Genomic DNA, 57,671 nt, shown 5'->3' with positions numbered 1-57,671 from the left:
GAGACCAGCTGGGCTATGGCGAAGCGCGTCAGGATGCTCAACTGCTCTTTGGCACCACCCGAGAGCGCGTCGAAAGACACGGTCTCCCCATCGCGGCTGCGAGCTTCGACCTTGAGCTCTTCCGACAGCTCGAAGTCCACATCCCCACCGAAGACTGTTCGCGCCAAGCTATTGAGCGCTGTGACAAACGGCGCGGCATAGCGCTGGCGTGCGGCGTCACGGTGGCGCAGCATGAGAGTGCGCAGGTAACGCGCAGCGTTCGCACGGCGCTCGATAGCGGCGTGGCGCTCACGAGCAACCTCGAGCTCGGCGGCGGCTTTCTCCGCATCCTCAGCCGCACCGGAATGCATATCGATGAGTCCTCGGAACTCGCGCATGTCACCGACCGCTGCATTCACCGCTGCCTTCAGGGAGTCCACGTGTGTACGCGCTCCCTTGGCAAGATGCTCGGCGGTGTCCACGTCTACCGCGGACATCTCCGCCAGCACTGCTCTTTCCTCCTGCAGCTTGGCCTGTGCTGCCTCGATAGCCGTGGTCACGTCGGCATCACTGAGCTGAGCACGGGCGGCCTCCACGGCTGCGGCCTTGGCATCGCGCTGCGCGGTTGCCTCCTCCGCGCGCACGGTGGCTACCTCTAATGCCGCGCCAGCCTTGTTTTCACGGTAGGGAGCCACAGCGCGGTCGAGCTCATCGAGCTTCCTGCGTAGTTCCTCTTCCTCTCGCTCCACCACGTCCAGCTCTCGCGGCGCCGCGTCGTCCTCGGAAAGACCAGGTGTGTCCTCAGCCTCTTCTGCGCCGGCCTCAAAACGCGCACGCAGTTCACCGAGGTCCTCCCCTCCCAACGCGGCAGCCAGTTCGCGCGCCGCGGAATCCGCGGCGGATGCGAGTTCGGTGTGTTTCTCGTGAGCGGCACGGGCCGACTCGAGGTCTTCGCACCCGGCATCCTCCAGCAGGCGCGCGAGCTCAGCGCGAGCCTTCTCCACGCCTTCCTCACCGCTTTCGCCGGCACCTGCGGCATAGCGGGCGGTGACCTCGCCTACCTGAAGGGTCGTGCCCTCACGCAACTCGACTGCAAGTTCTTCACCGCTCTCCAGAGAGCGTTCCTCGCCATCGACGGCGACGGAGCCCTTCCCGGAAAAGTACAGCTTGGCAGCAGCCGCCGCTCGCAGGCGCTCCTGGACAGTGACCTCACGAGCCGCCTCTTCCAGTGCTTTCAAGTTTGGCACGTCTGGAGCGGCAGCCAGCTCACGACGGCACGACGCCAAGGTCTCTTCCAGCTTGGTCAAGGCTTCGAGGCGGGTGCCCAAGGCCTCGCGTTCTGCGCGCCGCTGCGCGCGGCGGGCGCGCTGGCGCTCCTCGCGCACGGCCTCGTAGCGCTCATGAACCTCGGCGCGTTCTTCTTCCAGCTTCGTGCGGGCGGCGGACTCTTCCTCGGCGCGCTCGCGGGCTTCGCTAACAGCAGTTGCAGCACGCTCGGCCGCTTCAACCGCTGCGGAGTGCTCAGCAATCACAGCCTTGCGCCGCGCCGATTCCTCCTCCGCGCGCGTCACAGCTTCCGCTGCCCGGGTCACCGCTGCCTCCTGCGCCGTGACCTTCTCCTGTGCGGCCCGGGCGGCGACTAGTTCGCCGTCACGGCGCTCGCACTCTTCTACGGCCGCTGGCAAAGCCGCTTCGGCATCGGCCTTCTTCAGCTCAGCGGCTTCATAGCGCTCCACCACGCCGTCAAGCTCACGGAGCGCAGACTCAGCGTTCGCGTGCTCCTCCTCCGCCGCTGCCAGCGCGGCGATTGCGGCCTTATAGTCCCCCGCCGGCTTGTCCGTCTTCGCGGTGAAATACTCCTTGTACTCCGCCTCGATGCGCGTGAGCAGCTCGGAGTCTTCCGCCACGGCATTCGCCCCGGTCTGCTCCTCTAGCGCCGCAGTAAGGGAAGGAATGCCCACGGCGGCGATGCCCTCGTGGCTATCGTCTTGGCGGACGAAGAGGGCGTCGACAAGCGCACGGTCCATATGTTCACTGAGAATGCGCTCCAGCTCCCCATCCGCTTCCGCACCAGTCCACTGGCCCGGGCGCGGGGAAAACACATGCAGCTCCGAGGTGCGCTTTTTCACCCACCGCTTGTGGATGCGGAAATGATAGGGCCCCACGGTGGCCTCCAGCGTGACCTCGGGCCCCACATCGCGGCCGGCGGGCTGCAGCGCCCTCACCGCCTTAGAGTTGGCGGTGTGTTTTTGCGTCAGCACAAAATCAATAGACTCCACCAATGTGGATTTGCCAGCCTCGTTCGGCCCGCCGATGACCACCACGCCGGTCTCCGGGAGGTCCTTGACCTCCAGGTGCTCCACGCCCCGGACGTTGTTCAGTTCAACAGAATGCAGCTGCATCATGGTTTAGGCTCCCTTCGCGCTGAGGCGGAACAGCAGGTTAGCGGCGTCGCGGGCGGTGGGAGTATCTAGGTCCTCGAGCAGCTCTGCCAGCGCATCAGCGGCATAACCGCTCAAGCTCAGCTCGCTGAGCTCCTCCTCCGAGGGCGCCAGATGCAGGTCCATCGTCCTCTCGCGGGGTTTAAGGGAAGCAAAGACCTCCTCCATCTCCGCCAGACCCTGCTCCAAGCGTGCCTGCGCGCTCAGGCCCACGGTGCCACGCAGGCTGTATTTCACCGCGGTGCGGATCTTCTCCGGCACGGCGTCTAGCTCCGCAAGGAAGCTTTCGACCTCTTCGAGTGAGTCAACGTCCGCATCAATCGCCCGGAAGTCCCAGCGACCGACGCGGTGCTTGGCGACGTCCACCCGCTCCCCCTCAACGGTCACCACCAAGGCATTGCCCGAATCGCGCTCCCTATCGTCGAAGGCCGTAGTCTCCGGGCTGCCGGAGAACCACACCTTGCCGGTAGAACCGAGGGATTCGGTGGAGTGTGTATCCCCCAGCGCCAGGTAATCAATAACGCCTTTATCCAGGCACTCCTCCACGAAGGAGAGGTCGATAGTATCAGCGTCCGAGTCCTCGCCCTCGCCCGCGCGGGACTCCACCTGGCCATGCCCCACCGCGATGCGAACCGTGCCCTCATCGGCAGGCTGCAGCGGCTCCAGCGCGCGGCGCACCAGGTCATAGTTAGCCCGCTTGGACAGGTAGGGAGCGCCGACGATTTCCACGCCTGGGCGCACCTCGATGGGCTTTGAATCCGCGATGACGTGCACGTTATCCGCGAAGGAGTTGAAGAAGATGGAATCCGCCACGAGCGGATCGTGGTTGCCGGGCAGCAGGTAGACCGGCACCGGCAGGCGCTTGAACATGTCCTTGGCACGCAGCAGCGTGGATTTGTTCAAGGAGTTGTGCTCAAACACATCACCGGCCACGACGATGAACTCCGCCCCTGTCTCGGTAGCCAACTCCCCTAGCCGCAGGACCGCTGCTTCGCGGTCATCATCAAAGCGCGACTGCGCGGCGGGACTTAAAAACCAGCGGGTCATGCCCAACTGAAAATCGGAGGTGTGGATGAACGTGACCGCGGCCATGCAAGCTCCCTACAACGTGGTCCAGGGCTGGCACTTGAGCCTCTCCCCTGGGGTGGCAATGTCTAGTGCGTCAGATGATAGTAAAGGTCCTCGACATCGGAGACCGCCCGAAGCAAATCTATGTTCGTATGGCTGACAGACCTCATGGCCTTGCGCAGCAACTCCGGGTCGGAATCATCGACGGCGGGAGCGGTTTTCGGCTCCGGCAAGGGCGGCAATTCTCGCCCCTCCCAGAACAAGGCATTGCGCTCCTCGGCCGAGATTTCAGAGGCCGCGGAAGCGGAATAAGAGTCCTCCGAGGCCGACTTGGCCTGCTCCATGACCGCTTGCTCTAGGCGCGCAAAATCAAGTCCGCGCAGGGCGAAGATAACGGATGGGTCAGCGTCCATGCGGGCTGCCAGTCGGTCCGCCACCGCCACGACGTGCTTGCACACGTACTCCGGGTCGGGACAGGTGCAAGAGAAACGGAGGTCGTCGGGGTACTCGGCGATGAGGATGTCGAGGGAGGCGTCGGCAAGCATGCCCTCCCTGGCCTTCGCCACGGAGTTGGGGGTGCGTGCGAACATCTCCGACAGCCGCCCGATGTCCTCGTTGTTGCGGTAAGGCACCTGGATGAGCACCGCGAAAGGTTCGTTCTGGGAGCCCGCAACCTTGCCGTGCACAGCGCCATTGCGCACATCGAGGCCCACGACATGGCCCTCGGTGGCGTATTGGCGCCCGCGGCGAATGCGGCCGGAATCCGTTTGCTGGTTGACGAAATTGAGCAGGCGCGTGGCCGCCGGCTGCATGGTACGCACGCGGTCGACGCGGTTGACCTCCTCCGGCGTGCTCACGCGCTTGCGGGTGCCGAAGTTGGCGTAGATGACGTTATTGTCCTCAGGACTCTTCGGTGCCATTTACTTCTCCTGTTCCCTATAGCTCATGAGATCCGCCAGCTGCTCAGGGCTCAGTTCGGTGAGCCAGCCCTCGCCTTCGCCCACGACGGCACCGGCCAGCTGTGTCTTGCCGTCGAGGATGTCCTGGATGGATTCCTCCAAGGTGCCGGCCGTAATCATCTTGTACACCTGCACATTGCGCTGCTGGCCAATGCGGAAGGCGCGATCCGTGGCCTGGTTTTCCACCGCCGGATTCCACCAGCGGTCCATGTGCACGACAATCGACGCCGCCGTGAGGTTCAGCCCGGTACCGCCCGCCTTGAGCGAGAGCAGCATGACGGGCGCGCCGTTATCGGCCTGGAATTCCTCCACCATCTGGTCGCGCCGGTTCTTGCTGACCCCGCCATGGAGGAAGGGAATCTCGCAGCCCAGTTGTTCAGAGAGGTAAGGCTGGAGAACGTCGCCGAAGGCCTTGTACTGGGTGAAGATCAGTACGCGCTCCTGAGATTCGATGGCCTGGTCGATGATCCGCATGAGCTCCTCCACCTTGCCGGAGCGGTGCTTGCCCTTGATGGTGACGGGGCTACCATCGGCCAAGAAGTGCGCCGGGTGGTTGCAGATCTGCTTGATGCGCGTCAGTGATGCCAGGATGAGGCCACGACGCGAGATGCCCTCCTTCTTCTTCGCCAGGGCCTGCTCCACGTCATTGACCAGGGCCTTGTAGAGTGCTGCCTGCTCATCGGTCATGCGCACGGTGATGATCTGCTCGGACTTTTCCGGCAGGTCATCGATGATATTCGGATCCGTCTTAAGGCGGCGCAGGATGAACGGACCGGTGAGAAGGCGCAGGCGCTCCGCCATGACATCACTGCCCTCGCGCTCGATGGCCTTGGCAAAGTGGTTGCGGAAGAAGGAAGCCGAACCCAAGATGCCCGGGTTGCAATAGTCCAAAATGGAGCGCATCTCTGAGAGGCGGTTCTCAATCGGCGTGCCGGTCAGCGCTACGCGGTGACGTGACGGGATGGCGCGCACTGCCTTGGAGGAGCGCGTGGAGGCGTTCTTGATCGCTTGAGCCTCATCGAGGACCACGCGGTCCCACTCCACCTTGCTCAATGTGAGGAAGTCACGGCTCACCGTGCCATAGGAGGTAATGACAATATCGGCCTCCTGAGCTGCGCTGACCAATTCCTCGCCCTTCAGGCGCCCAGTGCCGTGTTGCACCATGACCTTAAAGTCGGGTACGAAGCGCGTGGCTTCCCTAGCCCAGTTGCCCACCACGGAGGTAGGCGCGACGACGAGGGTGGGCTTCCACGCCTCCGCTTCCCCTTCTGTCTCATGGGCGGCCTTTTCCACCGCCAACAAAGACAGCAGCTGCAGGGTCTTGCCCAAACCCATGTCATCCGCCAGCACCGCGCCAATGTTGTTGCGGGACATCCAGTACAGCCAGTCCACACCGCGACGCTGGTACTCGCGCAGCTCAGCATGGACCGTATCGGGGATGTCCACGCGGTCGGGTGCCGTGCTATCCAGCCCGCCGAGCAGCGAGGTGTGCCACTCGGATCCGGTGAAGGCCACAGGGTCCTCCGCCATGGACTTCAAGGCCATCTCGCGCAGGTCTGCAAGCGTTACCGCTTCTTCTTGTTCGCCCTCGTTGAATTCCTTGCGGCGGCGCTCCACCTCGGCCACCAGCTCTTCCCAACCGGGCTGCTCCAGCTGACGGGCCATCTCCGCGGTCGCAGCGAGCTGCTCCAGCTCCTTCAGAGCGCGCTTGCGGGCTGTGTCCGCCAACTCGCGCATGTACTGCGAGATCTTGTTGAGAGCCTGGGTATCCGCCATGACCCACTCGCCACGCAAACGAATCAGCCCAGACTTGGAGGAGATGAGTTCGTGCATTTCGGCGTCGGTAAGCTGCGTGTCACCCACCGAGAGCTTCCAGTCATAGCTGAACAGCTTCTCCATACCAATGTGCGCCTTGGTGGCGGCATCGGCCGGATCACGGACCTCCGTGGTTTCCAGCTTGGCCTTGGTCTCCATGTGGGACCAAGACTTGGGCAGCAGCACGGTGAAACCGGCCTTGCGCAGGGCAGCGGCGTCGTGGGTAACAAAATCCACGAGCTGCTCGGTGGTCAGGTACACATCCCAATCGCCCGCATTCCGGCTCGCCGGGGCGGAGTTGTACTTCAGCCGCGGAGCCACGTCGAAGGCATGGCGGCGGGCCTCACGCAGCTTCTCGACGCTCCCCCGATCCAACTGGTCCTGCCGCACCGGCAGCGGCGAATCCGTACCGGAGCGCACCAGCAAGCGGATAGGCCACGCTGCGTCCTCGACGGAGTCAGTACTATTTGGCGGTTCCTCCACGAGGAAGACGAGCTGGAGGTCGACAGAAGTAATAGAGTCTTTCCACTCATTGAGCCCACGAAGCAGCTGGGCGCGCCCCTTCTTGACCGGCGCGGTTTTCAGCAAGGCCTGCGCGAATTCATGCCAGGGCGCGGCGCGTGGGGCATCGATCTGCGGGCGCAATTGGGTATAGGCAATCCAGTGCGTGAGCTCGTCGGCCAAATCATCCGAGAGCGCCCGGTTATTAATGGAGAGGATGCCGGGCGCGGAGGCTAGCATCTCTGCCAGCCAGCTGCGCTCGCCCAAGCCAGAAGCCAGTTGCCACATCGGGTACCACTCACCCGCCTGATACGACAGGCGGATGGTCACGCGGCCGGCACGGACGAAACGGTACAGGCCGCGATAGGCGCGGATGAGCCACAGGAGGTCCGGCGCAATAGCTGCACGCTGTTCCGCCGAAACCGCCTGGCTATCGGTATCGAGGTATTCCAGTTTGGCCAGTGTTTCCACTGCCTCATCCGGGGCGAACATGGCCATGGGGACCATGAGGGAGACGTCCTTGCCCTTCGGTGTGCGGAGGGAGACGCGCGCTCGGTTCCGGAAGGTCTTCTTGCTCAAGATGGTATCGACCACATCCGGAAAGGTTCCCTCCGGGACTGCTGAGGGCATGACGATCTTGTGCCCTTCGACCTGTTCGATCCATAGACTCAGGCCGGAGACGGGCAGCCAGAGGCCATGCAGCAGGTAAGAAGCCATAGGGGCCAGTTTAGCAGCACACCTTTGTGGGGAAAGGGTTGCAGAAAGTTCCCGATTCCTGCCCAAATACGCAATTGTTACAGTCTCGTTACATAACGGCGTAACACCAGTAAGCCCGTGCATTAAGCTGTGACCAAGGTAACCAAATACTGGTCAAGGTGCCGAATTTCAGTTGGGTAGGGCCTTTTGCCTCGTTAGCGTGGATGAGTCCTATTCTTAATCTCAATCTCAAGGAGAGATCAGTGCAAGACTCCACTTGGTATGTCGTTGCGATGATCATCTACCTGCTTGCCATGGCCGCCATCGGCTTCTGGAGCTACAAGCAGACGGATGAGTACGACGACTACGTTCTCGCCGGCCGCGGCCTTCACCCGTTCGTAGCCGCCCTATCCGCCGGCGCCTCCGATATGTCCGGCTGGCTGCTTATGGGCCTGCCCGGCGCATTGTTCCTGACCGGCATGTCCGAGCTATGGATGGCCATCGGCCTTCTCATCGGCGCTTGGGCCAACTGGAAGTGGGTCGCGCCGCGTCTGCGTTCCTACTCCGAGATCGCCGGCAACTCGATTACCGTTCCCTCCTTCTTTGAGAACCGCCTGCACGATAAGTCGCGCTTGCTGCGCATTATCGCGGCGGCGATCATCATCTTCTTCTTCACCTTCTATGTCTCTTCCGGCATGGTGGCCGGCGGCCGCTACTTCGAGTCCAGCTTCGGTGGCGACTACATGGTCGGCATGCTCGTCGTGGCTGCCGTGACGGTCTTCTACACCTTCGTCGGCGGTTTCCTCGCGGTGTCCTACACCGATACCGTCCAGGGCCTGCTCATGTTCGCCTCTCTCATCATCGTGCCGATCATGGTGCTCTTCTCCTTGGACAACCCGGGCGAGATTTTCAGCTTCGCCGCTGAGAACCCGTACGCCACCGGTGGTGTAATTGAGAACCCTGACTACTTCTCCTTGTTCTCTGGTGTGTCTGCCGCCGTCATCATCGGCAACCTGGCCTGGGGCTTGGGCTACTTTGGCCAGCCGCACATCATCGTGCGCTTCATGGCGCTGCGTAAGCCTTCCGACGCCCGCGCGGGCCGCTTCTACGGTGTGAGCTGGATGGGTATCTCCCTCATCGGTGCTATTTTCGTCGCGCTCTCCGGCACGGTTTTCTTCACTGAGACCAGCCACTCCATCACTGACCAGGAGAACTACGAGACCATCTTCCTGGACATGGCACAGGTTATGTTCCACCCGCTCTTCGCAGGTCTGGTCCTGACCGCCGTTCTGGCAGCCATCATGTCCACGATGTCCTCCCAGATGCTCGTGGTCTCCACCTCCCTCATTGAGGATCTCTACCTCATCTTCGCCAAGAAAAAGCCGAGCCAGAACGTCCTGATCAACCTGTCCCGTACCGCTGTCGTGGCCATCGCCGTCATCGCTGCCGTGTTGGCCATCAACCCGTCGGATTCGATTCTGGGTCTGGTCGGCTTCGCCTGGGCCGGCTTCGGCTCCGCCTTCGGCCCGCTGGTGCTGCTGTCGCTGTATTGGAAGCGACTCAACTCCACCGGCGCCATCGCCGGCATGATCACCGGTGCTGTCGTTGCGATTGGCTGGGGCATGAGCCCGCTGGGCGATACCCTCTACGAGCTGGTACCGGGCTTCATCTCCGCTCTGCTCGTGACTGTCGGCGTTTCCCTGGCCACCAAGGCTCCGGATGAGAAGGTCACCCAGGAGTTCGAGGAGGCATCCCGCCTGGCCAAGCTCGTTGAGAAGAACGATGACTTGGACTTCGAGGAGGCAGCGGAGCAGGTTCAGAAGTAGGCCTCTCCCCCTCTCCCCTCACGCGCGAACCCCGCTCCAGCAGTCCAGTTACTGCTGTGGCGGGGTTTCGCTTGTGATTGGATCGGATGGCTCTACATGGTCGCTACTCAAAAGGCATTTCCCAAAAGGTGCCTTTGCTTCGAGAACGCCGTGTCCGAGCCTCTAAAAGGTGTCTTTGCCCCCAAAGAAACCTTCTTACTAATGCCTTCTGGGAAGTGCCTTTTGACTGCATCCATGTAGCCCCTCTGCGCACTCACAGGCTTCCTGCTCATACGGGAACCGCGAACACCCCCGCGCAGTCTAAAAGTGCATGAACCTGCGCACGGTCTATATAGGCTTCCTCTCCGTGGCAACCGTTGTCTACGGCGGCTATCACCTCCTCCCCGGACCTGATCTGGGCGTGGCAACCGTGCCCGCGCGCGTGGAGGTCCCCGGCTATGAACGGGAAGACTTCGGCGGATGGGCACCTGGAACACGGGACAACGTCAAGGCCGCGCAGACTATCGACGGGGCCCTCTACGATCCCTATGCCCGCGCGCCCGCGCCGGACCGCGTGGAAGTTGACCACGTCTTCCCGCTCGCGGCGGCCTGGGACCTTGGGGCATCAGTTTGGCCGCCGGATAAAAAGATGGCCTTTGCTAACGATCCGCTCAACCTCGTCGCCACCGCCCGCAACCTCAACCAGGCCAAGTCCGATTCTCTGCCGGCCGATTGGCTCCCGCCCGCCGACCGTTGCGACTACTCGCAGCGGCTTGCCGCAGTGGCCCGCAAATACCAACTACCGCTGCCCTCCCGCGACTACGTGGTCATGCGCCACCAGTGTCGATTCGATTTCATCTCACCGCGCCGTTAGACTCTCGCAGGGAAAAGCCCCGTACAGAAAGGTATAAGCACCCTCCCATGACTAGCTTGCTCATCTTCCTCCACGCCTTCGCCGCTATCTTGTTGGTCGGTACCGTGTGCATCTCCACCTCCGCCTTCCCCGGTCAGCTGGCAAAGGCTGGCTCCGGTGATGCTTCTGCGGCTGGTGCCGCCGGCGTCCTCAACAAGATCACCTCGACGTATGGTTACATTTCCGCCATCGTTCCGGTTATCGGTCTGGCTGTCTTCCTTACTGACCTCAATTACTACAAGTCCCAGGTCCAGTTCCACATCGCTCTTCTTCTGGCCGTCATCGCCTGGGTTATCCTGCTCGTCGTGGTCATCCCGAAGCAGAACCAGGCTATGTCCGCGATTGCTGCCCCGGGCAGCGCCGATGTGGCCAAGCTAAAGAAGCAGCTGGCTATGTTCTCCGGCATCTTCAACCTGCTGTGGGTTGTGTGCGCCATCCTGATGTACGTCTAATCCTTCGGGTTTAGGCCCCAATAGCGAAACCTCCTAGGCTCTTATGAGCTTGGGAGGTTTCTGGATCTAACGCCGCTGCGGCGCCGAGCGGAGGCTAGTCGCGCCAGCCGCCGCGGCGTCCACCACGATCACGGCCGCGTCCACCGCGGTCACGGTCACGGTATCCGCCACGATCACCGCGTCCACCACGTCCGCGCCCGCCGTAACCGCCGCGGCCGCGGTCATCGTCGAAGTTCCGGCGCGGTGGGCGTCCGGTATCCTTCTGAATCTTGATGAGCTGGCCAGAAATGCGGGTGTCCTTGAGACGGTCCAGTACTGCGGGGTCCAAGTTCTTCGGCAGGTCCACCAGGGTGTGGCCCACGGCGATGGTGATGCGGCCGAAGTCCTTGGAGGTCAGGCCACCTTCGTTGGCCAACGCACCCACAATGGCGCCGGGGCGCACGCCTTGGCGCTTGCCGACGTCCAGCCGGTACGTCTCAAAGTCCCCGTCCGGGCGGCGCGGGCCGCGGTCACGGTCGCGGCCACCACGGTCACGCCCGCGGCCATCACGATCGCGGTCGCGCCCGCGGCCGTCGCGCTCAAAGCGATCGCGCTCGCGGCGGTCCTTCTTGGACACCGGGCGTTCCTTGAGCAGGAAGTCCGTTCCGCCCTGCAGCTGCACAGCCAGGGAGGCCGCGATGTCATCCATCGCCACGTTCTCTGCCGCGGAGTATTCGCGCACCATGTCGCGGAAGAAGTCGAACTGCTTGTCCTGCTGAGAGGCGCCGATGGCGGCGAAGAACTTCTCCTTGCGCTTGGCATTGACCTCATCCGCGGTCGGGAGATCCATCTCCTCCAGGCGGGCGTTGGTCACGCGCTCGATGGAGCGCAGCATGCGGCGCTCACGCGGGGTGACGAAGAGGATGGCCTCACCAGTGCGGCCCGCACGGCCGGTGCGGCCGATGCGGTGCACGTAGGACTCGGTGTCATTCGGGATGTCGTAGTTGACCACGTGGGTGATGCGGTCGACGTCGAGGCCGCGGGCGGCAACGTCGGTGGCCACCAGGATGTCCAGGCGGCCATCCTTGAGCTGATCGACGGTACGCTCACGCTGCTGCTGCGCGATATCGCCGTTGATGGCAGCGGCGTTGTAGCCGGCCTCCTTGAGGCTGTCAGCGACATCCTCCGTGGCATGCTTCGTGCGGCAGAAGACGATGATGGCGTCGTAGTCAATGACCTCGAGGATGCGAGTGAAGGCATCCATCTTGTGGCGGTGCGGCGTCAGGAGGAAGCGCTGCGTGATGTTGTCATTGGTGCGGCGCTCCGACTTCACCGTTATTTCGGCAGGGTTGTTGAGGTACTGCTTGGACAGGCGGCGGATGGAGTTCGGCATGGTGGCCGAAAACAGCGCTACCTGCTTGTCCTCTGGGGTGTCCTCAAGAATGCGCTCAACGTCTTCCTGAAAGCCCATGTTGAGCATCTCGTCTGCCTCATCGAGGACGAGGAAGCGCAACTGGGAGATATCCAGGGAGCCCTTCTCCAGGTGGTCGATGACACGGCCCGGGGTACCCACAATGATCTGGGCACCACGGCGCAGACCAGAGAGCTGGATGCCATAGGCCTGGCCGCCGTAGATGGGCAGGACTTCGATGCGGCCAAGGTGGTCCGCGAAGGATTGGAAGGAGTCCGCAACCTGGAGGGCCAGCTCGCGCGTAGGCGCAAGGACAAGGGCCTGCGGATAGCGGGCTTCTGTATCGATCTGGGAGAGCACCGGCAGTGCAAAGGCTGCGGTCTTACCCGTACCCGTTTGGGCGAGGCCGACGACGTCGCGGCCCTCCATGAGGATCGGGATGGTTTCTTCCTGAATCGGGGATGGCTTGGTAAAGCCCACCTTGGACACGGCTTCCTGAACGTCATCGGGAAGGCCGAGGTGTGCAAAACCCTGGGAGTTGTCGTTGGCTGAAGCTTCTTCAGCGCCGGTGTCCTCAGGGTTATTCGCAGCCCCGGTGTCATGGTTCGACACCTGCGAAGCGTCCAATGCTTCGCCACCTTGCGAGTTTTCCTGAGATTCCGACTTATTGAATTCTTCCGGCTCGTTGACGCCGCCGGTGGCGTTATCGGTAATGCTCATTGCTCAAACCAGAGTACGGCACTGAGGTGAGATTAGCTATTTCTCCCCACGACCTGTCTCTTCCCGACGCGGCACCCCGGCACCTCGAACTTCAGCCAAGGCCCTTTAACTCAGCCCCATTTGACCCAGCCCTTTGAATCACACTTAGTCCCCGTCCGCGAAGGCCCGAAAAGACCGAAGATACCAAACCCAAAGGCACCATTTGCGGCTTCCGAAATCTAAAACCCCACGTCAATACATGTCGGTTTCTTTATAAAGTGCCCCTCAAATGGTGCCTTTGCCCCGGCCTAGACTTCGCGGCCACCCACGAAGGTCTTCCAGGTCATCGGCATGCCCGGGCGGTAGGCCAGGTGGATAGCGCTCGGGGCATCGAGCACGTGCAGGTCCGCGGCAGCACCGACCACCAGCGAGCCCTTGGCCGGACGGCCCTGCGCATCCTTGCCCTCGCCAACATTCTGGCGGCGCAGCGCGGTGGCACCGCCCAGCGTGCCGGCGGCAATCGCCTCATCGAGCGTAAGGTGCTGCTGAAGCACGGCCGTGGTCACGCAAAAGTTCATCGAGGACGTGTACGAGGTGCCCGGGTTGAGGTTGGAGGCGATGGCGACGGTCGCGCCGGCGTCGATAAGCTTGCGTCCCGGCGCCAGCGGCTCACGCGTGGACAGGTCGCAGGCAGGCAGCAAGGTGGCCACCGTATCCGAAGACGCCAGTGCCTCAACATCGGCATCACTGAGGTAGTTGACGTGGTCCACGGAGGCAGCACCCAGCTCCACCGCGAGTGCTACGCCTGGCCCCTCGCCCAGCTGGTTGCCGTGCACGCGCACGCCCAATCCGCGGGCCTTACCGGCCTCGAGCACGCGGCGCGACTGATCCTCGTCGAATGCACCGCGCTCGCAGAAGACGTCAATCCACTGCACGTGCTCGGCCACCCCATCGAGCATGGGGCCGACCACCTCGTCGAGGTAGGTCTCGGCCTCTGCTCCCGGCGGCACGAGGTGCGCGCCAAGGAAGGTCACGTCATCGACGTGGCGGGCCGCCACGCGAGCGGCCTCAACCTCGGAGGCGGTGTTGAGGCCGTAGCCGGTCTTGGTCTCCAGGGTCGTCGTTCCCCCGCGGCGGGCGGCGGCGATGCGCTCCACCAAGAGCTTTTCCAGGCGCTCCTCCCCCGCCGAACGGGTCGCATCCATGGTCACGGCGATGCCGCCGGCCTGGTAAGACTCGCCCGCCATGCGGGCTTCGAACTCGGCGGAGCGGTCGCCGTCGAAGATCATGTGGGTATGGGAATCCACCCAGCCCGGCAGAACTGCGCGGCCGCCAAGGTCGACCTTCTCGTCCGCGGCTGGCGCCTCGGACGCCGATCCGATCCAGGCAATGGTGCCGTCGGTGTTGGCGATGAGGGAGGCGTCGGCAAGCGTGCCTGCCTCCGACACCGTGCGCAGCTCTGAGATTCCAGTAAACAGGGTGGACATGATCTTCTTTTCCTCTCGTGTCTAGTCGCGGGCCTTGAATTCCATCGGGATACGCACGCCGCGCTCGTCGGCGACTTCCTTGGCGCGAGTGTAACCGGAATCCACGTGGCGGATAACGCCCATGCCCGGGTCGTTGGTGAGCACCGCGCGCAGCTTGGCGGCGGCCAGCTCGGTGCCATCGGCCACGGTGACCTGCCCCGCGTGGATGGAGCGGCCCATACCTACGCCACCGCCGTGGTGGATGGACACCCAGGTGGCACCGGAAGACACAGCGGTCATGGCGTTGAGCAGCGGCCAGTCAGCCACAGCATCGGTGCCATCGAGCATGGCCTCGGTCTCGCGGTACGGGGAGGCCACGGAGCCGGAGTCCAGGTGATCGCGACCGATGACGATCGGGGCCTTGATCTTGCCTTCCTTGACTAGGTCATTGAAGAGCAAGCCAGCCTTGTGGCGCTCGTTGTAGCCCAGCCAGCAAATACGCGCCGGCAGGCCCTCGAACTCCACGTACTCCTCGGCGGCATCGAGCCAGTTGTGCAGGTGCTCGTTGTCCGGGAAGAGCTCCTTGAGCGCCTGGTCGGTGACCTTGATGTCCTCCGGGTCGCCGGAAAGCGCCGCCCAGCGGAACGGGCCAAGGCCCTCGCAGAAGAGCGGGCGGATGTAGGCCGGGACGAAGCCCGGGAACTCGAAGGCGCGCTGGTAGCCGGCCTTGCGGGCCTCGTCGCGGATGGAGTTGCCGTAGTCGAAGACCTCGGCGCCCTCGTCCTGGAATTCCACCATGGCCTGGACCTGGGCGGCCATGGCCTCGCGGGCCTTCTTCGTGAAGGTGGTCGGATCTGCCTTGGCCTCGTTGTGCCAATCCTCGACGGTGATTTCGGTGGGCAGGTAGCTCAGCGGGTCGTGCGCGGAGGTCTGGTCCGTAACGATGTCCACGGTGAACTCGCCCGCACGCTGGCGGCGCAGCACCTCCGGGAAGACCTCGGCGGCATTGCCCACCAGACCCACGGACAGAGGCTTCTTGTTCTCCTTGGCGTCGAGCACCAGCTTGAGGGCCTCGTCCAGGACGGTGACGACCTCATCGAGGTAGCGCTTGGACTGGCGGCGCTTCAGGCGGGTCTCATCAACATCGACGATGAGGCAAGCGCCGCCATTGAGAGTGACGGACAGCGGCTGTGCGCCGCCCATGCCGCCGCAGCCACCGGTCAGGGTAAAGGTGCCGGCAAGCGTTCCGTTGAAGCGCTTCTTGGCCACGGCCGCGAAGGTCTCAAAAGTGCCTTGCAGGATGCCCTGGGTAGCGATGTAAATCCAGGAACCGGCCGTCATTTGGCCGTACATCATGAGGCCCTCATCCTCGAGCTTGCGGAAGTGCTCCCAATTGGCCCAGTCACCGACCAGGTTGGAATTGGCAATGAGCACGCGCGGTGCCCACTCGTTGGTCTTCCAGATACCCACCGGCTTGCCGGACTGCACCAGCAGGGTCTCATCAGACTCAAGGTCCTTGAGCGACTCCACGATGGCATCGAAGGCCTCCCAGCTGCGGGCAGCTCGGCCGGTGCCACCGTAGACCACGAGGTCCTCGGGGCGCTCAGCAACCTCGGGGTCGAGGTTGTTCATGAGCATGCGCAGCGGGGCTTCGGTCTGCCAAGACTTGGCGTTCAGTTCGGTTCCGCGCGGGGCGCGTACTTCGCGGGGTTCAGACATGACTTCCTTTCGCTCGTGCTTTTCGACGCCTTCCCAAGCCCCAGGCCGGTTTCCCGGGGCTGTCCCTAGAGGCTTGGTCGGCGTCACACAGGACAAGTTACTGTGACACAGCACCATGAGCCAGGACACTTTTGGCCTAGCTGTCTCAGATACAAGACTGTCGCACGACCAGTACTGCAGCGGCGCGCTGCCCGCCTCCACCAAACCCAAAAGTGCAGACCTGGAAGTGCATTCATGCAGGTGGGCGTCGTGAAGCGCCAAGGCAGTGCTTGACGACGACCAGCAGGTCTGCACTTTCAGGTCTGCACATCTACAAACGCGGGCCGCGCGCCAAGTGCTTCCCCACCGTCTCCTGGAAATAGTCAGGCCGCGAACTCAACTGTTCTGGGCTAAACCTCAAAACGATGTAACCCTTATTGAGGATGGCTTGCTGCCGCCGATGCTCCGCGCGTATTACCTCTTCGGCCTCGAAGCGGTACTTGACGTTCCCGTCAATCTCAATCACCAACCACCCATTAATGACCAGGTCCGCTCGATAGTTCTCAATCACATACTGCGCCTTGACCCAGCGCAGCTCCGGGTAGTCCGCCGCAAGAATCAAGGCACGGGCATAGGATTCCCACGGTGACTCCGCGCAATTGACGCTGTCAGCAACCGCCCGCCGCGCGGCGGCAACACCCTTAACTCTCCCCATAGCGCCGAGCGTCTCGCTAATCCAGAACTGGCCAGCATTGCGCGCCCGCACGTCATCGACGGCAACGAGTCCCTCCTCAAATCCATAGAACCGCGCAATATCAATGGCCGTGCGCTCCAGGGTTGACACGCGAATCCCGTGAACCACCGTCTCTTTACCGCGCAAGTCCATGCGGCGATAACGGACAGTGGCTTTAGATCGTGGAGGTACCGAGTTCGAAGGCAACGTTGCCTCCCATTCGGTCGGCGGCACAACCAGCGGAATTCCGTGAATAAGGGCGGCGGATTTTCCCACTAATGTTGCCTTGGGCAAGGTCAACCCGAGCACATATGCCTTCGTGGTCTCCTTCTGCCACGGCTTGAGTTCGTACCAATGCATCATCGGCAGTACGAAGCACCACGCCAGTTTGGCTACCTTGCCGGCGTGCACCTTCTTCCACCGGGGATCATCATTGGGTAGCTTGCGAAGGTCGATAAGATGCTGGTCTAAGAAGTTAAAGAGTTGTTCATTGTTCATGCACTACTCATAACCCAGCTTTGTGCGCCTCGCCACAGATAGGCTTCCGTACTTCGCCTCCGCCGCACTACCTGCAATCCGGTGCCCAGCCAAAAGTGCAGACCTGGAAGTGCATTCATGCAGCGTGGGCGTCGTGAAGCGCCAAGGCAGTGCTTTGCGACGACCAGCAGGTCTGTACTTCCAGGTCTGCACTTTTGAAATCAAGGGCGGACGAGAAAGCCCCATGGACCGCGTGGACCATGGGGCTGGGGTGGAGTTAGCGCAGCGTGCCGACGGCCCCCTCTACCGCAGCCACCAGCGCACCTTCCTTAACTAGGCGCACGGTCTCCTCAACCTCCGGGGAGAGGTAGCGGTCGGTGCCCGGCCCCTGCACAGTCTGGCGCAGAGCGTCGATGACCGCGCCAGTACCCTTGGCCGGCTGGCCCTCGCGCATATCAATAGCGCGGGCGGCGGTGAGAATTTCGATGGCAAGCACGCGCTGCAAGCCATCGACTGCCTTGCGCAGCTTGCGCGCGCCCGACCAGCCCATGGAGACGTGGTCTTCCTGCATCGCCGAAGACGGGATGGAATCCGCCGAAGACGGGTTGGCCAGGCGCTTGAGCTCAGAGACGATGCCAGCCTGCGCATACTGCGCAATCATGTGACCGGAGTCCACGCCTGGGTCATCGGCCAGGAAGGCGTTGAGTCCGCGGTTGCGGGCGACGTCGAGGAAGCGGTCGGTCCGGCGCTCGGAGATGGAGGCCAAGTCAGCCACCACGATGGCTAGGAAGTCCAGCGCGTAGGCCACCGGCGCGCCGTGGAAGTTGCCGTTGGAAACCACGCGCCCATCCTTGGCCACGACCGGGTTGTCGACGGCCGCGGCGAGCTCCCGCTCCGCAACCAAGGCGGTGTGCGCCAGGGTATCGCGGAAACCACCGGCCACCTGCGGGGCGCAGCGCACCGAGTAGGCGTCCTGCACCTGCTTCTTCTTAAACTCCTCGAGGGCAGCCGCGAGAATCTCCGATCCCTCTGCGACCTGCAGGATGTTGGCCGCAGCATCCGCCTGGCCCGGGTGCGGGCGCAGCTGCTGCAGGTCATCGGCGAAGACCACCAGCGTGCCCAGCAGACCTTCCACCGTCATTGCGGTAGCGATATCCGCGGTCTTGGCCAGTTCTCGCAGATCTGTAATAGCCAGACATAGCTGGCCAAGCATGCCGTCGGTGCCGTTAATTAGCGCCAAGCCTTCCTTCTCCCGCAGCTTGAGCGGCTCAATGCCCGCAGCAGACAGGGCCTCCGCGGCTGGGGTGATGTCGCCGCCATCGACGCGCACCTCGCCCTCACCCAACAGCGCCAGCGCGCAGTGCGCGAGCGGTGCCAAGTCGCCGGAACAGCCCAAGGAACCGTACTCGCGGACCACCGGGTGGATGTTCGCATTGAGCACCGCGGCATAGGTCTGCGCCACCACCGGACGCACGCCGGTGCGGCCCGTGCACAGGGTGGACAAACGCAGCAACATGAGCGCGCGAATGACCTCTTGCTCTACCTCCGGACCCGTGCCCGCCGCATGCGAGCGCACGAGCGAGAGCTGCAGCTGCGCGCGCATCTCCTCCGGAATATGACGGCGGGCCAGCGCGCCGAAACCAGTAGAAATGCCGTATACCGGAGTCGGGTCCTGGGCCAGCTCCTCGACGCGCTCGCGAGTGGAAGCGATTTCCGCCAGGGCATCCTCAGAAATCTCTACCTGTGCGCCATAGCGCGCTACGGCTACAACCTCTTCGATGCTCAGCGCACCGATGCCCACGGTCACAGTGGAGGGATAAGAATTGGACATGTAAGGCTCCTTCGACGTCACTGCATTACCCGCACCTCACCCCTTTCAATAAGGGGTAAAAAGGCACGCGAAAATACGTACTTGCTTTCACAAGTTTAGAAAAATAGTGATACGCGCGACAGCCTTACGCGCTGCGCTCATAGTACAACAGGTTCCCCGGCGCGCAAGCACCTCGCACACCCACGCGCACTAACGGCGCCCGTACATCCTCGCCGCAACCTGCTGCGCAGCCGCGTGTAATTTCTCCGCCGCGCCGGCGGCATCAACGGTGCCCACGGGAAAGGTCACAGCCAGCGCCGCCGCGGGCCTGCCCACGTGGTCTACCACCGCCACGCCAACCGACGCCTGCCCCCGCGCCACCACCTCAACTTCTTCGGCCCACCCGCGCTCACGCACCTGGCGCAAGATGTCCTTGTATTCGCCGAAGCCTAGAGAACCAGGGAAATATGCCGCCCGCCATTCCGCTTCTGGTAGCAGCGCCAGCATGGCGCGCCCGGAGGCCGTCTTTTGTGCCTGCAGGCGCACTCCCCTCTCCGTGACCAGTGACAGCGCCCCCGGCGCGCGCACCTCGTTGAGGTAGAGGATCTCCGAACCCGCCAAGCGCGACAGGTGCCCCGAGCCGCCCACAGTGCTAGCGATACGTTCAAGGTGCCCCTGCGTTGCCTTCACGAGGGGCTGCTGCGTGGCATAAGCCGCGGCCATGGAATAGGCAGCGAGCCCCAACCCATAGGTTTGGTTCTCCGGGAGGTGCACCACGAATCCCGCGTCTACCATCTCCTTGAGCAGGTGGTAGGTGGACGAGCGCGGCAGGTTCAGCTCACTGCGAATGCGCGCGGCGGAAATCGGCACGTCGATGGTGGACAGCAGCCGGAGGATTTCCAGCGCGTTGCGCGCCGCCGGGACTCGGGAGGTACTCATGGGCCCACATTCTAGTGAGCCCTCGACTGAGCCTTCCTTAGGTCACCAGGAAGGCAATCGGCGTCGCAATAATGATGGTCAGCACCACGCGCTCGAACCAGATGACCACAATCTGCCACAGCTTGATCGGAATCTTGGTGGCCAGGATGCAGGGCACCAGCGCGGAGAAAAAGATGATGGCGGAAATCGCCACCACGCCGATGACAAACTTGAGCACCATGCTCTCAGAGCCCGCCACTGCCGTCGCCGGCAGGAACATCTCCGCAATGCCCATTGCCGCGGCCTTGCCCGCCAGCTCCGGTTCCGGCAGCTGGACAATCCACGCGAAGGGATAGAACAGGTAGCCCAACCAATCGAAAAGTGGAGTGAAGTTAGCCAGCAGAAGGCCGATCAGGCCCACGGACATGATGGAGGGCACGATTGCCGCCGCCATGCGCACGCCATCGCGCAGGTTCTCCCAAATGGCAGCACCCAAGGACGGCGCGCGGTCCAGCGCCAGCAGCGCCTCGCGCCACGCGGCCTTGATGAAGTTACCCTTGACCGGCTTTTCGGGGTCCGGTTGCACGCCGTCCACGTACTCATCAGGGATCCTGCTCAGCGGCGGAATCCACACAGTGATTGCAGTAACCACAAAGGTCACCACGAGGGATACCGCGAAGTAGGTGCCCCACATGCCCATCAGATCGAGCTGCTTGGCGACGATCACCATGAAGGCCGCCGAGACCGTCGAGAAGCCCGTCGCGATGATGGATGCCTCACGCGCAGTGTAGCCGCCGCGCTGATACACGCGGTCAGTAATCAGGATTCCCAGCGAGTAAGAGCCCACGAAGGAGGCCACCGCATCGATGGCGGAGCGCCCCGGCGTGCGCCAGAGCGGGCGCATGATGGGCTGCATGAATACGCCGACGAATTCCAGGAGGCCATAGCCAATCAGAAGGCCGAGGAAGGCGCCGCCAATCGGCACGATAAGGCCTACCGGAGTGGCAATGGAATTCCACAGGAAGGGCACGATGTCCTCGTTGGCCAGCACTCCCGGCAGCGTTCCAATGACCATGAGGAAGGAGACCACTAGGCCCACCACGTTGAGCGCGGTAAAGACCGCCTGCAGTGGCCCCTCCCGCCAATTCTTGTTCACGATGCTGCGCACCATGCCATAAAGCGCCAGCGCCAGGATGAACCAGGGCACGAAGGCATCGGCATAAGTGCGGATGATGGTGACCATGTGGTCAAGCGGGATGGACTTCTTTCCGTCATAGCTAATGGGAAAGAAGAATACGAAAGCGCCAATAGCGCTGTAGACAAAGAGGCGCCAGATGCCCTTCTTGGAGGGGACATCGTCGTCGCTCTCGTAGAAGGCGTCAACGATTGCGTCTTCAGAGTTCATGTTCTACCTCACGGTGGTGGAAACTACACGTCATTAGCATGGCCACAAACGCGTTCTCTTAAATGATCGCGCCGATCAAGCACACGCCAAGAAAAGGCGGTTGCTTGAAGCCGTGCCCACGCGACAGCCACACGCAGGTCTTCCACATACTAGCGGCACCACACATACTTGTCACACACGTCACCCCCACAAGCGGAATGAGTTCCCCGCCATAGAGCCCAACCGTGCCACCCCACCACAAAATTGACCCCACGTCTGAACTAGAGGAAAGTAACTCCCAGACCCACCCGCACCAACTACTCCCCTTAATCCGCGGCGCTAGGACCACCAAGCGCCATACAGGGGACAGAGGAGGACGCATCCCCGTGGCAGAAACCACCGCCAAGCGCCCCGGCTTGAAACACCGGCACCTGCACTTCATCGCCTTAGGCTCGGCCATCGGCACCGGCCTGTTCTATGGCTCCGCCGGCGCCATCCAAGCCGCCGGCCCCTCGGTGCTCTTGGTCTACCTTCTCGGCGGCGCCGTCGTCTACTTCCTCCTGCGCGCACTCGGTGAGATGTCCGTGCACCACCCCGTCACTGGCTCCTTCGCCGAGTACGCCCGCACCTTCCTAGGCCCCTGGGCCGGCTATATCACTGGCTGGATGTTCGCCTTCGAGATGGTCATCGTGGCCCTGGCGGATCTCACCGCCATCGGCGTCTACATGCAATTCTGGTTCCCCGGCTCGCCCAAATGGGTGTGGGTAGCCGCCACACTGCTTCTCGTCGGCGGCGCCAACCTCGCCACCGTCAAGGCCTTCGGCGAGCTGGAATTCGCCTTCACCATCGTCAAGGTTGGTGCGGTCATCGCGATGATCCTCGGCGGCGTGGCTGTCCTAGTATTCGGCCTCTCCACCGCGGAGACCACCGGCCCGGCCAACCTGGTCAACGATGGCGGTTTCTTCCCCAACGGTATTTCCGGAATGGTCGCCTCCTTCATCCTGGTCCTCTTCGCCTTCGGCGGCACGGAGATCGTCGGTGTGGCCAGTGCGGAGGCAGAAGATCCCGCCAAGTCCGTGCCGAAGGCCGTCAACACCATCCCGGTGCGCATCCTGCTGTTCTATGTCTTGGCCATCCTGGTCATCCTCATGATCAACCCCTGGCGCAGCATCACCGGTGAGGAAAGCCCCTTCGTCCAAATCTTCTCCACCCTCGGCGTCACCTGGGCCGCGGCCGCCCTCAACGTCGTCGTCATCACCGCGGCGGTTTCTGCCATCAACGCCGATCTCTTCGGCGCCGGCAACGTCCTCACCGGCTTGGCACGCCAGAACCTCGCGCCGCAGATCATGGCGAAGAAGACTCGGGGTGTGCCCGTCATGACCATGATTATCCTGCTCATCGTCATGATCATCGGCACCGCGCTCAACGCGCTCATCCCGGAGAATGTCTTCGAAATCATCGCCTCCCTGGCCACCTTCGCCACCATCTACGTGTGGTTGATGATCCTCCTGGCCCACGTGGCCTCCCGCCGCCAGATGCCCACCGAAGAACGCGCCAGCCTGGAATACACCGTCCCCTTCTGGCCTTGGGGCCAATACTTCTCCATCGCCTTCATCATCTTCACTTTTGGCATCATGGTGTGGCAGGAGCAGTACCGCCCGGCACTCGCCACGGGCGTTATCTTCATCCTCCTCATGACGGCCATCTTCTACCTCACCGGCCGCCGCACCGCCGCGCGGGCCCCACAGGGAACGGGCCCGCAAGGAACAGACGCGAAAGGATAACCATGAACACCGTTGATGCCCCCGCCTACTCCCCTGCCCCCGAGTGGTCCGGCCGCTCCGATGGCCCGGGCCCCGAGCATGCGCGGTGGCACAGCGTGGTTCGCCCGCTGGACGTCGCCAAGCCCCAGGCAGAATCCGGCGTTGCACTCCTGGGTTTTGCCTCCGACGAGGGCGTTGAGCGCAACCATGGCCGCCCCGGCGCTGCTGCGGGCCCGGCCGCTCTGCGCAGCGCCCTGGGTTCCCTGGCGCTGCACCATACGCACCCGCTTTACGACGCCGGCACGATCACCACTCAAGGCACCGACCTGGAGGGCTCCCACGAGCGCCTCTCCGACGCTGTGGAATCGCTCTCGCGCGCCGGGCACCTGCCCATCATCCTCGGCGGCGGCCATGAGACGGCCTTCGGCTCCCACCGCGGCGCCTTCCGCGCCCAGGGCCCACTGCAGATCATCAACCTGGACGCGCATTTCGATCTCCGCACCGCGGACGTGCCCACCTCCGGCACCCCGTTCAAGCAAATTTCTGAGCTGGTCGGCCGCGAGGACTTCGACTATTCCGTCCTGGGAATCTCCCGTCCTAACAACACGCCGGTGCTTTTCGACGAAGCCTCCACCCTCGGCGTCACCGTCGTCCTCGACGAGGAATTGCTCAGCATGGACCGCGCACAGGTGCGCGACACCGCCGCGCGCATCTGCGCCGGCACCACACCCATCCACCTCTCCATCGACTTGGACGTTCTGCCCGCCGACCAAGCCCCTGGCGTCTCCGCCCCCGCAGGCCTCGGCGTGCCGTTAAACATCATCCGGGAACTCGCACTCACCATCGCCGCCACGGGACGCCTGGCGCTTGTCGACGTCGTCGAGCTCAACCCCACCTTCGACATCGACGCCCACACCGCCAAGCTGGCCGCGCGATTGATTGATGACATTGTGACGGCGCATTTTTCTGCTGCCACGGACGCGAATTCCTAGATAAGAGCGGGGCCAGCCGGCATACTGGTCCCCATGAGTTCACCGATTCGCGTTGTCGGAGCCGTCTTCACAGACGGCAATCGCTTCCTTGCCTGCCGCAAGGCTCCTGGTAAGTCCCTCGCCGGCATGTGGGAGTTTCCGGGCGGCAAGATTGAAACTGGCGAAACCCCAGAGCAGGCGCTCGCGCGTGAGATCAAGGAAGAGCTTTCCGTAACCGCAACCGTTGGCGACAAAGTCACCACGACCGTGTACGAGTATGACTTCGCCACCATTGAACTAACTACTTTTCTGTGCCGCCTCGAGTCCGGTGAACTAACCCTTAGTGATCACGACGAGACGCGTTGGGTGACCCCTGCCACGGCACGGGAACTCGACTGGGCTCCCGCAGACATTCCCACCGTCAAACTCATTTCTTCGCGCCTATGAGCTCCGAATCCATCCTGCCCTTCGGCATCTACGAAACCCCCGTCACCGCTCGTATTCAGGAGCGGATCGAGGAGACCAAACGGGCTCGCCCCACGGCTGCTACTGGCATCGCTCACGAGTCCACGAAGGACGTCAATCCGCGCTTCGCCGCGGCAGTGTCCCAGCATTTTGCCAAATCACTTGAACAAAAACTCACCGAGATGACGAAGGCGGAAGACCGCGTTGCCCTCATCAATGCGCTAGCACAACACCTCGGTGCGGATGAGTCTATCGCCGCAGAACAGCTGCTCTACGCCATCTATCGATCAGAGCTCGAGGAGGCCCCGGAGCTTCCGGAAGTCTCGCTCAACACCAGTGCCTTGTTCACCAACAGCGTGGACGACACCAATATGTCGGTCGAAATCGCTCGCGAGATTAGAACGGCGGACTCCGTCGATCTGCTGTGCGCTTTCATCAAGAGCTCGGGCATTGCGATCATCAGCGATGAACTGGAATACCTCAGGGATCACCAGATTCCGTTGCGAGTCATTACGTCCACTTACTGCGGGGCGACCGAAGCAGCCGCAGTGCGCCGACTCGTGGAAGATTACGGTGCTGAAGTCCGCATTTGCTACGAACACAAGAGCACACGTTTGCATGCCAAAGCCTGGCTCTTTCGGCGAAAATCCGGGTTCGACACCGCGTTTATCGGCAGCTCAAACCTTTCGCGCTCAGCGCTGGTTGATGGTTGGGAATGGAACGTCCGAGGTTCTCGTTCCTCCACGCCGGAGATCATTGAGAAGTTCATCAAGACCTTCGATAGCTATTGGTACGACAATCACTTCAAAACCTTTGTTCCGGAGAAGGACTACGCGCGCCTCAAAGAGGCTCTCGGCAGCGCCAAATTCCTCGAATCAAAGCCCGGCGAAAAGCTCGAGCTATCTGGCCTTCGCGTCGAGCCCTACCCCTACCAAGAAGAGATGCTCGAAGCTTTAGAGTCCGAGCGCGAAGTTCACGATCGTCACCGCAACCTCCTCATTGCCGCCACCGGTACAGGCAAGACGGTCGTGGCCGCATTGGACTACCGCCGCCTTTGCGAGAAGCTGGGGCGAAGGCCACGGCTGCTTTTCATTGCCCACCGGCGTGAGATTCTCACCCAGGCCCAGCGGACGTACCGCGAGGTTCTTCGCACTGCCAGCTTTGGCGAGCTCCTCCTCAGCGGTGAACAGCCTGCCCAGTGGGACCATGTCTTCGCGAGCATCCAGTCTCTGCATGGCAAGCGCCTGACCCAGATTGCACCGGACCATTTTGAGGTCGTCGTCATTGATGAGTTCCACCACGCCGAAGCTTCGACCTACCGCGCAGTTCTGGACTACCTGCAACCACGTGAACTCCTTGGCCTCACGGCCACACCGGAGCGCGGTGACGGCGAGAATGTCCAAAAATATTTCGACTATCGCGTAGCCCATGAGCTTCGCCTCTGGGATGCGTTATGTCTCCAGCTCCTCACGCCGTTGCACTACTACGGAGTAGACGATGATACCGACCTGACGAGCCTGACCTGGAACCGTGGAAAGAAGGACTACCAAGCTTCGGAGCTGAGCGAGTTTTATATCAAGGCCGGAGAGAAGCGCACCAGGTTCATCATCAATGAGCTCAACCGTCGCATCTTCGATCTCTCCGAAATGAAAGCCCTTGGCTTCTGCGTGACCATCGCCCACGCCGAATACATGGCGGAGCAATTCAACCTTTTCGGCATCCCTGCCCTAGCGGTCAGCAGCAAGCTCAACGTTGATGAGCGTCGTCGCGCCATCGAGCAGCTTCGCGAGGGAACTATCAAGATCATCTTCGCGGTCGATATTTTCAACGAAGGCGTCGACATCCCAGCGGTCAACACGCTGTTGCTTCTGCGCCCGACGCAAAGCCCAGTGCTCTTTGTCCAACAGCTTGGCGCCTCAACGAAGGAAAAAACGACTGCACCGTCTTTGATTTCTTAGGTCTCCAGCACGAGGAATTCGATTTCGAAGAGCGCTTCAAGGTGCTTACCGCCGCTCGCGGAAAGAACCTCGCCAAGGAGGTAGAGCAAGGATTCCCTACTGCCCCGCCTGGCTCTAGCATCACCTTGGACCGCGTGACGACCGAGCGCGTTCTAAAGAACATCAAACGCTTGGCCCGGAACACCGTTAAGAAGATACGAGCACTCATTACTGACTACGGCTCGACCGACCTCGCAAGCTTCATAAATAGCTCTGGCGTCCCCGTGGAAGACATCTACCGTCGCAAGGGCATTACGTGGACCACGCTGCTTCGCGACGAGAACCTGCTGCCCTCCGGCCCTGCGAGCGAGCACGAAGAGTTTCTACTCAGCCGAATCCGGGTGCTGCTACACATCAACGATCCCAACCGCGTAGCGGCCTACAGTCTCCTGGTTTCTCCGGATGGGCCATATGAGAACGATATGACCCCCGAGCAAGTCCGGTACGCCACCATGCTTGTGCTGGCTCTGTGGGCGAACTCAAATACGGCAATCCCAGAGACCATTGACCAGGCCCTGGGCATCATCCGCGCCTGCCCTGCCTTCGTCGCCGAAGTAACTCAGGTTATGCGGCTCACACTCGACCGCTCCCGAGTCATCCCAGAGAAATCGACGAATAGTGTCTTGGAAACACACGCGGATTACAGCCTCGCCGAACTCGTCGGCGCTTTGGACGATGGCTCTCTGCGCAAGCTCGCCAACCTCCCACGCGAAGGAGTCCGCCGCTTCGATGCCTCTAACACTGATCTTTTCCTGGTTACTTTCCAAAAGGATGAGAACGTTAGTGCTTCGACAAACTACCGCGATTACCCGCTAGCACCGGATCGTTTGCACTGGGAATCCCAATCCACCACATCACTTAAGTCCGCGATGGCCCGCCGCTACATCCACCACCATGAGCTCAACGGCAACATCATCATCGCAACCCGTTTTAATAAGAAGAACAAGGTGGACACGGCTTCGGCATATACCTTCCTAGGAAACGTCGACTACGTCACGCACAGCGGTGAAAAGCCGATCCAGTTCGAATGGAGCCTCCGCCGTGACATGCCCAAGCAGCTCTATGCAGCCGGGCGCACTGTGGCTTAAACCTCACATTGAGCCAAACCGGGGAAGTTGACGCCATAACCACCATAAATTAATCCTTTCTTAGCAGATTAAGAAGTAATTAATCTCTGTTGCCTTGGTGCAGAAAAATGGAGGTCGGTTATGGGAGCCGCGAGCGAGCGTAGCCAAAAGCGCTGGAACCGCCCAGATACCGGTTCCGAAACTTCCGTGTATGGGTTTACGCGTTTTAGGGAACGCAGCTTCAAGACTGGCACCACCCCACGCTGGGCTGCATGCAGCAAGAAAGCGCGCCACACGAGCTAAGTAGCATTAGTCTCGCCCCGAAACTCCGTCAGCACAACTCCGCTAGCAATTCGCAGTCGGACTATTCTGCTCTCTATCGCCGCGGGTGGTAGCGGCGGCGCAACCCACGCAGAATGATCTTCCGCTCACCCAAGATGTCGCGGCCGAATGCCCACGCAACAATGCCGGCCGCAGCCACGAGCGCGCAGAACCCGAAAGCGGTCTCAAATCCGTACCTATCCGCCAGCAGCCCGATGAAAATCGGGCCTAAAATCTGCCCGAAGTCACCCGCCATCTGGAACGTCGACAGCACCTGTCCGCCCGAGCGCTGCGAGCCGACGATGTCCGCCACGGCTGCTTGCTGCGACGGTGCGATGAGGCCCGATGCCGCGCCGGACAGGGCGGAGAGGATGAGGAGGGATACGATGTTCGTCGCCAAGCCCAGCGTACCAACGAACAATGCGGAGCCCACCAGTCCTGCAATGATGAGCGGGCGACGTCCGACCCGGTCGGACCATGATCCGGAGAACTGCAGGACAATGGCGTTGCCGGCGGCGAAGGCCGCCAGAGCGACGCCCGACGTGGAGGCACCGTTGGCAAAAATGGCGGCTGCGAACAGAGGGAGGACAGCCACGCGCACACCCATGTTGATCCAGCCTTGGGCAAAGTTCGACGTCAGTACCGCCCGGTAGGCGGTATCCTCCCAGGCTTCCGCCAAGTGCATCGGACGGAGTTGGCGCCGGCGCTCATCGGCGCGATTGACCGACGGCATGAGGATCCACACAACCAGCGCGGCGATGGCCACACCGGTGCCGTAAATAAAGAAGGGCCACCGGAAGCCCAGGAAGGAAAGGCTCGCACCCACGAGCGGACCAATCACGTTGCCGAGAAGGAAGGATGTGGCGTAGGTGGCCGAACAGCGCCCGCGGATGCTGGGCGGTGCCAGGCGCACGATGAGCCCCATCGCCGCGACAGTAAACATCGTCGAGCCAATGCCGGCGATAGCCCGCAAGGCGACGATCTGCCAGTATTCCTGCGCCATTCCCACCAAACCGGTGGTGAGCGCCACGGTGAACAAACCTGTCACGTACACGCGGCGCGTGCCCACGCGGTCAATGAGGAAGCCGGCGGCCGGGGCGAAGACAAGGCGGCTAGCGGAAAAGACGGAGACAACGAGGCCGGCTGCGGCCATCGAGACGTCGAAGCTGACGATGAACTGTGGAAGCAGCGGCGCAATGAGCCCGTACCCCAAGGCGATGATGAACCCGGCGGTGACCATGACCCAAATTTCCCGCGGGATTTTAACCTGCGGAGCTGCAGTATTTTTCATATCGCCATTCACTGTATCCCACCCCGTCAAATCGCCGAACGTTTCATCGAACATACGTTCCCTTAAAGGTTCGGTGATGTCCGCGTGGATTTCTAGTGTGTGGGCCATGAAGAACTACAGCAGCATTCACACTTCCGTTCAGTCCCCGTCCACTCTCAGCACCGGTGAACTCACCGCGGATATCCTCTACCATCACCACGAAACGCTTCGCTCCATAGAGAGCATCATCCGCCATCCACGCTCGCTTGCGCGGCCGACGCCACAGTGGCGCCCGCCATCAAAGGTATTGCCACCGGTAGAGATATATGGCGGTGAAGCGCTCCCCCTGACGCTTACTATTACGCGCCACCGCGTGGGTGAGCGGGCTAAGGCCCGCGTTCTGGGGTATGGCGAAAAGCGCGTGCCCTCCTACCTCGTTACGGTGCGCATTACTGATCCCACTGGCCGCCCCGTCGCCCCCTCACTAGCGGAAGCGTGGGTGCGAGCCCTAGTTCCTGAAGAACTCGTCTCCGCAGTGCATGAGATTTCCAGCAGCAGCGCGGCTACGTTCGTGTGGCTGGTGGATAGCACCTACACACCGGTGCATTCCCCGCTTTCCCTTTTCGAAGGGTTTAGTCAGGCCGCCTAATACCGGTGGGCCTTATCTAATTGAGATGCTCAGTCGCTAGAAATAGCGCTGGGTCCGGTCCAGAAAACCTTTGGGCGGCTCCTCATCAAGAGAAAGTGAGAACCTGTCCTCCGTCAGCACGCGATCCAATGCTGGGCGCGTCTCCGGGTAGTCATAAAGGCGGAGGATGGGTTTCGGCGCCAAGCGGATTGCAATGCACACCACAAGCGCCGTAAACGTCTTGTCAATGACGTCAGAGCACAGGTTCTGAAGCAGTATGGCGAGGCGTTCATCATGCAGTATGAGCTCCCACAGCGCTATTAGTTCAGCGGGGCCGCGCTGGCCGTAATCGCTGGGTAGTAACCACGTAGAAACGGCGGACAACAATCCTGCGACAATGCCCAGACCGGTACCAGCAAGCATCATGGCCAGCATTCGTTTAAACGCACCACGGCGCGCAAGCCAGCCAAACAAATAGGCCACCACCACGGCTGTTGGCAAATACGCCAAGAGCGACGGGTTATTGATACTAGCCAGGCAAGCGCTCAACACTGCGGTGCCCATTCCCAAGACGGGGCCGTAAACGATTGCTATGAAAGCCGTGCCCATCATGTCGAGGTACAAGGGGATGTTGATGTTGAAGATCAACGACGACAAGAGGAGGTTTGCCGCCACTGCAAGCAAAGGGTTGAACAGTGCGTGGTTACCCAAGGACCGCCACTGTGCGGCAATGAAGAGAATTGCGCCGAGCAGACTCAGGCACCACACGCCGGTCGAAAGCACGGAGGAAAAGACAAAATCACGATGGCCATAGTCCGAGCGCAACGACAGGACCCAAGACAAGGCCACGCACACTAGCGCGGTGCCAACACACAGACGCTGGCTCAGTGATGCCTTGCCAATCGGCATTTGTCTTGGTTGCTCCTCATCGACGTTAGGAAAAGTACGCTCCTACCCTACCCCGGACGCTTCTAGTCGTCGGCGTCGCCTTCCTCGATGTCGGAGTCATCGTCATCATCATCGTCGTCATCGTCGTCGAAAAGAACGTCATCCTCGTCCTCATCATCGGCGCCGAAGATGTCATAGACATCAGGCTCGTCAAAATCGGAGTCATCGATGCTAACCAGCTGGGCTTCCCAGTCCAAGGCCTGATCGGAGACAAGGCTCAGCACGTCAAAGAGACGGTCAAAATCAGTGTAGGTGCCCAGTTCGAGGGCCTCGGCAGGAACCTCGATGATGGGGGCTAGCCCGCCGTCCACGTCTTCCGCGTCGCCGAAGATGGCAACGCGCTCTTCTTCGCTCAGGTCCTCTGGAGTCTCGATGTCCCAGAGCTTGCTGATTGCCTCATCCTCCAGCTCATCGAGCTCTTCCTCATCAAAGTCGAAGGAGAGGAAACGCACGACCGCGCTCGGGACACCGTCGATGGTCTCCACCAGCACGCGCAGTTCCGAGTCATTGGCTACCTCCGCCACGACGAGGTTCGGGTTGAATTCGTCCTGGACAAACTCCAACTCAGCGATGCGCTCATCGGTGCCCTCCAGCAGGTCACGCAGCACCGTCACCACCTGGTCCGTGGCGATGTGGCGGGATACGGCCTCAACCGCATCCTCCACAGAGAACGCCACGGACACCAAAACGGCCTCGAAGTCTTCGTCATCCTCGTCCACGTCGGCGGCGGCGATATATACGTTGGCGGCTGGCAGAAGTGGGTCAATTTCCACAAACTGGATTTCCAAATCGGAGGTGATGGGCACGAACATCACATCGTCATTGACGCGGGACTCAATGCCCTCCCCGTCCAGCGCAGAGGCGATATCTTCAAAAAAGCTCATGTGATAAACATCCATCCATGTGGGAGTCTCACCCAGGCTGCTGCCAAGGCCCCACACATCTTACCTGCGTTTGCCCTCAATAGCTGCCGTCCTCAAGCAGGAATCCCAGTTCCTTCAGAATCTCCGGGCGCCCGGTGCCCCACTCCAACATGTCGTAGGCCTCCCACGCTTGACGACGTCCCTCCATCGGTGCCTCCTCGACGCGCGGCTCCACATCGAAAACCATCGTCGAGCGCTGCGGTGCGCGATATTGCGGCCAGTTGTCTTCAGGAGCCCCTCCCCTGATGAACTCGCCCCATTGCGCCTGCATGGTCTCGGTCACCTCCTCCATTTCGGAGGATTTAGCAATGCTGGTGAGGAAGGAGACGCGTGATGCTCCCGGATCACCAAAGATATTGGAGAGCTCCATCGAGTGCATCGCTCCCAAGCCCAACCAACGCAGTGCTGCCGGGGCGAAGTCGAAGCGGTACATCCACGTCGGATAGCGCCGCGCATGCTCTGAAGCCACGCGGACGGTGGGGGCCCAGAAGAGGGCGTCGGTAAGCAAGTCCCCGAAGTCGCGGCGCGAGACCGCACCGCCGTATGCCGCGACGACATCCGGTGCGCTCTCCGGATCGAAGGAAGCTAACAGGCGCAGCGCTGCGCGCTCACGCGCACTCTGACGCTGGTAGAGGAACTTGCCAAAACTAGCTTCACCGGAATTAGTTCCTACAAGTAACGGCACGGGGTGCTGGTTGCCGGCCTCAAAGGCCTCGATGGGGTGCTGTGGGATGAGGTCGCCGTCGACAGTCGGCGCATAGCAGGAATTTAGATACAGTAACTCGCCCGCGCGCCACATCATGGACTGACCGGAGCGCACCACGTCCGCGAAATCCTCGCGGCGCAGATCATCCGCGGTGGTATCACGCGGCAAGGCCATCTTGTGGACCAGCTCGCGGGCCCAAAAGACTGACTGCGCTCGCGAATGGATCATGCCGATAGGTGGTGATTGAGCAATCGCACGGTGGAACAGGCCCTCGGCGCGCGGAACAGCCATCAACGTCAGGACCGCCGCACCGCCGGCGGATTCCCCCATGAGCGTGACGTTGTCTGGGTCCCCGCCGAAGGCCGCGATATTGTCCCGCACCCACTCCAAAGCCAAAACCTGGTCCGCCACGGCCGGGTTGGCACAGGCCTCCCCGCCAAGACTGCGGACGTCAAGGTAGCCCAAAGCCCCCAGGCGAAAATTCACCGAAACATAGACCACGCCCATCTGCGCCGCGAATTCGAAACCGCGCAGCATCAACATGTGGGAGGAGCCCACGATGAAGCTGCCGCCGTGTAGATACACCACGACGGGCAGCTTCTCCCCTTCCTGAGAACCCGACGGTGCATCGACCCCACCCGCATGGTGCGGGCGGACGACATCGAGAGTCAGGCAGTCCTCTGCGCCTTCAATGCGGTCGGTCCAGGAATAGACCGGCTGCGGAGCAACGTGGCCAAACTCGCGGCAATCCCGGATCCCTTCCCAGGCCGGGGCCGGGCGCGGCTCCATGAAACGGTTCGCGCCCGACGTATCCGCGCCGAAGGGAATCCCGCGCCACGATCGCACGGGCGCGCTCAGCGGACGGTCCGTGCGCAATTCCTCTTCGATGCAGCCACGTACCCAACCGCCGCTGGTGAGGACCGTGAGATCGTCGGCAAGCGCGGTGCGTGCTGCCTCGTGGGCGGCGCGGGCACGGGCGTGGAGGGAATCTGCAAGCAAGCGCGCCGCGGCCGCGCTGACCTCACGCGGAGGGGAAGGCTCAAACTCGCTCATGTCTCATACCCTAGTGTGCTAGCTTGCCGACGCGCTCAATAAAGCTTTTTCGATACGGTGGTGAACATACAGTTCAGATTCACAATCAGCATTAGCAAAGAAATAAGGTGAGACAATGCTCGACAAGGTCTTTGACAAAAAGAACAAAACTGTTAGCCGCCGGGATTCATCTAAAGAAGGGGCCAGCACTTCCGAGACCGTAGGCACCTTGGAGGTTGATGAGTCCAACCGCATTACCCAAGGTTTCTTAGGGGCCATCGACAAGATCGTCTCGGTGCAGTCTTCCGTCATCATCAACTACGTCGAAGGTCTAAAGAAGCGCAACGCCGACGCCAGCCCGGCTCAGCTCCAAGCGCTCATTGACAAGCACTTCATGAACATCATCACCGGTACGGGTGCCGCCGCCGGTGCCTCCGCTGCTATCCCCGGTATCGGCCTCGTTACCGGCGCGGCCACCGTTGGCGCTGAATCCTTGGTCTTCCTCGAAGCAGCCGCGTGGTACATCCTCGCCTCGGCGCACCTGCGCGGTGACGACATCCGGGATAAGGAGCGCCGCCGTGCACTCGTGTTGGTGGTGCTTACCGGCTCCCAGGGCAGCGCCTTGGTCGATACCTTTGTGGGCGATGTGACCTCACTGTCCGGTGTAACCTCCGCGGCTACTCTCTCGCGCTTCTCCGGCCCTACCCTCAGCGGCCTCAACGGCCGCCTGACCAAGCTGTTTATGAAGCAGGCCACCAAGAAGCTGAAGTGGGCATGGGTGTCTAAGCTGCTGCCGATGGGTGTAGGCGCGGTGTTGGGAACAACCGCCAACCGCAAATTGGGCCGCCAAGTTATTGACCATGCCAACACCCAACTCTCCCCCCTGCAGGGGGAGTAAAGGCCGCGAAACGCGCCCAGGATAGTGGCCAAACTTACAGGGCCCGTATCATAAAGGAAGACACTTTTCGGGGTGCCTTTCGCACCCGTGGATTGGCCTACTAGAGTCGAATAAAGACAAACTTAGAAGCACAGAAAGAGGCGAGCATCTGCCGTGAGCAACTCGAGCATCTATGGCCCGAATGCGTGGCTGATTGACGAACAGTTTCAGCAGTACTCAAAGGACCCGAACTCCGTAGACAAGGAGTGGCGCGAGTACTTTGAGGCCAACGGGGCACCGAAGTCGGCCGCACAGTCCAAGGCTGCGGACGCTCCGGCCACCACCCCCGCACAGAAGAAGGGTGCGGCACAGGCTGCAGAGAAGTCCCCTGCCGCACCGGGTGCCAAGGCACCGAGCGACTCTAAGGCTTCCGCCGCGGCCGCTAAGTCCGCAAAGAAAGCGGAGAAGAAGTCCGAGTCCCCGCTGGACCGCATCAAGGACGCACCGGAGCCGGGTTCCCGCGTACTCAAGGGCATGTTCAAGGCAATCGCCAAGAACATGGACGAGTCCCTGGAGATCCCCACCGCCACCACCGTGCGCGACATCCCGGTCAAGCTTATGTGGGAAAACCGTGCGATGATCAACGATCACCTCAAGCGCACCCGCGGCGGCAAGATCTCCTTCACCCACATCCTGGGCTACGCGCTGGTCAAGGCCGTTCAGATCCACCCGGATATGAACGTGCGCTACGAAATCAAGGACGGCAAGCCCACCGTGGTCCAGCCGGAGCACGTCAACCTGGGCCTGGCCATCGACCTCCCGCAGAAGGATGGTTCCCGCGCCCTCGTCGTGGCTGCCATCAAGGAGGCGGAGAACAAGACCTTCTCCGAGTTCATCGATGCCTACCAGGACATCGTTGACCGCTCCCGCAAGAACAAGCTGACGATGGATGACTTCTCCGGCGTCACCATCAACCTGACCAACCCGGGCGGCATTGGCACCCGTCACTCCATCGCCCGCCTGACCAAGGGTTCCGGCGCCATCATCGGTGTCGGCTCCATGGACTACCCGGCTGAATTCGCCGGCACCTCCGCGGACCGTCTGGCAGACCTGGGCGTCGGACGCCTGGTTACCCTCACCTCCACCTATGATCACCGCGTTATCCAGGGCGCTGAGTCTGGTGAGTTCCTGCGCACCATCGGCCAGCTCATTCTGGACGACGCCTTCTGGGACGAGCTCTTCGAGTCCCTGGGCGTTCCCTACCAGCCCTTCCGCTGGGCTGCCGACGTCCCCAACACGGGCGTCGACAAGAACACGCGCGTCCTGCAGTACATCGAGGCTTACCGCTCCCGCGGCCACCTGCTGGCTGACATCAACCCGCTGGGCTGGAAGCAGCCGGGCCTTCCTTGGCCGGATCACCGCGACCTCGACCTGGCTACCCATGGCCTGACCATCTGGGATCTGGACCGCACCTTCAACGTCGGCGGTTTCGGCGGCAAGGAGACCATGACGCTGCGTGAGGTGGTTACCCGCCTGCGCTCCGCTTACACCCTCAAGGTCGGCTCCGAGTACGCCCACATCCTGGACCGTGATGAGCGCAGCTGGCTGCAGGAGCAGATTGAGGCCGGCATGCCGAAGCCGACCAATTCTGAGCAGAAGTACATCCTGCAGAAGGTCAACGCGGCTGAAGCCTTCGAGAACTTCCTGCAGACCAAGTACGTGGGCCAGAAGCGCTTCTCCTTGGAGGGCGCTGAGTCCCTCATCGCCCTGCTGGACTCCATCGTGGACACCGCCGCTGGCCAGGACCTCGACGAGGTCGTCATCGGTATGCCGCACCGCGGCCGCCTCAACGTGCTCTTCAACATCGTGGGCAAGCCGCTGGCAGATATCTTCGGTGAGTTCGACGGCAACTACAAGGGCGGCCAGCTCGGCGGCTCGGGTGACGTGAAGTACCACTTGGGTGCTGAGGGTGAGCACCTGCAGATGTTTGGTGACGGCGAAATCAAGGTCACCCTGGCCGCTAACCCGTCTCACCTCGAGGCCGTTGACCCGGTCATGGAAGGTATCGCACGTGCCAAGCAGGACATCCTGGACAAGGGCGCGGAGGGCCACACCGTCGTGCCGATCATGCTCCACGGCGATGCTTCCTTCACCGGCCTGGGCGTGGTCCAGGAAACCATCAACCTGTCCAAGCTGCGCGGCTACACCACCGGCGGTACCGTCCACGTAGTTGTCAACAACCAGGTTGGCTTCACCACCACCCCGGACTCCGGCCGTTCCACGCACTACGCCACCGACCTGGCCAAGGGCTTCGACTGCCCGGTCTTCCACGTCAACGGCGACAACCCCGAGGCAGTTGTCTGGGTGGGCAAGCTAGCCACCGAGTACCGCCGCCGCTTCGGCAAGGACGTCTTCATTGACCTCGTCTGCTACCGCCTGCGCGGCCACAACGAGGCCGATGACCCGTCGATGACCCAGCCGCTGCTCTACGACATCATCGATGACCACAAGTCCGTCCGCGAGCGCTACACCGAGGAGCTCATCGGCCGCGGCGACCTCTCCGATGAAGAGGCAGAGGCAGCTGCACGCGACTTCCACGACCAGATGGAATCCGTCTTCACCGAGCACAAGAAGGCGCAAGAGGCTGGTCCGAAGGAGCAGACCGGTATTACCTCCTCCCAGGAGCTGACTCGCGGTCTGGATACCTCCATCACTGCCGAGGAACTCGCCGAGATCGGCGATGCCTACGGCACCCCGCCAGAGGACTTCGAGTACCACAAGCGTGTTCGCAAGGTTGCCAAGGACCGCCAGAAGACCTCCCGCGAAGGCGGCATCGACTGGGGTTGGGGCGAGCTCATCGCCTTTGGCTCCCTGGCCAACTCCGGCAAGGTCGTGCGCCTGGCCGGTGAGGATTCCCGCCGCGGTACCTTCACCCAGCGCCATGCAGTGGCCTTCGACCCGCACACGGGTAAGGAATACAACCCGGTTGCACACCTGGCTGAGGCCAAGGGCAATGGCGGTAAGTTCATGGTCTACAACTCCGCGCTAACCGAGTACGCCGGCATGGGCTTCGAGTACGGCTACACCGTGGGTAACCCGGATGCTGTAGTGGCCTGGGAGGCACAGTTCGGTGACTTCGCCAACGGTGCTCAGACCATCATCGATGAGTACATCTCCTCCGGTGAGGCCAAGTGGGGCCAGCTGTCCAGCCTGATCCTGCTGCTGCCCCACGGCTACGAGGGCCAGGGCCCGGACCACTCCTCGGCCCGCATCGAGCGCTACCTCCAGCTGTGCGCTGAGGGCTCCATGACTGTGGCACAGCCGTCCACCCCGGCTAACCACTTCCACCTGCTGCGCCGCCAGGCACTTGGTGAGATGAAGCGCCCGCTCGTGGTCTTCACCCCGAAGTCTATGCTGCGTAACAAGGCTGCAACCTCCTCCGTGGAGGACTTCACTGAGGTCAAGAAGTTCCAGTCCGTCATCAACGACCCGAACTTCGTTGACATCAACGGCAAGAAGGTCGGCGATACGGACAAGGTCAAGACCATCATGCTGGTCTCCGGCAAGCTCTACTGGGAGCTGGCAAAGAAGAAGGAGGCCGACGGCCGCGACGATATCGCTATCATCCGCGTGGAGATGCTCCACCCGATTCCGTTCAACCGTCTGCGTGAGGCTTTCGAGGCTTACCCGAACGCAACGCAGATTCGCTTCGTGCAGGACGAGCCGGCGAACCAAGGTCCGTGGCCGTTCTACAACGAGCACCTGCGTGAGCTCATCCCGGATATGCCGGAGATGGTCCGCGTCTCCCGCCGCTCGCAGTCCTCGACTGCTACTGGTAACGCGAAGGTTCACCAGATTGAGCAGAAGAACCTGCTAGAGGAAGCCTTCGACGTCTAAAGGCGCTTAAGCCCCAGCGGCTGTCCCCAAGCACAGCGACGCTAGCAAGGCCCCGGCCACCACGAACTCACAACGAGTGCGGTGGCCGGGGCTTCTTCTTGCCCGCAGGGAACCCAACAGCTGCGCCGCACACGCCTACGTCTCCCCCGCCCACCCTTCGCGCTCACAGGGGGACATCAATCAGCGACCACTAGTGCTCCCGGTGAGCGCGAAGGGTGACGCACACAAGAGTCCTAAGGCCCCGGCGGTTCTCAGCGTTTCGGCCGACAGGACAGCGGGCCCTCAATCTTGCTCAGTTCCGGTCGAGGGGCGCAACACCACGAAAGCTGACAAACCTTGCTCAATGCCAGCATCGAACTTCGAAGGCGTATCTGGACCTCGCAGTGCGATTGCGTAAAAAGAAACGCCCGAGCTTTTGCTCGGGCGTTTGCTCGTGGTTCACTCAACCACTGCCTTGGGGCTGGCCAAGCCCCCTAAGGAAACCTAGGTCTTAGGAATCCTTGCGGCGGCTAGGACGCAGAATCAACGCTGCACCAGCGATGAGCGCCAAAGCCACACCAATGAGGCCTAGGACGTTGGCACCGGTGTTGGCGAGCTTGCCAGACGAGGTGCTCTTAGCAGAGGCCGGGGTGCTCGAGGTCGTACCAGGCTGGCTGGCCTGGTTCGGCTGAGCATTCTGGTTCTGCGTTGGCGTCGGCTGTGCTTCCGTGTTCGGCGCCTTCGGCGCTTCCGAAGCTTCCGGCACCTTCGGCTGCTGCGGCTTCACCGGCTCAACCGGCTTGACCGGCTTCGTCGGCAACTCCGGAATGTGCGAAGGCTTGAAGAAGTGGGCCAGTGCCGGCGGGATAATCAATAGCGGGATGAGCGGCCACAGGCCGCTGAGGTCCGGGATGCTCGAAGTAGAGGAACCAGGCTTTTCAGGTTCTTCGGTCGGGGTTTCCGTTGGGTCCTCGGTTGGATCTTCCGTTGGGTCCTCGGTGGGATCAACTGTCGGGTCCTCGGTGGGATCAACTGTCGGGTCCTCGGTGGGATCAACTGTCGGATCCTCGGTGGGCTCTACCGTCGGGTCCTCAGTCGGCTCTACCGTCGGGTCCTCGGTGGGATCAACTGTCGGGTCCTCAGTCGGCTCTACCGTCGGGTCCTCAGTCGGCTCTACCGTCGGGTCCTCAGTCGGCTCTACTGTCGGGTCCTCAGTCGGCTCTACTGTCGGGTCCTCGGTTGGGTCCTCGGTCGGGTCTTCCGTTGGGTCCTCGGTTGGGTCCTCGGTTGGCTCTACCGTCGGATCGTCGGTGGGAGCAACTGTCGGGTCGTCCGTCGGCACTTCGCACTTGCACTTGGAACCCACACGAATCTTGCGCGGGGTCGGCTCCTTAATGACTTCCTCAGACGTCTCCGGATCGCCTTCCGGCTCGCCGTCCTTGAGCTTCCAGGTCTTGGTTACTTCCTTCTCACCAAATTCGCCTGCCTGGTCCTCAACAACCTTGCCAACTTCCAGGTTCGGGTCATACTCAATGATGGTGTCGAACGGAGTGCTCTCCTTGTGCTTATCCGTCAGCACAGTCTCGTGGTGGGTCGCAGGACCAACCTCGATGATGTGTGTGGTCGGATCACTGATCTTCTCAGTGGACTCATCCTTCGTCGCCTCACCGTTCTCAGCGTTAACGGTGACGGTGTGCTTAATCTCACCCTGCTTGCCTTGCTGGACAACCTTGGTCTCGCCAGGCTTCAGCGCAGGGTTAACGCGGACCTCAACCTCGAACGGAGTGTGCTCATTCCATTCAATGACCGTGGATGCAGGTTTACCCTTGGTGCCTATCCTGACGATCTTCTTGACTGGTTCGCTAACACGCTTAGTGGTGGTCTCCGTACCAGTAACCTTCGAATTCTCGATGGTCTTCGTCGTGGTGACCTTGTCCTTGCCCAGCTTGCCCTCTTGGACGGTCTCCTGGGTACCGGCTTCCATCGTGTCATCGAAGATGAACTCGGTCTCGAACGGCACATCGACCTCATACTCGGAGGTCTCAGAGCCCTCGGTCTTGGTGCCAACACGGATCACCGCGTTGCTCGGCTCCTTGGTGCGCTCAGTAGTCACAATCGGCTCACCATCCGGCTTACCGTCCTTGATCTTCTGAGTGGAGGTGACGGTCTCGCTACCGAGCTCGCCTTGCTTGTCGACGACCTGCTCGCCCTCCTTCAGCGTGTTGTCAAAGACAATCTCGGTCTCGAACGGAACCGGCTTTTCAACCTTGGTCACCACAGAGGTGTCCTTGGGCGCTGGGCCGTACTCGATGATCTCATTGACAGGAGCCTTGGTCTGCTTCTCCTCCGGGGTCACCGTTGCCTGGTCGCCCTTCGCGGTGAAGTCCGCGGTGTAGGTCTTCTCACCCGGAACACCCTTCTGGACAACCTTGATCTCACCCGGCTTCAACTCCGGGTTCGGACGGGTCTCAACATCGAACGGAACCTGAGCGGTCCACGTAACCTTCTCAGAGGCCTCAGACGGCTTGGTGCCAACGGTGATGACTTCGTCGACAGGCTGCTTGGTGATCTCTTCGGTGATCTTGGGATCGCCCGGCTTGGAGTTGACGATGTCACGCTTGATCGTCACCGTCTTCTCACCCGGCTCACCCTTGGTGGTCACTTTTGACTCGCCAGCAGGCATGTTCGGGTCATACTTCACTACAACCTTGTACGGGGCCTCAGCCTTGTAGGTCTCGGTGTGCTCACCGGTGGTCTTGGTACCGACGCGGATGATCTGCTCGGTCGGCTCCTTGGTGCGCTCCGTGGTGACGGTTGGGTCGCCGGAGGGCTTGCCGTCGACAAGCTTCTGCGTGGAGGTCTCAACCTCGGTGCCGAGCTCGCCCTTCTGATCGACGACCTGCTTGCCCTCTTCCAGGGTGTCATCGAAGACGACCTTGGTCTCAAACGGAATCGGCTTCTCGGTCTTGGTCACCAGCTCGCTCGGGGCCAGACCCGGGCCATACTCAATGATGCGCTTGACCGGTTCCTTGGTGGTCTTTTCCTCAGCTACCTCGGCCTTGTCGCCCTTAGCGGTGAACTTAGCGGTGTAGGTCTTCTCGCCGTCCGCGCCTTCCTGGACAACACGGGTTTCACCAGGCTTCAGGTCCGGGTTCTCGCGAACCTCAGTCGGGAAAGGAATCGGGACCGTCCAGGTCACGTCCTTGGCGCTCTCGGCAGGCTTGGTGCCGACGACAACGACCTCATTAACCGGCGCCTTGGTGCGCTCCCAGCTACCGTCCTTGTTCTGCTTCTCCGAGCCCGCCTTGCCTTCGGTTTCAACCGTGTAGGTACCGGCCGGGACGGTGTCGTCGTATTTGTAGACGACGTCAAACGGAACTTCGCGCGTCGGAACGTCAACAACGTTCACAACACCGTAAGCGGTGTCCGTGGAGCCATCCTCGTAAGTCACAGTAACCGGGATCTTGACCTGGTCACCCGGCTTGGCATCCTTAGGTGCGGTTGCGGTGATCTGGCCATTGTCATCAATGCTGACGGTCCAACCTGCCGGAACCTTACCCAACTTGTAGGGGTTTTCCTTCGCAACGTTGACGTTGTCCGGCTTCTCAATCGTCACCGGCAGTTTCGCAGTGTCACCCGGGTAGACCGTTTCCTCGGGGTAGGTTGGATCGGCCTCCCATTTGTTGGTCAGCTTCACCACGGTGGTCACGGGCACCTTCGGGGTGGATCCGTCTGGGGTTTCAACCGTGACGCTGATGGTCTTCTGCTCACCCGGCTTGGAATCCGCCGGCGGAGTGGAGGTCACCACGCCAGTTTTCGGGTCGATCGTGTACTTCCAACCGTCAACATCCTGTTCGGTGATCGGCGATCCATCGTCGTTCTTACCAAAGGAGAACTTCGATCCCTTCGGGGCGTCCTCAACATGGTGCTCCACAGACTGGTTCGGGCCTGTGACCTGTACGTCGTAGGTAGGGGCGATGTCGCTCTTGAGCACGACAACGGTGCCCTTGACCTGCTGCGGTTTAGCGGTGTTGTCGTAGTAGGCAAGAACCGGAACGTCCAGGATGTATCCTTCGGGCGCTGTCCGTGGGATGGTGGTGGTGATTTCACCAGTGTTCTCATCGATCTTGACGGTCCACGTACCGCTGTCATCCGTGACGGTGTACTCGGTCTTGCCGCCTTCAAACGTGTAGCGCTTCGGGGCTTCATCGTTCGTGTTACCGCTCAGGCCGCGCTCCGGGAGCTTCGGCTTGAGGCTCACCTTTGCGGTCGGCTTGTTGGTCACCGTGTCATAGTCGGGGATCTTGATGTCCACGATGGCTTGGAACTGCGTCTCAATCTCATCGGTGGTCTGATCCGGGTAGGTGGCCTTGATCTTTGGGGTGATGATGCTGCCCGGCGGGACGGTTTCGTCTGCCTTCGCGGTAACCCTACCGGTCTCATCGACGGTAACGGTCCAGCCATCCGGAACGGTATCCGGGTCAACCTCAAACTTCGCGGGGTGAACCGGGCCATGGCCCTTCATGATGGACTTGGTGCCAACCTGAGCCGTAATGCTCTGGCCCACCTTGCCCTTCGAAATACCTGGGCGCACTAGGTCGGTGACCTGGGTGTGGTTCGGTTCAACGACTACGAGCAACTCAAGCTCATCGGTGGAGCCGTTCGAGTACTCCACAATAACCTTCGGACGAGCGAAGGTGCCTGGCTTTGGCTCCTCTGGAGCGGTGACGGTGACGTTGTAGTCCTCGTCCGTCTCAACAGTCCAGCCCTCGTAGACGTACTTCTCATCCAGCTTGACCTTGGCTTCGAAGCCCTTTTCGCCCTTCTTCTTCGCTAGGTCCCTGATCAGGTCCGGGGTCTGGGTGAAGGTAACCTTCTGTGGCTCGGTAGCCAGCGGCCCGGTGGCGCTATCGACGCCGGAGATGATCGAGGCGTCGGTCTTGTCGTACTTCGGGGTGTGGTACTCGGTGTCGTCCAGGGAGAACGCCTTCGAGTCGATGACGTTCGCCTTGTTGTAGCGCGTCAGCGAGTTGGAGCTTTCGAAGGCCTGACCACCTCCGAAATTGTTATTCTCGACAGCAGCTTGAAGCTGATCGACGGTACGCGGCTTCGCCAGAACGGAGAAGTTCACGTTCTTGTCAGTTGCCAGGTCGGTACCGCGGTACTCAGGCCACGTGAAGTAAATGTCACCGTTGTCGTCGATGCGTAGATTCTGCTCGCCGCCAGACGCTGCAGGGTCCGTAGTTCCAATGAACTTACCGTTGCCGTCGTAAGCTTCCACAAGCATGCGCGACATTGAATCGTCCGTGCCGCCGTTAACAACTTCCGGAACGTTGATGTGACCGACCTTGGTCTCTTCCCCTGGGACGATGACGTGCTTTTCGAAGCTCTCCCACGAGACCGTAATCGGGTTACATTCGATGTTCTCGCTCGGCCAAGGGTTCACGACAGCCGTGTACAGGGCATTGGGGCCCTGAGTCGCTTTCAGGCCGTTGGGATTCTCCTTCGTGTACTTGCTCTGCCAGACGTAGCGCACCGGGTTATCTTTACCGGCCTCAGCGAACTGTGTGACCTCTTCCTCGGTCAGGTCGGCGTAAAGATTCAGGTTTCTCTGAGTACGTGATGCCGTAATACTGATGCTTTCATCGGCCTTCGCAGTGGCAGGCCCCAAATCACCAAGAGGGGTCTCTCCGGGGTCCTTCGAGGAAACTGAGCCAGCATTCAGTACGGCTCCCAAGTTTCCAGCATTAGTAAAACCCCAATCCGCGAACGTACGGTCCTGCGAGTTGTCAAAAGATAGGCTCAGACCCCAATCCTTTTGCTTTTCAACAGGCGTACCCGAGCTCGGTTCCACGGTATACCAGGTAAAACCCGCCTGGCTGCCGCTTGGGGAATTCTCATTGATCACACACGAACCAGCCGGCAGGTCCGAGGCCTTCTGCTTGCCCTTCTCCACCGCGCCGGACTTATCGCGGATGCCGCCAGTCAGCGTTGCGGCTGCGGCCTCGGGGGACACAGTATTAAAAGACGTGACGCTTAGCCCACTGAGCGCGAGAGTAATGGCGGAGAGAGCGGCCACTCCCCTGCGAGAGGCGCGACGGTGGGGCGAACTACTGCTTTGTGCATTCATTTCAATAGACCTTTCCAATGCAAAACTCTGCCTCGCCCCCCGCGGGAAAGCGTTGGTCTTAGGGCTTGCCAAGCGCTCTCCCCACAAATACCCGAGAGAACAGACAGGGAATAGACAGGTTATCGTTCAAAATAATACCTACCAAAGAGGAGAAAAGCAAGGAAAAATACCTACTCACCAGCCATTTATTGACGACAGTTCACAGCATTTTAAAAGCTGAAAATTCGCTGAACCGTCCACCCTATGAGACAGGACTAGGTTTCTGCATGTAGGGCACGGGGAGACGTCGCCAAGCACAGCGTGCCCACCGTCATGCGAAGCACACGATCAAGCGGTAGGCGCAACCGTTTAGGATTCCTCGTGAACCAAATCCGAGCCACCGGAGGAATTGGAGTCGCCCTCCTCGTTGAGGTTCTGCGAGAGGTTGGCCTCCATCCAGGCGCGCACGGCGCCCTCGAAATCCTCAGACTCCTCCACCTCCTCAACGACTTCATCGAGGTCCTGCGTCGTCAGGAATTTGGTAAAGGACGCGATCTCTAGTTTCTCATCGCGGTTAAAAAGCCCGTCTTGGTAGACCACGACGTAGTTTTGCGGCAGTTCCGGCTTGGAGTTAGGGCAGCCCTCAGCGCCGGCGGGCTCGACCACGGACATCTCCGGAGGCATCGACGCCATGAGCGCAACGTGGGTGCGCTCCAGGAAATCCACGTCCTTCGTCCCCTCATCCTTGGCGGCCACATAGTCCTTTGAAATCTCGCGGGCCTCCACCGGGTTGTAGACGTTTAAAAATTCGCCCGTACAGCCAACGAAGAAGTTTCCGTTCGTGCTTACCCCACTGACGTGTTCACCGCCGCGCCGGACCATCATTGGCTCCTGGGAAACGGTGGCCGCACGCCCCTCATCGCGGAGGGTCTGGCGGTAGATTTCCGCCAAAACACGCTGTTTATGGGATGTCGGGTCAATCATGATGGTGATTGGCGCCGATGCAACAGGCTTGGGATCTGGCTTGGGCTCATATCCCGAGCAAGCGCTGAGCGACGCCCCCACAACCCCCACCAAGGCCACCCCAGCAACGCGGGAGAAGGTTCGGGAACGTGAGGTTTCGCGGGGCATCAAGATAGGGCGCATTCTTTCTCTTAAACCAGACATGGAGCAGGACATAAACCACAACATGTCACTACTGTGCAGCTGCAGCGCTTCAGGCGCAGCATCTGGCTGAATTTTACACATCCCATTGCCCTGACGCGGTGTGGCTCTCCTCAGCCACGGGCGACTAGACTGGTGCGGGTTATGACTAGCGCTATTACTGAATCTTCCGTTCGCGACGCGCTCACCCGCGTCGATGACCCAGAAATCGGTCGCCCCATCACTGAGCTTGGCATGGTGAAGTCCGTGACCGTCACCGGCTCGGACGTGGATATCGAGCTTTATCTCACCATCGCGGGCTGCCCGATGAAGAGCACCATCGAGTCCAATACCCGCGCAGCCGTTTCCGAACTAGACGGGGTCGGCGAGATCACCATCTCCATGACACCGATGAGCGATGAGCAGCGTAAAGAGCTCAAGCAGAAGCTGCGCGGCGGACAGGCCGAGCCGGAGATCCCCTTTGCCAAGCCCGAGTCCACCACCCGCGTCTTCGCGGTGGCCTCCGGCAAGGGCGGCGTGGGTAAGTCCTCCGTCACGGTGAACTTGGCCGCTGCCTTGGTAAACAAGGGCCTCAAGGTCGGCATCGTCGACGCCGATATCTACGGCCACTCCGTGCCCAGCCTGCTGGGTTCCACGGCGGGCCCCACAGTGCTTGACGACGAAATGCTGCTTCCCCCCGTCTCCCACGGCATCAAGCACATCTCGATTGGCCAGTTCGTGGAGGGTAACGCGCCCGTCGTCTGGCGCGGGCCCATGCTCCACCGCGCCCTCCAGCAGTTCCTCGCGGACGTCTTCTGGGGTGATCTTGACGTGCTCCTGCTGGACCTACCGCCGGGTACTGGTGACGTGGCTCTGTCGGTGGCCCAGCTCATCCCCAACGCCGAGCTGCTCATCGTCACCACCCCGCAGGCGGCCGCGGCCGAGGTGGCCGAGCGCGCCGGTTCCATCTCGCAGCAAACGCGCCAGCGCGTGGCCGGCGTGATTGAGAACATGGGCGCGATGGTCATGCCGGACGGCTCCACGATGGATATCTTCGGCTCCGGTGGCGGCAGCGTGGTGGCCGAGCGCCTCAGTGTGCTGCTGGGCCACGAGGTTCCCCTGCTGGCCAGCATCCCGCTCGATCCGAGCCTGCGCGCGGCTGGCGATGCCGGAACCCCCATCGTCATCTCTGCGCCCGACTCCCCCGCTACCGCAGCCATCACCAAGGTGGCGGATTCCATTGCGGTGCGCTCCGATTCACTCGTGGGCAAGAAGCTCGGTTTGGGCGTGACCCGCAAGAACTAATCGGGTCTTAGGTGACGTCCTCCCAGGAGGAGCTGCCCTCGCCGGTGGGTGTAGTCCCGCCGCGCGGGGGCTGCGTCGTTTTCTTGTTAGTCGCTCGCTCTTCCACGGACTGCTGCGCACCCAGGTCTGGGTAGACCTGCGAATAATCAAACGTCGGCCGCGCGGGGTTCTCCTGTGGCGCGGGCTGCGCTGGTCTCTGCGGCGCGGGTTGGTTGTTTACTTCTGCGTCGTGCTCGTACGGGCTGGTGCTCTTCTTGATGTCCTCAGCCATCTTTTTCGGGTTGAAATCGTCCCAGGCGGAATCGTCGCCGTCGAAAAGCGCCTTGGTGATAACCCCGCGCGGCCCCATGCGTGTCCACTCCGCCGCCTGGCTCAGAGGTACGCGAAGGTCATCGAACTCCGCGCCGAGACCGCTCATCTCACCGTTGAGCTCCGCCTTAGCGTTGGCAATTGCTTTGCGCGCCGCATAAATCGCCGCACGCACGTCCATAATCACACCGGGCAGGCGCTCGGGGCCGATGATCACCAGACCCAGCAGCACAATGACAAGGATCTCTACCCAACCAATTGAGGAAAACACGAAACTATCTTAACTACTTCGCTAATGGTGACAGGGCGACGGGCACGCGGAAGGCTTCGGGGCTTATAAGTCAGCCCCGCTGGTTATGCCGGATGGCGCGCACAACCATCTCCACCTTGTCAAGGAAGTCTTGGCGAGGCCGATGGGCGGGCATCTCCGCGTCCGGCCCAGGCCCAGCGCCCTGATTAGCAATACCCGCAAGTTTAGCCATGAGGGAATCCGGCGCCTTGACGTGGGAATCCACGCTGCATTCCCGAATCCATTCGGCGGCATTGCGCTGGTGGTGAATGTCCGCTCGGCACTCCGCGCAGTGCACGAGATGAACGCGCACGCGGTGGGCATACTTGGCCGGCATTTCACCATCGACAAAGGCGACGACCGCCTCGGGCCCCAAGTGGCCGATCGTATCCGCGCGCTGCGCGCGTGACTTGGCTTTATCGCGGACTTTGGCTTGGGCCTCAGTAAAGAATCCGGACAAGCCTAGGGAGTGGCCATGATCCTGATCCCCCGAGGACTTCTTATGCCCTGATTCCTTCACCACAACGTCACCTCCACTCAGCGCGTACTCTCAACCTTCACTTAGCTGCGAGTTTCGCAGTCCTAAGGCTAAACGCTGCCCAGTCTAGCGCGTGCGCAGCAGGCTGCGGGTGTCCGCGTTGGTCTGCGCTTCCTTTTCCAATGCGGCGCGCAACTGGGAGCGGCCGCGGTGGATTCGAGAGCGCACGGTACCCATCTTCACGCCAAGGGTTTCGGCGATTTCGTCGTAGCTCATGCCAACGACATCACAGAGCACCACCGCAACACGAAAATCAGGCGCAAGGTTATCCAGTGCCGATTGCAACGCCGGGTCGAGGTTAGCCACCGAGTAGGCCTGCTCCGGGGTCATGTCAGTGCCGGGGACACGCTCATAATCCTCCGGCAAGGCCTCCATGCGAATTTTGGAGCGGTGGCGGACCATGTCCAAGAAGAGGTTCGTGGTAATGCGGTGCAGCCAGCCCTCAAAGGTTCCGGCCTGGTATTTATTCAAGGAGCGGAAGACACGCATGAAAGTCTCCTGCGTAAGATCCTCAGCGTCATGCTGGTTACCGGAGAGGCGGTAGGCCAAACGGTAGACACCATCAGCATGTTCGGCAACGAGTTCACCCCAAGAGGGCATATCACCCTGACCAGCGTCGAACGCTGCGGTTCCGGTCAGCTTTTGGGCTTCTGCGTTTTCGGAAGAGCTGACGGTGGAAGAAGAATCACGAGTGCTTTGAGCGGGCTCAACACTGCGCTGCTGTGTGGTCATGAGGATCATCATTCTATAGTGCGGGCCGAAACTCCAGCCAGCGCACTGTGAGCAGCCTGTGAATCCGTCACTCCTCTTACATGCGCTTCTTGTGCCACACGGAGAGGACAATCGCGGGCGATTCTCGGCGCGCAGCTGCAGCGAGTTCACTATGGTTTTCTATTGTGACTACTACGGCTTATGACGCAATGCGAACCTATATCGAATCCACCAGCGAGAGCTCTGAGGTGCTCGCCGCCGCCCGCGCCCACGCGGAGGAGTACGGACTGCCTTCGCCGGATGAGGCCACCGGCCAGCTGCTCAGCACGCTCGCCGCGGTTTCTTCCGGTACCGCCTCCCGCCCCCAAGCGGTGGCGATTACCCCCGCTGCCTCTGTCGTGGGCCTTTACCTGTTGGCGGGGATGCCGGACAACGGTATCTTGACCTGCATTGACCCAGAGGCCGAGCACCAGGCCAGCGCCAAGCGGGCGTTCCGCGATGCTGGCTACTCCCCTAGCCGCGGGCGCTTCCTTCCTTCCCGCCCCCTCGACATCATGGGCCGCTTGGCTAATGACACATACCAGGTGATTTACGCCGAGGTTCCCGCCCTCGACATGCCTGCGCTTCTCAAGGCAGCGTGGCCTCTGCTCCATCAGCACGGCACCTTGGTGTTGGCCAATGCGCTTCTCGACGGCACCGTGGCCGACCCCTCCCGCACCGACCGCGACACCGCCGCCGCCCGCGAGGCCGACGAGTTTGCTCGCTCCCTCGACGGCGCCGCCGTCACCCGCCTGCCCTACGGTGCGGGCTTGACGCTCATCACCAAGCTCTAGTCCACCAAGCACCACAAAAGCGGGCGCGAAGGTGGCAATCACACCACCCGCACGCCCGCTTTAGGACAGAAATAGCGCGGCTTAGACCTTTACGTTCTTGCCCACAACCACGACTCCGCCTTCAGAGACCTTGAAGCGCTCCTCATCGCGTTCGCGGTCCACACCGATGATTGCGCCGTCACTAACAACCACGTTCTTATCCAGGATGGCGTGGCGGACCACCGCGCCACGACCGATGCGCACGCCGGGAAGGATGACGGAGCCTTCCACCGTCGCCCCATCCGCCACGTGCACGTCCGAAGCCAAGACGGAGTTGCGCACCGTACCGCCGGAGACGATGCAGCCCGGAGCCACCATCGAGGACTGCGCAATACCGTTCTGCACAAACTTCGCCGGCGGGAAGTTGGAATCATCCGTGGAGTGGATAGGCCACGAACGGTTGTACAGGTTGAAGATTGGGTGCACCGAAATCATGTCCATGTGCGCCTCATAGAAGGAGTCGATGGTACCAACATCACGCCAGTAGCCATGGTCACGCTCCGTGGAGCCGGGAACTTCGTTAGCCATGAAGTCATAGACATGCGCCTGATCGCGCTTCACGAAGTAAGGGATAATGTTGCCGCCCATATCGTGAGCGGAATCCTCATCTTTTTCGTCTTCCAGCAACGCGTCGATAAGCGCCTGCGTGGTGAAGACGTAGTTGCCCATGGAGGCATAGGTCATGTTCGGATCATCCGGGGTCGCCGGAGGATTGGCAGGCTTCTCGACGAACTCCGTGATCGTGCCCATCCCATCCGCCTGAATGCAGCCAAAGGCGGAAGCCTCCGAGCGCGGGACGCGGATACCCGCCACCGAGCAATCCAGACCGGTGGCGATGTGCTCTTCCACCATCTGGGCCGGGTCCATGCGGTAGACGTGGTCGGCGCCGAAAACGATGACATAGTCCGGCTTTTCGTCATAAATCAGGTTTAGCGACTGCAGGATCGCATCGGCCGAACCGTTGTACCAACGCTTACCGCGGCGCTGCTGAGCCGGCACGGAGGCGATGTACTGCGGGGTGGGTCCAGACAGGTTCCACGCTTGGGAGATATGACGGTCCAGAGAATGGGACTTGTACTGGGTCAGCACCGCAATCTTGAGGAAACCGGCGTTGACAAGGTTGGACAGCACGAAATCGATCAGGCGATAGGAACCACCGAACGGAACGGCGGGCTTAGCGCGGTCTTCCGTCAGAGGAAAAAGGCGCTTTCCCTCACCGCCGGCAAGGACAATGGCAAGGACATTTGGAAGGCTTCTCACATCACCCAATCTATAGACGTTTTCTGGATCGCGCAGTCGAAGAGTGCTTGTTTTTACCCCCTTTTGATTGCCTCTCGCCTCCCCCGCGGGCCAACGTGCCACATGGCCTCTCAAGGTTTAGCGCGAGCTGTGGATAATCCGTATTCTGGCGATTATGAGAGCCGGAATTTTTTCTAAGGAGTATCCGCCGGAGATTTATGGCGGAGCGGGCGTCCACGTTGCAGAGCTCACGCGCTTCATGCGCGAGATCATCGATGTTTCAGTTCACTGCATGGGTTCTGAGCGCGACGAGAAGGATGTGTTTGTGCATGGCGTTGATCCCTCATTGAAGGAGGCTAACGCCGCGCTGCAGACACTCTCCACAGGGCTGCGCATGGCCAACGCCGCCTCCGATATTGATGTGGCTCACTCCCACACCTGGTACACGGGACTGGGTGGGCACCTTGCCAGCCGCCTGTACGGCATCCCCCACGTGGTCACCGCACACTCGCTCGAACCCCACCGCCCGTGGAAGCGCGAACAGCTTGGTGGTGGCTATGAGATCTCCTCGTGGTCGGAAAAGAACGCCATGGAGTACGCTGACGCCGTCATCGCGGTGTCGGCCGGAATGAAAGACTCGATCTTGGATGCCTACCCCCGCATCGACGCCGACAAGGTCCACGTGGTCCTCAACGGCATCGATACCCAGGTATGGCAACCGGGTGAGTCGGCGGTGCTGGATAAGTTGGGCGTCGACAAGCAGCGTCCCATCGCCGCCTTCGTGGGTCGGATCACCCGCCAGAAGGGCGTGAAGCACCTGCTGAAAGCCGCCCAGAACTTTGACCAAGACATTCAGCTTGTGCTGTGTGCCGGCGCACCCGATACGCCGGAGATTGCGGCGGAGACCGAGGCCCTCGTGGAGGAGCTACGCGCCCAGCGTGACGGCGTGTTCTGGGTCAAGGACATGCTCTCGCGCGAGGAGATTAAGCAGGTCTACTCCGGCGCCGACGTGTTCGTCTGCCCCTCAATTTATGAGCCTTTGGGAATCGTCAACCTTGAGGCAATGGCTTGTGGCACCGCCGTGGTGGCGTCCAATGTGGGCGGCATCCCCGAGGTCGTTGTCGACGGCGAAACTGGTGTTTTGGTCAACTATGACGCAGATGACGACGCGACCTTTGAGGCCGATATTGCCGCCGCCGTGAACCGCGTTGCTGCCGATAAAGAGCTGGCACAACGCTTCGGTGCTGCGGGCCGCCAGCGCGCCATCGAGGACTTCTCGTGGGCCACCATCGCGCAGCAGACCGTGGACATTTACCGCTCGTTAATGTAGGAAGGACTGCCGTGACGCATAAAGAAACGCACCATCGCCCAGAACTTCACTTCGTTCCCGATAGCGGGATCCTCGACGCCCCCGCGGGAATCGTCCGGGACGGTCATACCTGGCACTTGTTCCACCAGTACCGCCCTGACGCTGGCCAGCCTGCGCGCTGGGGCCATTCCACCTCCGAGGAAACAGCCTTCGCGTGGCTGGACTGCGACGACGTCCTCGCCCCCGTCGGTGGCGAGCTGTCACTACGCGCAGGCTCAGTGGCGGAGGGCAAGGACGCCCTCAACCTTTATTTCACCTCGGTAACCTCGGTGGGCACCAGCGTGCGCTTGGCGCGGTATACCGACTACGCCGATGAATGCATCGTGTCTGATGACCCTTCTGCGCTCGATCCGGATGTCGTCCGCTTTGGGGAGGCCGTGGGCGCCCACACCAACTATGACCGCTTCCGCTCGCCTTCCGTGGTCCCGGATTGGGCCAAGGAAGACCGCGAAGAGGGACACGATGGCTGGCTGATGCTGGCGCTGACCGGTCATTCCGATGCCCCTATGCCGGTAATTCTGGACAGCCCCAATGGCGAATCTTGGACTCTTCTTGGGCCCTTGAGCTTCGACGGCGACCCTGGCTTCGAAGACGGCGAGGTCCCGGCTACCTCCCCCATCCCGCCGGTGGTGTCACCGCGCTTGGTGCGCCTTCGTGACGAGGTAGATAGGGAAATCTACGATGTCCTCTTCGTCACCTTAGAGCGCGAGGGCCGCGACGTTTCTGGCTACATCGTGGGCCGCCTCGACGGCACCGTGTTCACCGTGGCACGAGGTTTCCAGCGTGTGGACTATGGCCATGACTTCTCCCGGCCACGCAACACCAACACCACGACCGGAACGATTCCGCAGGAGCGCCGCTACGACCGCGCAGTCATCCTCGGCCTGCTCAATGGCAATGGCCGCGGTGATGACGCTACCAAGCACCCCACGTGGGAGGCTGAGGACTGGGCTAATAGCTTGTCACTGCCACGTGCAGTCACGCTGCAGGGCGGTGTGCTCTACCAGACTCCGGCGGAGGGGCTGCCGGATGCTGTGAAGCTCTCGGACTACGCACGGTCTTGGACAGGCGTATTGGAGGTGCCGGCGGGCTCGAGCGTGACTGTCACGCTGAAGGACGGCTCCGGTGACGCCGCTGCGGTCATCCGCCACACGGGCGAGGAAATCAGTTTGGATCGCTCCATGTCGAAGGCCTTCGACAACTACTTCAAGGAGTCCGCGCCAGCAGTGGCCAAGCTGGCCGAGGGCGATTCGGATACCCTCACCGTCATTCAGGACGGTGCCAGCGTTGAGGTGTTCGTAGACGGTGGATTGGTGGCTATGAGCTCCCGCGTCTACTTCGAGGGCGGTTGCTCCGCTATCGAGGTCAGCACCGAGGGCGAGGCCACTATTGAGCAGTCCTGGAACAGGAAGGGCACCAAGCTCTCTTAAGAGCGTCGAACGACGATTATAGAAGGAGGCCCAGGGCGACTGGGCCTCCTTTTGTGTGTGGGCCCACTGTGAAGTACCAGACCCGTAGCGCCCCTGTGCCCGCGGTCATCTTTTCTCGCGCATGACTCATCAGTTCCACTCGCTCCACTTCCGCCCTTCGCGCTCACCGGGAGCGGTCATGACGGCTGATTGAGGCTCTTGGTGAGCGCGAGGGGAGAATTCGATGGGTGGCTTCGAGGCAAGGGTTCAGCGAAATAGCCAGCGCGTCAGCGCAAGCTCCAGATCACAGTGAGCAAACAGGCCCAGGGGTGGTTGCATCACAGGCCGCCCCGCCCTTCGCGCTCACGGAGGAGCTAAAACTTCCGACGGACCCATTGCCGGTGAGCGCGAAGGGTCGTTCCGGAGAGAAAAGGGACGTTCCGAAGAAAGAAGGGCCGTTCCCCGGGGCTGAAAAGCAAGGGCTGGCAATGAGAAGCCGAGCGCAAGCGATGAGTTAGGCCGAGCGCAAACGATCCAGACGGGCGTGGGCCGTCACAGTCAACGTCTGCGGCAAGGAGGCCATGCGCTCTGCCAGCTCTTCCGGACTAATGTGGCGCGCCGAGGGGCTCATCCCTACCTGCGCGGCGATGGACGCCTTGTCCAAGACGATGGGGAAAGAAATATCGACCGGATCCGCTGCCTGCTTAAGGAACCCTTCCGCCTGCGTGTAGAGGCGATCCACCTTGCCTTCTTCCACGCCGAGAATTCCCAGCGGCTCTCGCAGCTCATCCAGGTGACCGGACTGCGGGGTCAACACGATGACCTCCCCGCCGGGTGCGAGAACGCGCTGAAACTCCGCCGGATTGCGCGGCGCGAAGACCACCGAGATGGCATGGATTGAATCATCTTTCAAGGGCAGGCGCTCCCACACATCCGCAACCACAGCGCCGACGCGCTCGTGCGACTTTGACAGGTGTTTAGCCGCATGCGTAGAGATATCGAGGCCCACGCCGCGAGCGCCCTCGATCGAATCGAGCGTGTGCGCCAGGTAGTAACCCGTGCCAGCGCCTACCTCCAGGAGCGAGGGGGCGGTGTCCTCATTGAGGCCTGCTTGCTGAGCCGCGTCCTGACTCTCCAAAGAATCTTGCACCGCTCCAGTGACTGCCTCCACGAAGGGCGCGAAATGCCCCATCGCCAGGTAGGTTTCACGGGCGGTGACCATCGCGGCATCGTCACCTTGATGCTTCAGACCCGCACCAGCTGCCAACGTGACGTAGCCTTGCTTGGCCACGTCATAGGAATGGCCGGTCTCCGACACGAGGCGGGAAAAATCATCCGCGCCCTCAAGGGCGCTGCCATCGGCGGGATCGGCCAGAATATCGACGATATGTGAAAGCATGCTCCCTAGACTAGCTAGAAACTGCTACGAGGAGTGAACCCAACTCCGCTGCTTCTTCTTTGCTGAGCTCAATAACAATGCGTCCACCCCCGTCAGAAGGAATGCGCATGACGATCTTGCGGGACTCCTCTACCGCTTCCATCTCTCCACCAGTGGTACGGGGCTTCATCGCTGCCATATTGAGTCTCCTTCGACTGTATTTTGTACGTCCTTCTAGTCTAGCTCTTTTTCGGCTGCCGGCGGCAGACTCGTCGCTGTAGGCTCGGCCTAGGCCTGAACCGAAGGTTCTGAAGGTTCGCCCGATGACGCCGCCTTGGCACCCCAATGGCGCTCCACTGCCGCCAACAGGGCATCCACTTGGTCCTGGCGGTAGCCGCGCGCAACCACGTCAAAGCGCAGGTCATCGAAGCGCCCCTCCTCGAGGGCCCGAAGATTCTCCCGATCGGTATCCACGGCCTTGTCGGGAGCGCCCATGACAGGCCCCCGGCCCACGAAGCTTCCCCACGCCCACGTGCCGATGATGATGAGGGCAATGAGCACAACGATAAGAAGAATCCAGGACATCATGCGCTAAATCCTACCCAGCAATGGTGGCCTTTGGGCAACAGGCCCAACCACGCCAGCACGGGACAGGATGGTGCGCGCAACCACATCGGCCATCGGGGCCAGCTCCTCCAATGGTCGGTTACGGTGGGTGCGGGTGCCCAGGTCAACCTCGGCGAGGGCATAGGGGCCATAGCGCTTGGCGACGTCTATCAGCAGCCCCGCTTCCACCCCGTACCCTTCCACGAACGGCAGCTCCATGGCGGCCGCGCGTCTTAAGGCGTATTCGCCGCCGAGTGGTTGGTCAATGTGTGCGAGCTCTGGGAAGAACTGTCGCAAAAGCGGCTTGGCGGTCAGCTCGGTCACGCGCCCGCCACCGGTAGGCTTTCCTTGAAAGCTGCGCTGGTAACGCGCCTTAACCATCTGAATGTGCGGATCGATGAAAGGCTCTGTGAGCGCGGAAACCATTCCGGGCGCGGCGGATTCTAGGTCCGCATCGATGAAGACGACGATGTCGCCCTCAACTGCCGCCACGCCGCGCCAGAGGGATTCGCCCTTGCCGGGGCGGGGCTCCTCAGGCAGGATCTCCCGCCAATTGAGCACCTGAGCCCCTGCCGCCTGCGCCTCAGCCGCAGTTTCATCGCTCGAGTCTGCATCGATGACGATGACCTCTAGAGGATCATCCGCCAGGCAAGCACGCACCACGTGCGCGACTGTGCGCTCCTCGTTGAGCGCAGGGATAACCACAGAAACGCTGTCGGTCATGGCTTAGGCTAGCCCCCGCGTCGTGGCCAAGGGAGCTATCTGGCCCTGGATGGCGGCGGTCATGCGGATGACGTCGAGAGTCGGGGCCACCTCATGGACCCGAAAGGCCGCCACGCCCCGTGCCGCCGACCATGCCGTCGCTGCCAGCGTGCCCGCGACGCGCTGGTCCACGGCGCGGTCGAGGGTCTCACCCACAAAGTCCTTGTTCGACAATGCCATGAGCACCGGCCAGCCGGTCGCCACGATCTCGTCGATGCGCCGCAGCAACTCCAAGCCGTGGAAGGTGTTTTTGCCGAAGTCGTGCGTGGGGTCGATAAACGTCAGCTCCTCCGGGCAACCGAGGTCGGCGGCTCGCTCGGCCAGCCGCGTGGTCTCGCTGATGACATCGGCAACCACATCATCGAAGTGCACGCGGTGCGGGCGGGTGCGCGGTGTGACACCGCCAGTATGCGAGCACACGTAGCCCACCTTGTGGTGGCCGGCCACCTCGATGAGCTCCGGGTCCCAGCCGGCCCACGTGTCATTGACCAGACCAGCACCGGCGGCGATAGCCGCTTCTGCTACCTCAGCGCGCCACGTGTCCACGGAAATCAGCGCCTCTGAGCGGCGGCGGTGCAGCTCCGCGATGGTGGGCACGACGCGCTCGATTTCCTCGGCGGCGTCGACATGCTGACCCGGGCCGGCCTTGACGCCTCCGATGTCGATGATGGAGGCGCCGTCGTCAAGCGCTTGCTCCGCGCGCTGGATTGCTGGGTCGAGCTCGAAGGTGGCGCCCTTGTCGTAGAAGGAGTCTGGGGTGCGATTCACAATCGCCATGACCCGCGCGAGGTTGTGCGCTTGGGTCACTTGCTCTCCTGCTCCCGCAGGCGCTTGTCCGACATGACCTTGTGCGCGGCCAGGATGTGGGCGACGGCTTCATCGATATCGTCGGTAACCAGGAAAAGATCGAGGTCCTCGGGGTTGATGAACCCGCCCTCGGCCAGGGTCTTCTTCATCCACTCCACCAGACCGGACCAGTATTCAGTACCCATGAGCACGATGGGATAGTTGGTCACCTTGCCGGTTTGGACCATGCACATGACCTCGAAGAATTCATCCATGGTGCCCATGCCGCCGGGAAGGCAGATGAAGGCCTGGGAGTACTTGAGGAACATGGTCTTGCGGGCGAAGAAATAGCGGAAGTTAAGCCCCAGATCCACGTAGGGGTTCAGGCCCTGCTCGTGCGGAAGCTCGATGCCCAAGCCCACAGACAACCCTCCGGCCTCGTGCGCGCCGCGGTTGGCCGCCTCCATGATGCCGGGGCCACCGCCGGTGATGACGGCATACTTGGCTTCTACCAGGCGGCGGCCCAAGGCCACACCTAGCTGGTAGTTCGGATCCTCCTCCGGGGTGCGAGCGGAACCGAAGACGGTCACGGCCTTCGGCAGCTTGGCCAGGGCGTCGAAGCCGTCCACGAACTCGCCTTGGATGCGCAGGACGCGCCAGGGATCGGCGTGCTGCCATTCGTGATCCGCGCCGGACTGCAGCAGCCGTTGGTCAAAGGTGGAGGACTGCTCTCCAGCAGTACGCACGAGAAGAGGTCCGCGCAGAGTGCGCAGTTGCTCAGGCGTCATGGTGGTCTTA

At 61.5% G+C, this 57,671-nt stretch carries 41 protein-coding genes and 1 pseudogene (2 of these 42 cut by a window edge); 14 read left to right on the top strand and 28 right to left on the bottom strand.

The features are described 5' to 3' along the window. From ACUY3D_RS01275 to ACUY3D_RS01260, 4 genes are all read right to left on the bottom strand, one after another. Nucleotides 1-2,384 carry the 5' portion of an AAA family ATPase gene (locus ACUY3D_RS01275; RefSeq protein ID WP_448240180.1) on the bottom strand. Its footprint begins 193 nt before the window's first position, so 2,384 of the gene's 2,577 nt are visible here — the first part of the coding sequence; it begins with the start codon at nucleotides 2,382-2,384; its stop codon lies off the left edge, out of view. Nucleotides 2,385-2,387: 3 nt separating this feature from the next. Next, the gene (locus tag ACUY3D_RS01270) at nucleotides 2,388-3,512 is read right to left on the bottom strand and encodes a metallophosphoesterase family protein (protein WP_448240179.1); all 1,125 of its coding nucleotides are present in this window, start codon (nucleotides 3,510-3,512) and stop codon (nucleotides 2,388-2,390) included. A gap of 62 nt (nucleotides 3,513-3,574) precedes the next feature. After that, entirely contained in the window at nucleotides 3,575-4,408 is an 834-nt protein-coding gene (locus ACUY3D_RS01265) for an SWIM zinc finger family protein (RefSeq protein ID WP_070524991.1), read from the bottom strand. Further along, on the bottom strand, nucleotides 4,409-7,480 hold the full coding sequence (locus tag ACUY3D_RS01260; protein ID WP_269948163.1) for a DEAD/DEAH box helicase: 3,072 nt from the start codon (nucleotides 7,478-7,480) through the stop codon (nucleotides 4,409-4,411). Nucleotides 7,481-7,722: 242 nt separating this feature from the next. Between ACUY3D_RS01260 and putP the strand changes: the two genes are divergently transcribed. The 3 genes from putP to ACUY3D_RS01245 all read left to right on the top strand — a co-directional run bounded on the left by putP (nucleotide 7,723) and on the right by ACUY3D_RS01245 (nucleotide 10,629). Next, complete coding sequence (gene putP / locus ACUY3D_RS01255) at nucleotides 7,723-9,285, top strand: sodium/proline symporter PutP (RefSeq protein ID WP_070524987.1); 1,563 nt, start codon at nucleotides 7,723-7,725, stop codon at nucleotides 9,283-9,285. A 310-nt stretch (nucleotides 9,286-9,595) separates the two neighbouring features. After that, nucleotides 9,596-10,138 (top strand): HNH endonuclease family protein, encoded by a 543-nt coding sequence (locus ACUY3D_RS01250; RefSeq protein WP_070524985.1) that lies wholly within the window; start codon nucleotides 9,596-9,598, stop codon nucleotides 10,136-10,138. A gap of 47 nt (nucleotides 10,139-10,185) precedes the next feature. Continuing rightward, nucleotides 10,186-10,629 carry a DUF2269 domain-containing protein gene (locus ACUY3D_RS01245; RefSeq protein WP_070524983.1) on the top strand — a complete coding sequence of 148 codons (444 nt, stop codon included), beginning with the start codon at nucleotides 10,186-10,188 and terminating at the stop codon, nucleotides 10,627-10,629. Between the two features lie 94 nt (nucleotides 10,630-10,723). On the opposite strand, the gene ACUY3D_RS01240 is transcribed toward ACUY3D_RS01245, so the two are convergent. From ACUY3D_RS01240 to ACUY3D_RS01210, 7 genes are all read right to left on the bottom strand, one after another. Beyond that, the gene (locus ACUY3D_RS01240; RefSeq protein ID WP_101736589.1) at nucleotides 10,724-12,739 is read right to left on the bottom strand and encodes a DEAD/DEAH box helicase; all 2,016 of its coding nucleotides are present in this window, start codon (nucleotides 12,737-12,739) and stop codon (nucleotides 10,724-10,726) included. 287 nt (nucleotides 12,740-13,026) lie between these two features. After that, the gene (gene hutI, locus ACUY3D_RS01235; RefSeq protein ID WP_101736588.1) at nucleotides 13,027-14,205 is read right to left on the bottom strand and encodes an imidazolonepropionase; all 1,179 of its coding nucleotides are present in this window, start codon (nucleotides 14,203-14,205) and stop codon (nucleotides 13,027-13,029) included. 21 nt (nucleotides 14,206-14,226) lie between these two features. Further along, nucleotides 14,227-15,903: a urocanate hydratase gene (gene hutU / locus ACUY3D_RS01230; protein ID WP_448240177.1), complete on the bottom strand. Its 1,677-nt coding sequence runs from the start codon at nucleotides 15,901-15,903 to the stop codon at nucleotides 14,227-14,229. Nucleotides 15,904-16,213: 310 nt separating this feature from the next. Continuing rightward, nucleotides 16,214-17,113, bottom strand: coding sequence for a DUF559 domain-containing protein (locus ACUY3D_RS01225; protein WP_070531222.1), 900 nt, complete (start codon nucleotides 17,111-17,113; stop codon nucleotides 16,214-16,216). A gap of 256 nt (nucleotides 17,114-17,369) precedes the next feature. Beyond that, nucleotides 17,370-18,923: a histidine ammonia-lyase gene (gene hutH, locus ACUY3D_RS01220; RefSeq protein ID WP_448240176.1), complete on the bottom strand. Its 1,554-nt coding sequence runs from the start codon at nucleotides 18,921-18,923 to the stop codon at nucleotides 17,370-17,372. 189 nt (nucleotides 18,924-19,112) lie between these two features. Further along, entirely contained in the window at nucleotides 19,113-19,841 is a 729-nt protein-coding gene (locus tag ACUY3D_RS01215) for an IclR family transcriptional regulator (RefSeq protein WP_144675946.1), read from the bottom strand. A gap of 37 nt (nucleotides 19,842-19,878) precedes the next feature. Continuing rightward, nucleotides 19,879-21,225: a YjiH family protein gene (locus ACUY3D_RS01210; RefSeq protein WP_144269026.1), complete on the bottom strand. Its 1,347-nt coding sequence runs from the start codon at nucleotides 21,223-21,225 to the stop codon at nucleotides 19,879-19,881. A gap of 365 nt (nucleotides 21,226-21,590) precedes the next feature. Between ACUY3D_RS01210 and ACUY3D_RS01205 the strand changes: the two genes are divergently transcribed. From ACUY3D_RS01205 to ACUY3D_RS01190, 4 genes and pseudogenes are all read left to right on the top strand, one after another. After that, nucleotides 21,591-22,988, top strand: a complete 1,398-nt coding sequence (locus ACUY3D_RS01205) for an amino acid permease (protein ID WP_448240175.1) — start codon at nucleotides 21,591-21,593, stop codon at nucleotides 22,986-22,988. Nucleotides 22,989-22,990: 2 nt separating this feature from the next. Further along, complete coding sequence (hutG, locus tag ACUY3D_RS01200; RefSeq protein ID WP_448240174.1) at nucleotides 22,991-23,959, top strand: formimidoylglutamase; 969 nt, start codon at nucleotides 22,991-22,993, stop codon at nucleotides 23,957-23,959. Nucleotides 23,960-23,992: 33 nt separating this feature from the next. Continuing rightward, complete coding sequence (locus tag ACUY3D_RS01195) at nucleotides 23,993-24,385, top strand: (deoxy)nucleoside triphosphate pyrophosphohydrolase (protein WP_448240173.1); 393 nt, start codon at nucleotides 23,993-23,995, stop codon at nucleotides 24,383-24,385. After that, a pseudogene (locus tag ACUY3D_RS01190) lies at nucleotides 24,382-27,488 on the top strand (DUF3427 domain-containing protein). The gene ACUY3D_RS01195 and the pseudogene ACUY3D_RS01190 overlap by 4 nt, the downstream one beginning before the upstream one ends. A gap of 355 nt (nucleotides 27,489-27,843) precedes the next feature. On the opposite strand, the gene ACUY3D_RS01185 reads toward ACUY3D_RS01190, so the two are convergent. After that, a complete protein-coding gene (locus tag ACUY3D_RS01185) occupies nucleotides 27,844-29,079 on the bottom strand; it encodes an MFS transporter (RefSeq protein ID WP_448240171.1) in 1,236 nt (411 codons plus the stop codon). A 106-nt stretch (nucleotides 29,080-29,185) separates the two neighbouring features. On the opposite strand from ACUY3D_RS01185, the gene ACUY3D_RS01180 reads away from it, so the two are divergent. Beyond that, nucleotides 29,186-29,707 carry a hypothetical protein gene (locus ACUY3D_RS01180; RefSeq protein WP_448240169.1) on the top strand — a complete coding sequence of 174 codons (522 nt, stop codon included), beginning with the start codon at nucleotides 29,186-29,188 and terminating at the stop codon, nucleotides 29,705-29,707. A 36-nt stretch (nucleotides 29,708-29,743) separates the two neighbouring features. On the opposite strand, the gene ACUY3D_RS01175 is transcribed toward ACUY3D_RS01180, so the two are convergent. The 3 genes from ACUY3D_RS01175 to ACUY3D_RS01165 all read right to left on the bottom strand — a co-directional run bounded on the left by ACUY3D_RS01175 (nucleotide 29,744) and on the right by ACUY3D_RS01165 (nucleotide 33,316). Further along, entirely contained in the window at nucleotides 29,744-30,595 is an 852-nt protein-coding gene (locus ACUY3D_RS01175; RefSeq protein WP_269948152.1) for a hypothetical protein, read from the bottom strand. A gap of 62 nt (nucleotides 30,596-30,657) precedes the next feature. Continuing rightward, complete coding sequence (locus tag ACUY3D_RS01170) at nucleotides 30,658-31,518, bottom strand: DNA primase (RefSeq protein WP_269948151.1); 861 nt, start codon at nucleotides 31,516-31,518, stop codon at nucleotides 30,658-30,660. Between the two features lie 76 nt (nucleotides 31,519-31,594). Next, nucleotides 31,595-33,316, bottom strand: a complete 1,722-nt coding sequence (locus tag ACUY3D_RS01165; protein WP_269948150.1) for a carboxylesterase/lipase family protein — start codon at nucleotides 33,314-33,316, stop codon at nucleotides 31,595-31,597. 115 nt (nucleotides 33,317-33,431) lie between these two features. Here ACUY3D_RS01165 and ACUY3D_RS01160 point away from each other — a divergent pair, with 115 nt between their 5' ends. Further along, the gene (locus ACUY3D_RS01160) at nucleotides 33,432-34,193 is read left to right on the top strand and encodes a hypothetical protein (protein WP_239248466.1); all 762 of its coding nucleotides are present in this window, start codon (nucleotides 33,432-33,434) and stop codon (nucleotides 34,191-34,193) included. Between the two features lie 153 nt (nucleotides 34,194-34,346). Then, nucleotides 34,347-38,069, top strand: a complete 3,723-nt coding sequence (locus ACUY3D_RS01155) for a multifunctional oxoglutarate decarboxylase/oxoglutarate dehydrogenase thiamine pyrophosphate-binding subunit/dihydrolipoyllysine-residue succinyltransferase subunit (protein WP_101736295.1) — start codon at nucleotides 34,347-34,349, stop codon at nucleotides 38,067-38,069. Between the two features lie 490 nt (nucleotides 38,070-38,559). On the opposite strand, the gene ACUY3D_RS01150 is transcribed toward ACUY3D_RS01155, so the two are convergent. Both ACUY3D_RS01150 and ACUY3D_RS01145 read right to left on the bottom strand, forming a co-directional pair. Further along, a complete protein-coding gene (locus tag ACUY3D_RS01150; RefSeq protein ID WP_448240167.1) occupies nucleotides 38,560-44,178 on the bottom strand; it encodes a G5 domain-containing protein in 5,619 nt (1,872 codons plus the stop codon). Between the two features lie 348 nt (nucleotides 44,179-44,526). Next, on the bottom strand, nucleotides 44,527-45,303 hold the full coding sequence (locus ACUY3D_RS01145; RefSeq protein WP_070562912.1) for a hypothetical protein: 777 nt from the start codon (nucleotides 45,301-45,303) through the stop codon (nucleotides 44,527-44,529). A gap of 162 nt (nucleotides 45,304-45,465) precedes the next feature. Here ACUY3D_RS01145 and ACUY3D_RS01140 point away from each other — a divergent pair, with 162 nt between their 5' ends. Beyond that, the gene (locus ACUY3D_RS01140) at nucleotides 45,466-46,605 is read left to right on the top strand and encodes an Mrp/NBP35 family ATP-binding protein (RefSeq protein WP_269948522.1); all 1,140 of its coding nucleotides are present in this window, start codon (nucleotides 45,466-45,468) and stop codon (nucleotides 46,603-46,605) included. Nucleotides 46,606-46,612: 7 nt separating this feature from the next. Here the strand turns inward: ACUY3D_RS01140 and ACUY3D_RS01135 are convergent, their stop codons facing one another. The 3 genes from ACUY3D_RS01135 to sigE all read right to left on the bottom strand — a co-directional run bounded on the left by ACUY3D_RS01135 (nucleotide 46,613) and on the right by sigE (nucleotide 48,473). Beyond that, nucleotides 46,613-47,185, bottom strand: a complete 573-nt coding sequence (locus ACUY3D_RS01135) for a twin-arginine translocase TatA/TatE family subunit (RefSeq protein WP_070597111.1) — start codon at nucleotides 47,183-47,185, stop codon at nucleotides 46,613-46,615. 70 nt (nucleotides 47,186-47,255) lie between these two features. Continuing rightward, on the bottom strand, nucleotides 47,256-47,726 hold the full coding sequence (locus ACUY3D_RS01130) for an anti-sigma factor family protein (protein WP_250223754.1): 471 nt from the start codon (nucleotides 47,724-47,726) through the stop codon (nucleotides 47,256-47,258). 81 nt (nucleotides 47,727-47,807) lie between these two features. Then, nucleotides 47,808-48,473, bottom strand: a complete 666-nt coding sequence (gene sigE / locus ACUY3D_RS01125) for an RNA polymerase sigma factor SigE (protein WP_154762030.1) — start codon at nucleotides 48,471-48,473, stop codon at nucleotides 47,808-47,810. Between the two features lie 164 nt (nucleotides 48,474-48,637). Here sigE and ACUY3D_RS01120 point away from each other — a divergent pair, with 164 nt between their 5' ends. Beyond that, a complete protein-coding gene (locus ACUY3D_RS01120; RefSeq protein WP_250223753.1) occupies nucleotides 48,638-49,285 on the top strand; it encodes an O-methyltransferase in 648 nt (215 codons plus the stop codon). A gap of 81 nt (nucleotides 49,286-49,366) precedes the next feature. Here ACUY3D_RS01120 and glgC read toward each other — a convergent pair whose 3' ends face one another. Next, on the bottom strand, nucleotides 49,367-50,584 hold the full coding sequence (gene glgC / locus ACUY3D_RS01115) for a glucose-1-phosphate adenylyltransferase (RefSeq protein ID WP_144014923.1): 1,218 nt from the start codon (nucleotides 50,582-50,584) through the stop codon (nucleotides 49,367-49,369). A gap of 154 nt (nucleotides 50,585-50,738) precedes the next feature. On the opposite strand from glgC, the gene glgA reads away from it, so the two are divergent. Together glgA and ACUY3D_RS01105 are read left to right on the top strand one after the other, a co-directional pair. Beyond that, nucleotides 50,739-51,893 (top strand): glycogen synthase, encoded by a 1,155-nt coding sequence (glgA, locus tag ACUY3D_RS01110; RefSeq protein ID WP_070624808.1) that lies wholly within the window; start codon nucleotides 50,739-50,741, stop codon nucleotides 51,891-51,893. An 11-nt stretch (nucleotides 51,894-51,904) separates the two neighbouring features. Next, the gene (locus ACUY3D_RS01105; protein WP_269948521.1) at nucleotides 51,905-53,362 is read left to right on the top strand and encodes a GH32 C-terminal domain-containing protein; all 1,458 of its coding nucleotides are present in this window, start codon (nucleotides 51,905-51,907) and stop codon (nucleotides 53,360-53,362) included. Nucleotides 53,363-53,855: 493 nt separating this feature from the next. Here ACUY3D_RS01105 and ACUY3D_RS01100 read toward each other — a convergent pair whose 3' ends face one another. From ACUY3D_RS01100 to dapE, 7 genes are all read right to left on the bottom strand, one after another. Beyond that, entirely contained in the window at nucleotides 53,856-54,740 is an 885-nt protein-coding gene (locus ACUY3D_RS01100; RefSeq protein WP_070624806.1) for a methyltransferase domain-containing protein, read from the bottom strand. Between the two features lie 10 nt (nucleotides 54,741-54,750). Continuing rightward, nucleotides 54,751-54,918 carry a DUF3117 domain-containing protein gene (locus tag ACUY3D_RS01095; protein WP_010187237.1) on the bottom strand — a complete coding sequence of 56 codons (168 nt, stop codon included), beginning with the start codon at nucleotides 54,916-54,918 and terminating at the stop codon, nucleotides 54,751-54,753. Nucleotides 54,919-55,007: 89 nt separating this feature from the next. Then, nucleotides 55,008-55,307: a DivIVA domain-containing protein gene (locus ACUY3D_RS01090; protein ID WP_070530397.1), complete on the bottom strand. Its 300-nt coding sequence runs from the start codon at nucleotides 55,305-55,307 to the stop codon at nucleotides 55,008-55,010. A gap of 3 nt (nucleotides 55,308-55,310) precedes the next feature. Continuing rightward, on the bottom strand, nucleotides 55,311-56,048 hold the full coding sequence (locus ACUY3D_RS01085) for a glucosyl-3-phosphoglycerate synthase (protein WP_154762028.1): 738 nt from the start codon (nucleotides 56,046-56,048) through the stop codon (nucleotides 55,311-55,313). Nucleotides 56,049-56,051: 3 nt separating this feature from the next. Beyond that, nucleotides 56,052-56,864: a dihydropteroate synthase gene (gene folP / locus ACUY3D_RS01080; protein WP_154762078.1), complete on the bottom strand. Its 813-nt coding sequence runs from the start codon at nucleotides 56,862-56,864 to the stop codon at nucleotides 56,052-56,054. A 26-nt stretch (nucleotides 56,865-56,890) separates the two neighbouring features. Continuing rightward, nucleotides 56,891-57,661: an LOG family protein gene (locus ACUY3D_RS01075; RefSeq protein ID WP_154762027.1), complete on the bottom strand. Its 771-nt coding sequence runs from the start codon at nucleotides 57,659-57,661 to the stop codon at nucleotides 56,891-56,893. A 7-nt stretch (nucleotides 57,662-57,668) separates the two neighbouring features. Further along, on the bottom strand, nucleotides 57,669-57,671 hold the final stretch of the coding sequence (gene dapE, locus ACUY3D_RS01070) for a succinyl-diaminopimelate desuccinylase (RefSeq protein WP_269948520.1). 1,086 nt of this gene lie beyond the right edge of the window; the window shows 3 of its 1,089 coding nt (coding positions 1,087-1,089); its start codon lies beyond the right edge, outside the window; it ends in the stop codon at nucleotides 57,669-57,671.

The organism is Corynebacterium guaraldiae, assembly GCF_053480195.1.
This window is presented reverse-complemented; position numbering and strand designations above follow the sequence as displayed.

Excerpts from the sequence above, each read along its gene's own strand:
- ACUY3D_RS01270 (WP_448240179.1), bottom strand. The coding sequence starts at position 3,512 with ATGGCCGCGGTCACGTTCATCCACACCTCCGATTTTCAGTTGGGCATG.
- ACUY3D_RS01265 (WP_070524991.1), bottom strand. The coding sequence starts at position 4,408 with ATGGCACCGAAGAGTCCTGAGGACAATAACGTCATCTACGCCAACTTC.
- ACUY3D_RS01260 (WP_269948163.1), bottom strand. The coding sequence starts at position 7,480 with ATGGCTTCTTACCTGCTGCATGGCCTCTGGCTGCCCGTCTCCGGCCTG.
- ACUY3D_RS01250 (WP_070524985.1), top strand. The coding sequence starts at position 9,596 with ATGAACCTGCGCACGGTCTATATAGGCTTCCTCTCCGTGGCAACCGTT.
- ACUY3D_RS01245 (WP_070524983.1), top strand. The coding sequence starts at position 10,186 with ATGACTAGCTTGCTCATCTTCCTCCACGCCTTCGCCGCTATCTTGTTG.
- ACUY3D_RS01240 (WP_101736589.1), bottom strand. The coding sequence starts at position 12,739 with ATGAGCATTACCGATAACGCCACCGGCGGCGTCAACGAGCCGGAAGAA.
- hutI (WP_101736588.1), bottom strand. The coding sequence starts at position 14,205 with ATGTCCACCCTGTTTACTGGAATCTCAGAGCTGCGCACGGTGTCGGAG.
- hutU (WP_448240177.1), bottom strand. The coding sequence starts at position 15,903 with ATGTCTGAACCCCGCGAAGTACGCGCCCCGCGCGGAACCGAACTGAAC.
- ACUY3D_RS01225 (WP_070531222.1), bottom strand. The coding sequence starts at position 17,113 with ATGAACAATGAACAACTCTTTAACTTCTTAGACCAGCATCTTATCGAC.
- hutH (WP_448240176.1), bottom strand. The coding sequence starts at position 18,923 with ATGTCCAATTCTTATCCCTCCACTGTGACCGTGGGCATCGGTGCGCTG.
- ACUY3D_RS01215 (WP_144675946.1), bottom strand. The coding sequence starts at position 19,841 with ATGAGTACCTCCCGAGTCCCGGCGGCGCGCAACGCGCTGGAAATCCTC.
- ACUY3D_RS01210 (WP_144269026.1), bottom strand. The coding sequence starts at position 21,225 with ATGAACTCTGAAGACGCAATCGTTGACGCCTTCTACGAGAGCGACGAC.
- hutG (WP_448240174.1), top strand. The coding sequence starts at position 22,991 with ATGAACACCGTTGATGCCCCCGCCTACTCCCCTGCCCCCGAGTGGTCC.
- ACUY3D_RS01195 (WP_448240173.1), top strand. The coding sequence starts at position 23,993 with ATGAGTTCACCGATTCGCGTTGTCGGAGCCGTCTTCACAGACGGCAAT.
- ACUY3D_RS01185 (WP_448240171.1), bottom strand. The coding sequence starts at position 29,079 with ATGAAAAATACTGCAGCTCCGCAGGTTAAAATCCCGCGGGAAATTTGG.
- ACUY3D_RS01180 (WP_448240169.1), top strand. The coding sequence starts at position 29,186 with ATGAAGAACTACAGCAGCATTCACACTTCCGTTCAGTCCCCGTCCACT.
- ACUY3D_RS01175 (WP_269948152.1), bottom strand. The coding sequence starts at position 30,595 with ATGCCGATTGGCAAGGCATCACTGAGCCAGCGTCTGTGTGTTGGCACC.
- ACUY3D_RS01170 (WP_269948151.1), bottom strand. The coding sequence starts at position 31,518 with ATGAGCTTTTTTGAAGATATCGCCTCTGCGCTGGACGGGGAGGGCATT.
- ACUY3D_RS01165 (WP_269948150.1), bottom strand. The coding sequence starts at position 33,316 with ATGAGCGAGTTTGAGCCTTCCCCTCCGCGTGAGGTCAGCGCGGCCGCG.
- ACUY3D_RS01160 (WP_239248466.1), top strand. The coding sequence starts at position 33,432 with ATGCTCGACAAGGTCTTTGACAAAAAGAACAAAACTGTTAGCCGCCGG.
- ACUY3D_RS01150 (WP_448240167.1), bottom strand. The coding sequence starts at position 44,178 with ATGAATGCACAAAGCAGTAGTTCGCCCCACCGTCGCGCCTCTCGCAGG.
- ACUY3D_RS01145 (WP_070562912.1), bottom strand. The coding sequence starts at position 45,303 with ATGCGCCCTATCTTGATGCCCCGCGAAACCTCACGTTCCCGAACCTTC.
- ACUY3D_RS01140 (WP_269948522.1), top strand. The coding sequence starts at position 45,466 with ATGACTAGCGCTATTACTGAATCTTCCGTTCGCGACGCGCTCACCCGC.
- sigE (WP_154762030.1), bottom strand. The coding sequence starts at position 48,473 with ATGACCACACAGCAGCGCAGTGTTGAGCCCGCTCAAAGCACTCGTGAT.
- glgA (WP_070624808.1), top strand. The coding sequence starts at position 50,739 with ATGAGAGCCGGAATTTTTTCTAAGGAGTATCCGCCGGAGATTTATGGC.
- ACUY3D_RS01100 (WP_070624806.1), bottom strand. The coding sequence starts at position 54,740 with ATGCTTTCACATATCGTCGATATTCTGGCCGATCCCGCCGATGGCAGC.
- ACUY3D_RS01095 (WP_010187237.1), bottom strand. The coding sequence starts at position 54,918 with ATGGCAGCGATGAAGCCCCGTACCACTGGTGGAGAGATGGAAGCGGTA.
- ACUY3D_RS01090 (WP_070530397.1), bottom strand. The coding sequence starts at position 55,307 with ATGATGTCCTGGATTCTTCTTATCGTTGTGCTCATTGCCCTCATCATC.
- ACUY3D_RS01085 (WP_154762028.1), bottom strand. The coding sequence starts at position 56,048 with ATGACCGACAGCGTTTCTGTGGTTATCCCTGCGCTCAACGAGGAGCGC.
- folP (WP_154762078.1), bottom strand. The coding sequence starts at position 56,864 with ATGGCGATTGTGAATCGCACCCCAGACTCCTTCTACGACAAGGGCGCC.
- ACUY3D_RS01075 (WP_154762027.1), bottom strand. The coding sequence starts at position 57,661 with ATGACGCCTGAGCAACTGCGCACTCTGCGCGGACCTCTTCTCGTGCGT.